Origin of the sequence: Ruminococcus sp. 1001713B170207_170306_F1 (assembly GCF_015668065.1) — a bacterium.
In the GTDB taxonomy this organism is placed as follows: Bacteria; Bacillota; Clostridia; order Lachnospirales; family Lachnospiraceae; genus Blautia_A; species Blautia_A faecis.
The window spans coordinates 230,687-286,075 of the sequence record NZ_JADPEX010000002.1 but is presented as its reverse complement, the minus strand read 5'-3'; the positions used below and the strand labels follow the sequence as shown (position 1 = coordinate 286,075).

The following is a 55,389-nucleotide window of genomic DNA, read 5'->3' as shown; positions in this document are numbered from 1 at the left end:
ATAAATGTAACATTTCGAATGGGCTACGGCAACTGAATTCAGGAAAAATATACCGCAAAGTGGGGCGTGCAGATTGTGGAAATGATTTTTGGGCACGTTCAAAGCGGTGAAACGGTAAGGAAAATTTTGGAAATAGGAAATGAAGGGTAATTTTATATAAATTGAGAGGTGTATGAATGTTAAAGAATAAAATGAAAAAACTGATCTGCGGAATCACAATGTGTATAACGGTCTGTTCTCAGTTGATTTTTCCACAGATCGCGTTTGCAGCGACTAAGGTTGCTGTGGAAAAGGCGGGAGAGGCATTTGTAGCTGGGATGACAGAGACTGCAGAGGCAGAGGAGGTACTTTCTGAGGAAGAGATTCGTCAGCAAATCGTGGATTTTGCGCTGCAGTTTGAGGGAAATCCTTATGTTTACGGTGGGACAAGCCTGACAAACGGGGCAGATTGTTCTGGGTTTGTAATGTCTGTGTTTGCACAGTTTGGCTATTCACTGCCCAGAGTAGCAGCAGATCAGTATAATCAGTCGGTGAAAAAAAGCGTGGAAGACCTGGAGCCAGGAGATCTGGTTTTCTATGGAAGCGGAATCAGCCATGTGGCACTGTACATTGGAAATGGACAGATTATTCACGCAAGTACATCTGCGTCTGGGATCAAGATTTCCAACTATGATTATGAGGCACCTGTGGGAGTTGGAACTTATATTGAAGCGGACGGCTTCTTTAGTGAATAAGAGTGAGGGAGCGGGGCATTTGATAAAACGGATATGAAATCCGGATATCCTGTTCTGACATTTATAGCCGGGGAAGGTTTCCCCGGCCTTTTTGTATATGGGGAGGTTTTATGAAGATTCCCGCATATTATATGAATCAAAAAGGCAATTGGGGTCGATTGATACAATATAGCAAGAAGTCCCCGCTTTAACATACGGGAATTAAGTGGTGGGAGTCTGCCGTTACTGTTCACTCAGTGACCAGTAACGCGCTTCGCGATGCACAGAAAACGAACCTTCTTGTGACAAGCACAAGAAGTAGCGTTTGCTGCGCAAACTTAATTCTCGGGTTTTCTGTGAACTTTGTTCACAAAAAACACCTCGCGGAATGTTACCAGTGAACGGTAACAGTCTGCCACGATACAAAGGGGAATGGTGAGAGGATAAAATTGATTTGTGTGTATTTTGTAAGGTATTGTAAATACGATATTTTGCAAGGGAAAATGTCGAAAAGTGTTGAAATTAGCAGATTGCACAAAGACTTAAAAAAAATGTGGATAGGTGAATTAATAGGTAGAAAGTTTTCCACTTTCAAAAATATGAAAAAATGTTGAAAAATCAAGTTATGCACAAAGTTATCCACATTATCCACATGGAAAAGCATGTGGATGAGTTGATTTACATAATGGGAATCGAAACAAATGTTTTGGTTATTGTTATGAAAATGTAAAATTCGACAGAAATCGGCAAAAAGGTATTGACTTTTACAAAATCAAAATATTATAGAATATTCGCGGAAAATATTACAATTAGAGGTAAAAAACATAAAATGTCTGACAAAATAAATTGTTCATTACAGGGCATATTTTGCCTGAAGCTCCGAAAAACTATAGAGAAGTTACAATGAGATTCTGGTAAAATATGGAATTATATTAAGAAGCCCTTTGCGGAGAAAATTTCCTCTGCAAAGGGCTTTCTTTATAATGTTTTTGATATTATTTTGACGTTACTGGAAGATATGATTTTTCTTTGCCTGTTTTAAGGTTTTTTTATACCAGTAGTAATCGCCCTGACCTTTACTGTAGTTCTGGATTTCTACGTCTACATCGTAGTAATATTTTTTACCATCTACGATGGCATAGTTCCAACTGTGGCCGGCTCTGGTGCCATCCAGATTCTTATAGTAGCCGTTGCAGACACCGGCATCTACGCCTACGTGGTTGCAGAGGATGACAAAGATTGCGGCCTGGTCGCTGCAGACTCCGCCGCGTTTCTGCATATAAGGAGCCATAAAGGATGACCAGGAGGAGCCACCGAAAATAAGTTTGCCGTTTTGGTAGTTCTGGAGAGTCTTTTTCTTGTAGTTTTTAATCCGCTTCTGGGCTTTGGTGCTGGTGAGATCGTAGTAATTTTTGGCTTTTACAAATTCATCGGCGTGTTTATGCTTGAAGTTTACAGTCATCCAGTGGTAGATACGTCGAACTTTTTCATCCTGGCTCATAGTGAGCTTTATTTTGGCTGACTGGATCATTTTTTCTGCCATGTAGTCTACAGTATCGACTCCGGTGTATTCTGGAATTGTGGTGGAAGCTGCGAGACCTTTGCTTCCGGATGGGGCTTTGGAAGATACTTTAAAACTTTTGGTTTTGGTGACAGATTTTATGCAGATCTGGTCTTTTTCTACATAATAGAAAAGCTCAACTTTGTAAGTGCCATTTGATGCGTAGGCTGTGGGCTTTTTCCCAGCTTCATTTCCTTTTGAGGGTTTTCCGTTCCAGTCAAGGCGAATGGTTTTATGTTCAAAAGAAGTGACCGGATCGCCCCAGAAATTTGTTCCGCCAATGTTTTTGTATGTTTTTTCATAAACATATTTACCAGATTTGTTTAGAATCCTAAGACGTACATTGATGGCTGTGCCCTCAAGGTCCTGTTCGGTGTTAAATGATACTCCAGCACGAATGGAAAGATAGTTTCTTTTGCTTGGATGAAATCCTTTGGAGCTGATGCCTGTGAGCAGGCTGTCTACTGACATCTGGATTTCATCTGGATTGATCGTATCCGTTTATTCCTCTGCTTTTACATTCTGTACACTGAACAGGAATATTATTGACAGCAACAGGAACGTGCTTAAGCAGATGTTTAAAAATTTTTTTCCTTTTTCAAGCATTTCTTCTCCTCCTTTGTTTTCTGATCTTCCTTAATTTTTTGTATAACCTGAAGTTTGTTCATTTTTGCAGAAGCAGCTTCGACCTCTTGGACGATACAGAAAAATTCTAATATGAGTATATTGGTTTTATTTAAGAGATTCAAGCTTAAAGTAATATTTTGCATTAGAGCGTGTTTGAAAAAGGCTTTCGGCAAAATCTCCCACAAAGTGGGGCGTGCAGATTGCTGGGATGATTTTTCAAACACGCTCTAGGTTTCTGAAAAATTGGGATAGAAAAATAAAATGTTTTCATGTAAAATAGGGCATAAGGAGGAAGAGATTTTTTACTTTACAAAAGATAAATATCGGAGTTTTCCGAGTTAAATAATACATTTCGATAACATTTTCAAAGCACATGAGACAACTATACATAACGAAAGTAAAGGAGCTGCCTCGTGGCAAATAGTACAATATTTGATGATGTTTTTCGAACAATGCTGGAGAAAATGCCGCAGTTGATTATTCCGTTGATCAATGAGGTGTTTGGAACAGATTACCCAGGTGATATTCCTATTGTGCAGAGAAGAAATGAACATTATACAAGAAAAGGGGCGATCATTACAGATTCCCATTTGTTCATAGCAGATAAGATATATCACATTGAATGCCAGAGCACCAGTGATTCTACCATGGTTATCCGGATGATAGAGTATGATTTTGCTGCTGCTTTGGAGTTTGCGGAGAAAGAAAATGGAAAGTATCGCATATATTTTCCACAATCCTGCGTATTATATTTACGTGGGAAAAATGGTCCCGATTTTCTCGAAATGGAATTGGTAATGCCGGAAGGACAGAGCATGGATTACAGAGTGCCTGTTGTCAGGGTGGAACGGTATACCAGTGATGTGATCTTTCAGAAGAAGTTACTGTTTCTTTTGCCTTTTTATATTATTCGATATGAGAAAAGTGTGAAAGAAATTGATGAAGATGATGGTATACTCCAAGAGTTAATGGAGGAATATAGAATTATCGGGGAAAGATTGGAGGAAGAACTTCTGAATGAAGGAAAAGAAAAGGAATATCGAGATCTGATTGGATTAATTGGCCGGATCGCGGATTATATTTTTAAGGAATCCCCCCGGGCAAAGAAAGGAATTGGTGAGGCTATGGGCGGACAGGTGTTGGAACTGGAGTCGGAACGATTGGAGAGATTGATTAGAGAAGGACGTGAAGCGGCAAGAGAAGAGGGAAGAGAAGAAGGAAGAGAAGAAGGAAGAGAAGAAGGAAGAGTTGATTTTGTGACGCAATTGTTACGAGATGGTAAGTACAATGCTACAGAAATCTCTCAGATATTTGGAGTTCCAATGGAACAAATTATGAGAATAAGGAAAGAGAAAAATTTATAAAAATCAAGTGAAGAAAGCCCTTTGCCAGAACCAGATATGATTTATGGCAGAGGGCTTTTGGTTAAGAGAAATTGAAAGGTAAAGCTGCATACTTTATTTGTATTCAAATGTAACCATTTGTAACCTCCCCAAATGTATCAGTTTTGGAAAAAAACGTGAGATTACAATTTATAGTCGAAAGGGTTAAAATCCCCGGAAGCCTTGATTTTACTGGCTTTAAGGGCACAAAAAAACACCGTCCCCGCGGCAATCGCTTTGTCCGCAAAAACAGTGCTTTCAGTGCGCCTTCAGGGGTTCGAACCCTGGACACCCTGATTAAGAGTCAGGTGCTCTACCAACTGAGCTAAAGGCGCTTTTCTTATTTCGTTGATTGGTTATTTCCTCAACGCAAGATGTATTATATATCAGGTACAGACCAAAAGTCAATAGGAATTTTATAATTTTTTTAAATTTTTTTGAAAACTTTTACGATTGCTATTTAGTGTACTAAAAGTTCTTCAGGAGAGACGCATTTGGACAATGTGTATTACTCACTCGCCGGCGCAACGCTCCAGCAAACTAATCGCTAACTGCGACTAATGCGTTCGGGAGAGCCCTCACGCATAAGTCTCCGTAAGCGCTGGATTTTGCTTACGCTAAGAGCGCGCCTGAAATGGCTCGCTGGAGTAATACACATTGCCCAAATGCTGTGTACTGGCTGGCAAGAACTTTTAACGAAGGGGGAGGGGAAGTGATTGGTTTCCCGATACTTTCTTGGCAATGATAGATTAGAAAAAAACAATAAAGTTGCGGGATACCAACTACGTCACTCCCCCCCTGTTGTTGTCGTTACTGTTTTGTTCTTCCCTTTCCAGTAACCAGCGATTTTGCAATGTATATTCGCAAGCCGCGCATTTCAGGAGCGGTTTTAGTGGAGGCGAGATCCATGACTTACGGAGACTTAGGCGCGAAGGCTTTCCTGAGCGTCTTAGTCGTAGTTAGTCATTAGCTTGCCGGAACGTTGCGACGCGCGGCGGTGAATATACATTGTGAAATCGCGTACGGGATAACGACCAACCAATCCCCTTTTTTCCTACAACAATTCCAAAATATCCTCCCTGCTCATACCACTCAGCTGTCCCATATCACCGCTGATGATCTGCTCTGCCAGATCCTGCTTTGCTTCCTGGAGCTTCTGGATCTTTTCTTCGATGGTATTGCGGGCGATAAGCTTGTACACCGTGACCTTCTTTGTCTGACCGATGCGGTGGGCACGGTCAGTGGCCTGGTTCTGGACAGCCTGATTCCACCAGGGGTCATAGTGGATAACCACATCTGCACCTGTCAGATTCAGTCCAACGCCGCCTGCTTTCAGGGAAATGAGAAATACAGGAGTGGTATCAGAATTGAACTGTTTCACAAGCTCCTGTCGTTTCTGCTTGGAGGTTTCCCCAGTGATGATGTAATAAGGAATCCCCTCTTTTTCCAGTGCTGCCTGAAGAAGAGCCAGCATGGAAGTAAACTGGGAAAATAAAAGCATACGGTGCCCACCATCAATAGCACTCTGGATCAGCTGCATACAGCTCTCAGCCTTGGCAGATTCGCCGCGGTAATTTTCAAAGCAAAGAGAAGGAGAGCAGCAGATCTGTCGCAGCTTCGTCAATTCAGCCAGAATCCACAATTTGCTCTTATTAAATTCGCCCTCGTCCTGCTGGGCAATTTTTTCCTTCATATGTACAACCTGGGCATCATACAGCTTCTGCTGGGCATCCTCAAATTTCACGTAACGGACTTCTTCCAGTTTTTCAGGAAGATCCTTCAGCACATCCTCTTTCAGACGGCGAAGGATAAATGGGGACACCATTTTCTGCAGACGGGTCATGGCAGACTCATCGTCGTTCTTTACGATCGGAGTTTCAAATTCCTTTTTAAAGGTATCGTAACCGTAGAGAAATCCTGGCATTAAATAATCGAAAATACTCCAAAGCTCACTGAGGCGGTTCTCAATTGGTGTACCTGTAAGTGCGTAGCGGGTCTGGCTGTGGATCACCTTTACAGATTTGGCTGCTGCTGTTGTGTGATTCTTGATATACTGTGCCTCATCAATAATCTGGTATAAAAATTCTTTTTTCTCATACTGGTCAATATCTCTTTTTAAAAGGTCGTAAGAAGTGACCAGAACATCGAAATCTGAGTATGTCTGAAGCTTCGCCTGACGCTCGGACTGACTTCCTGCGATCAGGGAAACCTTCAGCTGTGGGGCAAATCGGGCAAGCTCTTCACCCCAGTTAAAAACAAGGGCAGCAGGAGCCACTACCAGAGATGTGCCGGTTTTGCCTTCAAGCTTCGCTGCGAGAAGAACTGCGATTACCTGTAAGGTTTTTCCAAGTCCCATATCATCGGCGAGAATTCCGCCAAATTTCCATGCTTCCAGGGTACGCAGCCATTTGTAACCGTTCTTCTGATATTTTCGCATGATCCTGGAAAGGCTTTCCGGTTCTTCAAAATCGGCATCGTTAATGGTTTTGAAGCCTTTTACGATTTCACGGAAATGACGGTCACGGTTGGCATATATGTTTTCGTTGCTTTCCAGCATCTGATCCAGATATAAGGTGCGGTATGCCGGAATGTGCATTTTTCCTTTGACAAATTCTTTCGGAGTGAGATGAAGGGTTTTCATCAGTTCTGCCAGCATTTCCAGGTTCTGCTCCTGGAGATTGACAAATTCGCCGCTTTTCAGCTTGTAATATTTTTTCTTCAGCTGATAGCTTTTCAGGATATCCAGAAGCTCCTGGCTGGAAATATCATCTGTGGAAATATTCAGATCCAGGAGTCCGCCGGACACGGACACCCCAACGGAAACCTTTACAGTCTTTAAGGTATGTCGGCTGCGGAACCGGTTGGTGCAGCGTACTTCGCCAAGCTCCATGAGGGCGGCAGTTCCGGATTCCATGATCTGATAGCTCAGTTCTTCGTCGTGATTGCAGTGAAGAACGTCAAAGTCGGGATCATAGTAAGGCAGCCATTCCATTGTTTGATCCAGAATGCTGTTTTCCAGAGGAAAATCTCGGAACTGCTGGTCAGGGGAGATGTTCTCATGAAGTAAAAGCTTTCCTACAGAGAATTCCTTTTTTCCATAAAAGGCGCTTACCTTGCAGATAACGTTATCATTTTCTATGTCCAGATAAAATACGAAGTGCGCTTCAGGGGTGAGGTACTGCCTGAATTTCTCCGGATTTTCCTCTGTAATATCCGCCACCTCCTGAAGTTGAGGCAGCACATTGTGATAAAAATTGGACAATGTATTGCGCCCCATCTGGAAGTGGAATTCTCCATTTCTGGAAAGCGCTGTCAATGGACGGACCTTTTCCATAAAGGCCGGTTCTGTTTTGCAGAAGCTGTCATCCTGGATAAAGTATGAAGAGTCCATACCTTGAAAAAGCTCTGGGATGTATCCCTTTACTGTGACACCGTCAAACTGCTTTTTATCCTTAGAGGCATCCAGAATCCGTATGGAAATCCGTGGATTCCCTGTTTTGCAGTGAAGCTGGGCTTTTTTACGGGCTGCATCCGGAGTTTTATCTTCAAAATCTATTTTCTCACTGCCGACATTGTCGTAAAAACTGTCCAGACGCCAGCCAAAAAGATCCAGAGAATTGCCAACATTAAACTTCTTTGGCAAATAGATGCCGGAATTCTGGATTTTGTCTACGAACTGCTCTTCCTCGCGTACGATCCGGTCAATATAGCGGATCCATTTGCGGCTCTCCTCTGTGAAATCCTGCGTTTTGTGGCTGATCTGGGTGCTGGTTCCATACTGAACGATCTCACCGTTGCGAACCTGGCGGCAGAAGTCATCCAGTTTTTTTACCACGAACATTTTGGAAGTGCCCACTTTAAAAGAAACGGAAAGTTTATTGTCATTCTGAGTCAGCCTTGGAATCAGGGAAACGCTTGGAGAAACCTGGGCCGGTGTTTCTTTCTGGCCATTTTTGAGCTGCCCTCTGCGATAGGAGTTCAGCAGATAGTCTCCGTTCATGTCTGTGGCATCTGAAAAATTATTGTGGCTTACATAATCCCGAACATAAAAAGCCAGAGCAGCGGTATACTGGCATCTGGAATTATCAGAGTACCAGCCCCAGTATTTCCTGCTGCATTCCGGGCATCCGCATCTTGCGTAAGTTACTTCTTCGTGAGAAAAAAGGAGTGTGACATCAAAATTATTTCTGCCGGTCTGGAAAGTTGCCTCTACCTGGCCAAGGCGCTGACCGTTCATCCTGTCGTAACCGCAGGAAATGTCAGTGACATTCATTTTCCCCTGGCGATAGATGGCTTCCCCGCTTTTTCGGTCTTTGGCAGTGAGCTTTAAGGATTCGAGAATTTTGTTGCCGTTAAAATAGCTGTAATTTTCCAGCTGTTGGATATTTCCTTCTAATGAGGAATCGTCGTCGGTGTCACTGTCATTCTGGGAACCGCCAAGGAGCTGGTACGTTTCGTTACGCTTTTGTTTTTCCAGCTCTTCCTGACGTTTGCGCTCTTCCATTTCTTTCTTTTTCACTTCTGTCGGAGAATTTTTCATTTGTTTGGCTTCCTTTTTATGATTTTTCTTTGTCGTTTTTGTCCTTGGGAAACATGCTGTCCAGCAGTTTGGACAGTTCGTTGGCATGCTTCTTTATGCTGGAGAAGGGATTGCTTCTGTTTTTATGTTCATAGCCAAATTGAGCAGCAAATTTTTGCAAAGATCTGGTTCGCTTCATATAAAAACTCCTGCCAGATATTTCTTCCTTATAATATGAAAAGAAATACAGCAACGTGAAACATTTAACGACGAATGATCATCTTGCAGATAGGATTTCCTATAGAAGAAAATTTTTCTTCATATTCGGTCATTACATTGCCAACCATCATTTCTTCGTTGTGATGAAGATCAAAGGTATGTGCTTCAAGCTTCCATCCGGCTTCCGGGACTTCTTCCAGGGAAAAGTCGAACAGGCCGCGGTTGTCAGTTTTGAACTCGATGGTTCCGTCTTCTTTCAGAATCTTGTCGTAGCGGGCAAGAAATTCCCGGGAGGTAAGACGGCGTGAAGCGTGGCGGGCCTTTGGCCAAGGATCAGAGAAGTTCAGATAGATTCTGGAAACCTCGCCTTTTTCAAAAACTTCGGGAAGAAGTCTTGCATCCATGCGCATGAATTTTAAATTAGAAAGCTCCTGTCCTTCTTCTGCAAGGGCTTCTTTCTTCTGAATGGCACGAAGGAGTACGCTGTCATACATTTCGATTCCGATATAGTTGATTTCCGGATGGAGCTTCGCCATATCCATAAGAAAGCGGCCTTTTCCCATGCCAACCTCCAGATGGACAGGCTGATTCTGTGGGAAAACCTTGTCCCAGTTTCCCTTATTCTCCTGGGGATTCTGGATCACGTAGATACTTTCTGCAATTGCGTCTTTGGCGCCTGGTATATTTCTAAGTCGCATAGGTTCCTCCTGTAATTATATTTATAGCTGTATGAAACTGATTCCGGCTCTTTGCAAAAGGTTACCGGGTGGTAAAAAATGCTTGTCAGAATCAGCTGAAATTGTATTCATTCTTAACAAAACTACTATACATGATTTCCTGCTTTTCCGCAATAATATTGATATCGTGATTTTTCAAACACATTCTATGTCAGGGGGAAAACGCAAAGTTCTTTTAATTGAAAAAACTGACTAATTTTGACTGAATATGAAATGCGTCAATAAGAAAAGTAAACGGAAAAATGTGGGAGAACTCTGTATAAATATGCATTTTCTTCCTATTTATAATTAATACGTGTACCTATTATAAAATTTCGATATGACAGGAATTGATAAGATCGTTAATTTTTAGTCAAAACATCTGGAATTGTATTGAATTTTTGTGAAAATTTTAGGCAAAGTTTGACTGGTATTTTCATCAAAATAGGTGTAAGATACTTAAAACTTGAAAAAGGAGGGGAAAAATGGAACAGATAATCGGTAAGTTATCCGAGATAGAGACAACTGCAGAGACCATTATGAGGGATGCACTGCAGAAGAAGAAAGCTCTTTCAGCTGAGATGGAAAGGCAGTCCAAGGAATTCGACACCCAGCTGGAGAAACAGACAGAAGAGCAGATTAAGGAAATTCGCCGGAATCTTGAGGGTGAGAAGGATAAGCGTCTGTCATCCCTGCGGGAAGACACTCAGGCTGCCTTAAGTCAGCTGGACGCTTACTATGCGAAGAATCACGAACGCCTTTCCAGAGAAATTTTTGAAAAGATCATTCAGGAGGAAGTGATGTAATGGGAAGCGTTCTTTCCTACAGCGGAATTTCCACGAAAATACGCGCTATGAGCAGTCATCTGGTGACAGATGAACAGCTTCAGGAAATCGTCCGCTTTTCGGACGTTCCACAGGTAGCCGCTTATTTGAAGAAAACGCCGGAATATGCGAAAGCATGGTCAGACCTTGATGAGAATAATCTTCACCGAGGTGAGATCGAGAAGCTTCTGAAGAAATCCATTTTCGGAAATTTCTCCCGCATTTACAATTTTGCAAACAAGGAGCAGCGCAAGTTCCTGGCACTTTATTCCAAGCGCTACGAAATCCGTGTTCTGAAAGAGATCATGACGAATCTCTTTGATCACAGAAGCACCGATCCTGTGGATATGAGTCCTTACCGCGACTTTTTCCTTCACCATTCCAAGCTGGACATTGACAGAGTGGCAGGTGCCGGAAATATGGATGAGTTCATGGCAGCCCTGAAGGGCAATGAATTCTATGCTCCCCTTCAGAGCGTATATGAGAACGGCAATGGACTTTTATTTGACTACGGAATGGCTCTTGATCTTTATTATTTTAATCAGATCTGGAGTGTCCGCAAAAAGTTATTCAAGGGAAACGATCTGGACGAGATCACCAAGGCTTATGGTGAGAAGTTTGATATGCTGAATCTGCAGTTTATCCTGCGTTCCAAGCGTTATTACAAAATGGAGCCGGCAGCCATCTACGCACAGCTGATTCCCGTGAATTATAAACTAAAGAAAGAAGAAATCACAGCTCTGGTGGAAGCTACCAGCAAAGAAGAGGGTGAGCAGATCTTTTCACGTACCTGGTACGGCAGGAAATATCAGCAGCTGAACCTGATCTCCATGGAGGAGCTTTATAATAGTCTGCTCCGCACCGTGCTTGAGAAAGAGGCTCGCAAGGATCCTTATTCAGTAGCTGTTTTGTATTCTTATCTTTACCACAAAGAGCATGAGGTAAACCGTCTGACCATCGCACTGGAGTGTGTTCGTTACCAGGTTGATCCGGACGAGGCAATGCATTATGTTCACAACAATTAGTAACCCGGAGGTAGCAATGTGATTGAGAAAATGAAATTTGTCAGCATTACCGGGCCAAGAGAGGATATCGACCGAGTTGTAAATAATTACCTCAGCCGGTATGAGATTCATCTGGAGAATGCTCTTACTGAGCTCACAGATGTGAAGAATCTTTCTCCTTATCTTGAAATCAATCCTTATAAAGAAGCTTTAAGCACAGTCGGAAGTTTCTATGAAGAGGTTGAGAACCCGGAGCAGGCTTCTGCGAAGAAGCTGCCAATCGAAAAAGCTCTCTCTTTTGTACAGCAGATCAAAGATGAAGCGGATGTCCTTAACAAGACCCGTCAGGAACTGGAGGAGAAACGTGATTCTCTGGCAGAATCACTTCGTATCATCTATCCTTTCCGAAATGTAGATTTTGATGTGCAGTCAATCCTGAAAATGCGTTATATCCATTATCGCTTTGGACGGATCGAGAAAGATTATTTCGATAAATTTAAAACATACATTTATGATAATCTGGATACGATTTTCATTAAATGTGATGAAGATGACCGTTATATCTGGGGAATTTATTTTGTTCCCGTTCATGAAGCACAGCGGATCCATGCCGTATATTCTGCTATGCACTTTGAAAAAATCTTTGTACCGGATCAGTATGATGGAACTGCCAAAGCTGCATACACAGCACTTGAGGCGCAGTACAAGAAAACAATTGCAGATCTTGATGCAAACAAAGCAGCAAGAAAAGCTTTCTTCAGAAAAAATGCATCCGACATTGTTTCCTGCAAACATACACTTTCCCAGTTTTCACGGAACTTTGATATCCGTAAACTGGCAGCATGCACACATGGGGACAATAAGGGAGAGGCAGCAGCCGATTATAAGCCGAAGGAACCATTTTATATCCTTTGTGGCTGGATGACAGAGAAGGATGCTAAGGCTTTCCAGAATGATATTTCCGGAGATTCCCGTATTTTCTGTCTGATTGATGAGAATGAGCAGGAGGATGCCCATAAGACACCGCCTACCAAGCTGAAGAATCCCAAGCTTTTCAAGCCATTCGAAATGTACACCAAAATGTATGGCCTTCCGGCTTATGGAGAGATGGATCCAACCTGGTTTATCGCCATTACTTATTCCTTTATTTTCGGCGCAATGTTCGGAGATGCAGGACAGGGTCTGGTTTTATTGATCGGCGGATATCTTCTTTACAGATTCAAGCATATTGATCTTGCCGGAATCATCAGCTGTGCAGGTATCTTTTCCACATTCTTTGGCTTCATGTTCGGCAGCGTCTTCGGATTTGAGGATATTATAGAGCCTGTATGGTTAAGGCCTATGGATGCCATGATGAATGTGCCTTTTATCGGAAAACTGAATACCGTATTTATTATCGCTATTGGCTTTGGTATGGGAATCATTCTTCTGTGTATGATTTTTAATATTATGAATTCCCTGAAAGCAAAGGATACAGAGAAAGTATGGTTTGATACCAACTCTGTTGCAGGCCTTGTATTCTATGGATCCGCAGTGATTGTAATTGCATTGTTCATGACAGGCCATAAGCTTCCTGGCGGTATTGTTCTTTGCATTATGTTTATTCTTCCGCTGCTTGTAATGTTCTTAAAAGAGCCTCTTACAAACCTTGTGGAAAAGAAGCCGGCAACCTTTGAAGGTGGTGTGGGAATGTTTATTGTTCAGGGATTTTTCGAGATGTTCGAAGTCCTTTTGAGCTATTTCTCCAACACACTTTCTTTCGTGCGTATCGGAGCTTATGCAGTCAGCCATGCAGCTATGATGCAGGTTGTACTGATGCTGGCCGGTGCCGAGAACGGAAGCCCGAACTGGGTAGTGATTGTTCTCGGAAATATTTTCGTATGCGGTCTTGAGGGTCTGATCGTTGGTATCCAGGTACTGAGACTTGAGTATTACGAGATGTTCAGCCGTTTCTACAAAGGAAGCGGAAGAAAATTCGAGCCGTTCCGTTCTGACGCGGAGGCAAAGTAAACTGCCGCTGGTAGTGAAATATTTATCAAATGTCTCTGTGAAATGCAGTGACATTACAAATGTTAAAACACGAGGAGGTCAATTATCATGACAGTTATGACACAGATTATCTTAGCAGTAGCGCTTGTATTAAGCATTATCGTTCCATTTGGTTATTATTTCATCGGCGAGAAGAGCCGTGGACGCTATAAAACAACAATCGCAACAAACGCATTTTTCTTCTTTGGTACCATGTTAGTAGCAGCAATGGTTATGTTTGCAGGAAGCTCTTCTGTACAGGCTGCAACAGGCGCTGATGCAGGTATTGCAACAGGTCTTGGATATATTGCAGCAGCTCTTGTTACAGGTCTTTCCTGTATCGGTGGTGGTATTGCCGTAGCCAGTGCGGCAAGTGCAGCTCTTGGTGCAATCAGCGAGGATCAGAGCATTCTTGGTAAATCTCTTATCTTCGTAGGTCTTGCCGAAGGTGTTGCTCTTTACGGTCTGATCATTTCCTTCATGATCATCGGTAAATTATAATTATGAAAATGTTTTTGATCAGTGACAACATCGATACCTGCACAGGGATGAGACTGGCAGGTGTGGAAGGCGTGGTAGTCCATGAGCGTGATGAACTGAAGGACGCTCTGGAAAAAGCAATCGCCAACAAAGAAATCGGGATCCTTCTCCTGACCGAAAAATTCGGCCGGGAGTTTCCCCAGATCGTGGACGATGTAAAGCTGAACCATAAAACGCCTTTAATCATCGAAATCCCTGACAGGCATGGTACAGGCCGCAAACCTGATTTTATTACCGGATATGTTAACGAAGCCATTGGCTTAAAGTTATAGGCAGGAGAAGACCAAGCATGACAATTGAAGAAAAACTGCAGCATTTCTATGACACTTCCGTTGCGGAAGCCCAGACAGAGGCTGAGAATACACTGGAAGCACATAAGAAGAGTCTGGAAGAAATGCTTGAAAAGCATAAAGAATCAAGAAAAATGGATGCCGAGGCACAGATCAAGGCAGAGACAGAAAATGCTACCCGAGAGGTAAACAAGGCACTTTCTGCTGAGCAGCTGACTTTAAGACGTGACTGGACAGCCAAACAGAATGAGCTTAGAAATGAGCTTTTTGTAGAGGTTAAGAATCATCTGGAGGACTTTATGGAGAGCCCTGAATATCAGGATTATCTTTGTACAAGAATCCAGAAGGCAAGAGAATTTGCGGGAAATGATGAAATCTTCATCTATCTTTCCCCGGAAGATACAGCATTACAGCGTTCTATCGTTGCAAAGACAGGATTTACAGTTGAGATTTCCAAGGAGCCGTTTATGGGCGGTATCAAAGCTACCATCCCGGCGAAAAATATCCTGATCGACAATTCTTTCATGAGCGCTTATGAGAAGCTGAAAAAAGAATTCAAATTTGACGGAGGGCTGAGCCATGAATAAAACAGGTATTATCTACGGCGTTAACGGTCCTGTTATTTATCTGAAAGGCGACCCGGGATTTAAGATTTCCGAGATGGTTTATGTTGGACCTGAGAAGCTGGTCGGTGAGGTCATTGGTCTGAAAAAGGGCATGACTACCGTACAGGTTTTCGAGGAGACAACAGGACTGAAGCCAGGCGATACAGTAATGGGAACAGGCGATGCTATTTCCGTTCTTCTGGGACCTGGAATCATTCATAACATTTTCGATGGTATCCAGCGTCCTCTGGAGGAGATTGCAAAATCCTCCGGAAAATATATTTCCCGTGGTGTCAGTGTTGATTCCCTTGATACTGCTAAGAAATGGGATGTTCATGTAACTGTTAAAGTTGGAGATATGGTAAGTGCAGGTACTATCATTGCCGAGACTCAGGAAACAGCTTCCATTCTTCATAAATCCATGGTTCCGCCAACAATCGGAGAGGCTGAGGTTATCAAGGCAGTTCCGGACGGAGCATATACTATCCTTGATCCGATTGTAACGGTTCGTCTTTCTGACGGCAGCGAGCGTGACATCGCTCTTGCACAGAAATGGCCCATCCGTGTGCCAAGACCTACCTACAAACGTTTCCCTGCAAGTGTGCCGCTTGTAACCGGACAGCGTATTCTGGATACCCTTTTTCCAATTGCAAAGGGTGGTACAGCAGCGATTCCTGGCGGTTTCGGTACTGGAAAAACCATGACACAGCACCAGATCGCAAAGTGGTCTGACGCAGATATCATTATCTATATTGGATGTGGTGAGCGTGGAAACGAGATGACACAGGTTCTGGAGGATTTCAGTAAACTGATCGACCCGAAATCCGGAAACCTGATGATGGACCGTACCACTCTGATTGCCAATACATCAAACATGCCTGTTGCAGCCCGTGAGGCTTCTATTTATACAGGTGTTACACTGGCTGAGTATTATCGTGACATGGGTTATGACGTTGCCATCATGGCAGACTCCACTTCCCGTTGGGCTGAGGCTCTTCGAGAGTTATCCGGACGTCTGGAGGAAATGCCTGCCGAGGAAGGTTTCCCGGCTTATCTGGCTTCCAAGCTTTCCGCTTTCTATGAGCGAGCTGGTATGATGCAGAACTTAAATGGAACCGAAGGTTCCGTATCTATTATCGGTGCGGTTTCCCCACAGGGTGGTGACTTCTCTGAGCCTGTTACACAGAATACAAAGCGTTTCGTCCGCTGCTTCTGGGGACTGGATAAATCTCTGGCTTATGCCCGTCATTTCCCGGCTATCCACTGGCTCACAAGCTATAGTGAGTACCTGGAGGATTTAAGCCCATGGTACAGAGATAATGTTTCCGCTAAATTTGTAAGCGACCGTAATCAGCTGATGGCGATTCTGAACCAGGAGAGCTCTCTGATGGAAATCGTTAAGCTGATCGGTAGTGATGTTCTTCCGGATGATCAGAAGCTGACTCTGGAGATCGCAAGGGTTATCCGTCTTGGATTCCTTCAGCAGAATGCGTTCCATGCAGAGGATACCTGTGTACCGATGAGCAAGCAGTTCAATATGATGGAGATCATCCTTTATCTGTACGAGAAGTGCCGCTCCCTTGTAAATCAGGGAATGCCGGTTTCCGTACTGAAGGAGGATAATATTTTTGAGCGTGTCATTGCTATCAAATATGATGTTCCGAATAACAAACCTGAGATGTTTGACCAGTATAAGGCTGACATCGACAGATTCTACGATAACGTATTAGAGAGAAACGGCTGATAGGGAGGTAAGTTTTTTATGGCAATCGAATATTTAGGCCTTAGTGAAATAAACGGCCCTCTTGTAGTTCTGGAAGGCGTTAAAAACGCTTCCTATGAGGAAATCGTCTCCTTCCGTATGGATGACGGTACCGAAAAGCTTGGCCGTATCATTGAAATATACGAAGATAAAGCAGTAATTCAGGTTTTCGAGGGTACAGATAATATGTCCCTTGGAAACACTCATACACGTCTTAGTGGTCATCCTATGGAAATCGGGCTTTCCCCGGAAATCCTGGGACGTACCTTTAACGGTATTGGACAGCCTATCGATGGTCTTGGTGAGATCACACCGGAGGTCAGCCTGAACATCAATGGACTGCCACTGAACCCGGTTACCCGTGAGTATCCGCGTAACTACATCAATACCGGTATTTCCGCAATTGATGGTCTGACCACCCTGATCCGTGGACAGAAGCTTCCGATTTTCTCTGGAAACGGTCTTCCTCATGATAAGCTGGCTGCACAGATCGTGCGTCAGGCTTCTCTGGGCGCTGATTCTGATGAGAATTTCGCCATTGTGTTTGCTGCAATGGGTGTTAAGTATGATGTTGCAGAGTTTTTCCGCAGAACCTTTGAGGAGAGCGGTGCTTCCGATCACGTTGTTATGTTCCTGAACCTGGCAAATGACCCTACTGTTGAGCGTCTTCTGACTCCGAAGATCGCCCTGACTGCAGCAGAGTATCTTGCTTTTGAAAAAGGTATGCATATTCTGGTTATTCTTACAGATATCACTTCTTTCTGTGAGGCAATGCGTGAGGTTTCTTCTTCCAAAGGTGAGATTCCTTCCCGTAAAGGTTATCCTGGATATCTTTACAGTGAGCTTGCTACTTTATATGAGCGTGCAGGTATTGTTTCCGGTGGTACAGGTTCTGTTACACAGATCCCGATTCTGACCATGCCTAATGATGATATTACCCATCCGATTCCTGACCTTACCGGTTACATTACTGAGGGTCAGATTGTTCTGGACAGACAGCTTCATGGACAGGGTATTTACCCGCCAATCAATGTTCTGCCGTCTCTTTCCCGTCTGATGAAGGATGGTATTGGTGAGGGCTTCACAAGAGCGGACCATCAGGACGTTGCCAACCAGCTGTTTTCCTGTTATGCAAAGGTTGGAGATGCGAGAGCCCTTGCTTCTGTTATTGGTGAGGATGAGCTTTCTCCTCTGGATAAGAAGTATCTGCAGTTTGGTAAGGCATTTGAGGCTGAGTTTGTCGGTCAGACAGATACAGAGAACAGAAGTATTATCGATACTCTGAATAAGGGCTGGGAGCTTCTTGGTATGCTTCCGAAGGATGAGCTTGACCGTATTGATACCAAGATTCTGGATCAGTATTATCACGAGACTACCAAATAAAGAGTGAGGTGACTTGAATGGATCCGAATACCTTTCCTACCAAGGGTAATTTAATTCTGGCTAAAAATTCACTTGCTCTTTCCCGTCAGGGTTATGAACTGATGGATAAGAAGCGTAATATTCTGATTCGTGAGATGATGAATCTGGTTGATCAGGCGAAGGATATCCAGGGACAGATTGATGAGACGTTCCGAACTGCGTATGAGGCTTTGCAGAAAGCGAATATGGAGATGGGTATCGCGTTTGTGGATCAGATTTCCCATACGGTGCCGGTGGAGGATTCCATCCGTATTAAGACACGTAGTGTTATGGGTACGGAGATTCCGTTGGTGGAATATGATAAGTCGGGAAATGTGCCGACATATGCTTATTATAGTACGAAGATGTCTCTGGATGAGGCGAAGGCGGCTTTTGAGAGGGTGAAGGTGCTTTCCATTAAGCTGTCTATGATCGAGAATTCAGCGATTCGACTGGCTAGCAATATTAAGAAGACGCAGAAGAGAGCGAATGCGCTGAAGAATATTACGATTCCGAAGTTTGAGGCTCTGACTAAAGATATTTCCAATGCTTTGGAGGAGAAAGAGCGTGAGGAATTTACGCGATTAAAAGTTATTAAGAGGATGAAGCAGGGTGCGTGATGGCGCCCTGTTTTTTTTCGGGTGGGGGACGTGAGAGGAAGGGGATGCCGGCTGGGAGCGATGCCAAAATGGGCGTTTGACTGCGTCGCCTATTGTCAGGGAGAATTGCAAACTCGCCCTTGCAGGGCTCAGACAGTGCAATTCTCCCTCACGCTATACTCGTCAAACGCCCATTTTGGCAAAGCCCCCAGCCGGCATCCCCTTCCTCTCACTGTGTACTGGCAAGGGAAAAAACAGGACGGCGGCTGCGGGTGGGAGTAGTTGAGGAGGGAAGGAGTGACGCAGCGCCTGGGAAGAGAGGCGGATGGTAATTACGTTTGCTTAGCGTTGTGTACTGGTAGGAAACGTTGGCTGATTCCTTTTGGGGAGACTTTCGTGTTTACTATATTCTATTCTTTTGTATATTTTTAGTTAGCTTTCTTCTTGAGTTCTGTCAAAAATCATTTCTGTTATGTGTATTCTTTGAGTGGAGTATATTTCGCCTAAATTTGGTTGTTGCGGCATATTCTTTTGGGGGAGTTCACAGTTTCTTACCAGGTTGACCATGGAATGAACACAGTTTTCCCATTAATTGCACACATTTGGTCTGTATATTATTAGCCATAAGGAACACAAAACAAAATGATCCAGATGGAGAGAATGAGGACTTCGGAAGGGTTGAATGAATATAGAAAGGAAATGAATGGGTATGAAACGTAGATATTTAGCTGTTTTAATGGGAATTATGGTAGCAACAACTTCTGTTCCGGCTATGGTTTATGCGGAGGATAGTAAGACGGAGACGGCTGCGGATGCGGCGAATGATGAAAGTGGTGAGGCGGATGCTTCGGATGAGAATGGTGATGAGAGTCAGGAGAATGTGGTACTTGGTGAGGTTAAGTCGGTTTCTGATTCGGAGATTACCATTGCGGTTGGGACTATGAAAGAGATGGGTCAGCCTGGTGGAGATGGCCAGAATGGTGGAGCACCGGATGAAAATGGCCAGGGTGGTGAGGCGCCTTCTATGTTGGATCTGACTGGCGAGGAGCAGACGATTACAATTACTGCGGATACAGTGATCACAAAGCAGGCAGGCGGTATGCAGCCTGGCGGAGATGGACAGAATGGCGGTGCGCCAGAGAAGCCGGAAGGTGATGGGCAGAGTTCTGATTCTTCTGATGGAGCAAGTGACAGTCAGGACGCAGCTGACGATAACCAGGAAAGTGAGAATACAGATAGCCAGGACGGAGAAGAGCCGGAAAAACCAGACGGTAACGGACAGTCCGCAGAGGCTGAGGAGATTTCACTTTCTGACATTCAGGAGGGCGATATCGTTTCTATTACTTTAGATGAGGATGAAAATGCTGCTTCCATTACTGTAATGTCCATGGAAATGGATGGTCAGGGTCAGCCTGGCGGTGATGGACAAGGCGCTCCAGGACAGGGAGGCCCTGGTGGACAGTCTCAAGGTGTGGACAGTTATACTGCGGTAAATGAGTATATAGAAGATACAACTGTATCAAATGAGACAATTGAGTCAACAGGAACTGACGAGAATGCAGCATTGATTTCTTCAGGTGCAAGTGTTACTCTTGATAATGATACTATTACTAGAACTTCCGAGGACAGCAAGGGCGGAGACAATTCCAGCTTCTATGGTGTAGGAGCTGCTGTTCTGGCAACAGATGGTACTGCTTATGTGAAAGATGGCAGCGTGATTACAGATGCAGCAGGTGGTGCAGGGCTTTTTGCATATGGTGATGGAACTGTATATGCTTCTGGTACAACTGTGAAAACGACTCAGGATACTTCTGGTGGTGTTCATGTAGCTGGCGGTGGGGCTCTTTACGGATGGGACTTGGATGTAGAGACAAACGGTGAGTCTTCTGCTGCAATCCGAAGTGACAGAGGCGGCGGAACAATGGTGATCGATGGTGGAAATTATGTTTCCAACGGCGTTGGTTCTCCTGCTATTTACAGTACAGCAGACATTGCAGTAAGCAATGCCAGCCTTACAGCAAATGGTTCAGAGGCTGTTTGTATCGAAGGTCTGAATTCTATTCACCTTTATGATTGTGACTTGACAGGAAATATGAGTGATCTGGATCAGAATGATAATACTTGGACTGTAATCCTTTACCAGAGCATGTCTGGTGATTCTGAGGTCGGCAACAGTACTTTTCAAATGGATGGAGGCAGCCTGACTTCTGAGAACGGCGGTGTGTTTTATACAACCAATACAGAGAGTACGATTACTTTAAATAACGTGGATATTAACTATAACGATGACAATGAATTTTTCCTGCAGTGCACAGGTAACACCAACCAGAGAGGCTGGGGACAGGCCGGGGCAAACGGAGCTGACTGCCACTTTACCGGTATTAGTCAGGATATGCAAGGAAATGTGATCTGGGATTCTATCAGTGATCTGGATTTTTATCTCACAGATGGCAGCAGCTTGACAGGTGCAGTTGTAGATGATGAGAGTTATGCAGGCGAAGGTGGAGAGGGATACTGCAACGTTTATGTAAGCGCAGATTCCACCTGGACTGTAACTGGCGACAGTACTGTCTCATCTCTGGAAAATGAGGGAACAATTGTAGATAGTAATGGAAAAACTGTAACAATTCAGGGTACAGACGAAACTGTGTATGTACAGGGCGACAGCGAGTACACCATTATAACTGGTTCCTACAGCGACACAGCAGATATGTCTGGAGCAACGGCAATCCAGGATCAGAGTGTTTATACAGTTGAGAAACCGGATCAGCTTTAAAATTGGATAAAGAAACTCTCCAATTTGAAGATTATGGGCTTGATGAGTTATAAGAAAAAACACTGGGCTACACTTTATTGTGGCTCAGTGTTTTTTCGTTAAAAGAAGAGTGAACCTGAATTATAAAAATCCCGGTCAGAAAAGAAATATCAAGACAGTTCTTTTCTAAAGACCGGGATTTTTTATGTTAAATTTATAATCAAATTCGAATTCTCCGACGTAAGCAACTTCCGAAAATTCTCCTAAAAAGAAGGAGGGCCGGACCTTTTGGCCCGGCAAGTATGAAAAAGAAAAAGTATATTTATAATCTATGTAAAAAAGCTTTCGCTTTATTTGTTTATTAATATACGCGGAATTTGTGATGAATCTGTGAGAACAAATTGAAAAATATATGAGGAAAATCTAAAGAACTTATAAACTGGAACGCACCTGAAGTGACCGGCATAGGAATATACAGTATGAAAAAGCTGTGCATTCAAACTTAATTTCATGGTGATAAAATCTATCTACGATATATTGAAAATTTTATTCAGCTAAGAAAATTAGTCGTTGTAAAAGTTGTAATACTCATTTATAATGGAAAGAAGATTCAAGGTTATTGTTTACCGGAGATTTTCCAGTGTGAACAGTAACGATTCCAATGAGAATTTATAGGGAAAAACAGGAGGAAAACCTTGAAGAAAGAATTAGTTATTGTAATTGATTTTGGTGGTCAGTACAATCAGCTGGTTGCAAGACGTGTCAGAGAATGTAATGTATATTGTGAAATCTATTCTTACAAGACCGATCTTGAGAAGATCAAAGCCATGAATCCAAAGGGAATCATTCTTACCGGTGGACCGAACAGTTGTTACGAAGCTGATTCACCGACTTACCAGAAAGAATTATTCGAACTTGGTATTCCGGTGCTTGGGCTTTGCTACGGTGCACAGCTTATGATGCATGTTCTCGGCGGTAAAGTTGAGAAAGCAGATGTAAGTGAATACGGCAAAACAGAGTTGCTGGTTGACAAAAAAGATTCTAGAATTTTTGAAGGAGTATCAGAGAAAACAATTGTCTGGATGAGCCATACAGACTATATCTCCCAAGCAGCACCAGGATTTGAGATTTCTGCACATACAGCAGACTGTCCAGTGGCTACAGCCGAGAATGCGGAGAAGAAACTGTATGCGATCCAGTTTCATCCGGAAGTTCTCCATACAGTAGAAGGAAAGAAGATGTTATCCAATTTCGTACTTGGTGTATGCGAATGTGCCGGAGACTGGAAGATGGATGCATTTGTTGAGCATACAATTAAAGAAATCCGTGAGAAAGTGGGCGACGGCAAAGTCCTTCTGGCACTGTCTGGCGGTGTTGATTCTTCTGTAGCAGCAGGACTTCTTTCCAGAGCTATTGGCAAGCAGCTGACATGTGTGTTTGTAGATCATGGCCTTCTTCGTAAAGACGAGGGCGATGAGGTTGAGGGTGTATTTGGTCCTAATGGACAGTTTGACCTGAATTTTATCCGTGTGAATGCACAGCAGAGATATTATGATAAACTTGCAGGAGTTACTGAGCCGGAAGCGAAGCGTAAGATCATTGGTGAGGAATTTATCCGTATCTTTGAAGAAGAGGCTAAGAAGATCGGTGCTGTTGATTTTCTTGCACAGGGAACCATCTATCCAGATGTGGTAGAGAGTGGTCTTGGCGGAGAGTCTGCAGTGATCAAGTCTCATCACAATGTAGGCGGACTTCCTGATTTCGTAGACTTCAAGGAGATTATTGAGCCGCTTCGTGACCTCTTCAAAGATGAAGTCCGCAAAGCAGGACTGGAGCTTGGAATTCCAGAGAAGCTGGTATTCCGTCAGCCATTTCCGGGACCGGGACTTGGAATCCGTATTATCGGCGAAGTTACTGAAGAGAAAGTTCGCATTGTGCAGGATGCTGATTTCATTTACCGTGAAGAAATTGATAAGGCAGCAGAAGCTTATAAAGTTGAGAATGGCAAAGAACCATCCTGGATGCCGAACCAGTACTTTGCAGCTCTTACCAATATGCGAAGCGTAGGCGTTATGGGCGATTTCAGAACATACGATTATGCTGTGGCACTTCGAGCAGTGAAGACGATTGACTTTATGACAGCAGAGTCCGCAGAGATTCCGTATGAAGTACTGAACAGGGTTATGAATCGTGTTATTAATGAAGTTAAGGGAGTTAACCGCGTATTCTACGATCTGACCAGTAAGCCACCGGGAACGATTGAGTTTGAATAATGAGCAAAACCCCAGAAATCCTTTATTTACAAGGGTTTCCGGGATTTTATTTTTGTCCGTGATGCTACGGTGATGTTAATGGGGAGAAAGTGTCTTATTTTTGGGGATTTTTTGTTATTATATGATACTGTACGTTTCATACGTTTTTATCTTCTGCATTATCATTTGTGGCTCTTACTTCGTTGAGAGCGTCAGCAAGCTTCCTGTCTTTTCCTGGATACAAATGAGCATAAACTTTCCAGGTTGTTTCCGGTGATTCATGTCCAAGCCGGTCCGAAATCTCTTTGATAGAAAACTTCATGTCAATCAGCATACTTGCGTGGGAATGGCGAAGATCATGGATCCTGATCTCCGGAAGACCAGATCTGGCAGTTGCACGTTTAAATTCTGACCGCATACCGGATTTCTGAAAATAGAAGATACGCTCATCTGGTTCTATAGCCATGCTGGCAACATAATCCTGAAGCTCTTTATAAAGAGATTGCGGAATGTTCACGACACGTTTGCTCTTTTCGGTTTTGGGTGTCTGGAAGTATTGCTCGCCTTTTATAACCACAAAGTTCTTGTTAATTGATATGGAGCAGTCCGGCAGGATATCCGCCGGAGTAATAGCCAGAACTTCTGCAGATCGGAGTCCTCCATAGAACATGAGGCTGAACGCCATCCGGTACGCACTTTTCTTTTCAAAGGTAAGGAAGTAGTCAAATTGCTCTCTGGTCCAGATGTTCATTTCATCTGCACTGCTTTTCCCGATCGCACCAGCTGCAAGGCATGGATTGCTTCGGAGTTTGTAATATTTGACGGCATAATTCATGATAGCAGACATCTGGTTATTGATGGTCTTCAGATACGTCTGAGAATAAGGATTTCCTTTTTCATCCCTGTAATTAATCATGGCATCTTGCCACCGATGGATCACGATCGGAGTAATGTCACCGATCTTCATATCTTTAAAGAATGGCAGCAGTTTCATGTCTATCAGATACTGCTTGTTTTCCAAAGTGGTCAGCTTCAGCCGGGAGCCGCAGTCTGACATATAATTCTTGATCAGAGCAGAAAACAGGATATCTGGATCCTTGGCTCCCTGTGCCAGAAAGTCACGTTCCCATTCTATAGCCTCTTTTTTGGTAGAAAAACCCCTTTTGCATTTATGCTGACGCTTGCCAAGCCAATCATCATAGTAGAAGTTGGCATACCATTTTGTCTTTCCATCTTTGGTAAAATACTTATAAGCCGGCATCTGAATCCTCCATTATTAAACAAATGTGTCAAACAAATGTAATCAACAAATGTTTGACAAAAATGTTGAATATAGATATAATGTACTTAACAAGAGAACCGTTGGTCAGCGTACACCTGACCGCCGGATAAAACAATAGCTAAAAATAGCGCCTTATCTTACCAGGACGAGGGCGCTATTTTTTATGCATTAAATTGATAACAAGAGTTACAACTGCACAAAGCATAATTACAAAAGTAAATAAATCACCATATGTAACCATCAGCACCAGCCTCCTTTCACCAAAGTGTCCGGCGGCTGACATAACACCCCAACGGTTCCCCAGTTAAATATACTATTCTGTTTTTTCTTCTTCCATGTTCTCCATCATTCCCAAAAAGATACGCTTTCCCTTCTTGGATAACTGACGGTACCGCAGGATAATGTCCTGTTCGTCTTCTGAAGCAATGGCACAGCTGTATTCAGAATTACCCACAAGGTAATCCATAGAGGTGTCGAGGGCTTTTGACAGGCTTGCAGTGGCATCTATTCCCGGAATAGTCTTTCCGGCCAGAATGTCGCAGCAGGCTTCCTCTGTCAGCGTTGAATTTTTGATCAGATCCGGAAGGCTCATCTGCAACTGAGCCAAACGGGCTTTTATTCTTGCCTGCACTGCGGAAACTTCTTTCGGATCCGCAACAGCATATCTTGAAGTAGTCCGGCCAAGAATGTAATCTGCTGGCACACCGAAGCATGCAGCACTGCGATTAACAAATTCTGTTGACGGAAAAGAGTAACCTCTTTCGACATTCGATACTACTTGGCCAGAAAAACCTATTGCTTTTCCAAGTTCGGACTGACGCAGATCAGCCTCAGCCCGCAATTCTTTTATTCGTTCACCAATTGTCATAAAAACTATTCCTCTTATTAATATCTGTCACCGCGTTGGATTACAATATCAGAAATCTTATCGTTATCAATTATGAAACCTATATCTTCCGATACCTTATATGAAACCCACTTGTCTGAATTCAGTTCTGGCTTTGGAATTATTTTTCCACAAAATTCAGCACCTTCAAATAGTACGACTACGGATACTGCGCTACTGTCAATAGAAGAAATAGTACTTTCGATATCCTCTGGATCAGCAGCTTCAATCTGGACATTGTACATCTCAACCAGTTTCTTTTGAGCGTCGGTAGCGGTGGTGTCATCATAGCCTACCTGTACTGAAAAATATTTGGAATCATACGCTGAAAATAAATTCGAAATTGTATCACCAATTTTTATGCCACGAAATGTTTTGCTATCAGGATAAGCAGAGGCCATTATATGATCTTCTGAATCAGGTATCTCAATAGGAGCGTCATTTTTATCGTATAATTTAAAATCTTCCGGTGAAAACCATTTTTCCTGATTCTCATATTGTGAAAGCAGTTCTTTGGCAGCTCCTTCTGGCTTATATTCCCCTGTTTTGTAGTCTTTAATTTCAAACGCGGTTGCATCAGCGGAAACCGGATTGACCCAATAATAAATCAGATCATCACTACTACTGTGGATATTCGTTATAGAAGAGCAACTCCAAGTATTGTCTTTTGTATAGTAGCAGACCGCCTCCATGGCTACGCCATCTGCTGATAAAATGACTTGTGCAACTGTTTGAGAATCTTCTTTTTTCTCTAAATCATAAGAGGAAACTTTTTTAACACCCATATCATTCAATGACTCGGAAATTGCATCGGATAATTGGGAAGCATCTCCAGAAACGTATTTTTGATCGATATTAATGCCATAATCGGATGCTGCGAATACAGGGATAGTATTGGCAAAAATCAATGAGCAGGTAAGTGCAATCATTTTCTTTTTCATAGTCATTCCCCTCTTTTGCTTCGGTACCACTCGAAGCTTATTATTTTGCTTTCTTAAGAGGCTCGGCAGCATCTTCTTCCTGTCGTTTTAAACATTTTATGTACCCCTTCAATTCACCTCGAAATTCCAACTGCGCATCATGCGGAAGTGATCTAAATAAAGAAAGAACTTCCGATTCAAATTCAGAGCAGCGGTATTCTTGTTCTATTCCTGTAAGTAAAAATTCACAGGATGTATTTAGCAAATGTGCTATTTTTAGAAGCTTATCCGCGGAGGGAGGGCTACTATCCCATCTACGGATAGTTCCATTACCAAAACCTGCCTGTTCTTCCAAAAGCTTTAAATTCAAGTCTTTTTCTTTTGAAAGATTCTTGATTCGAGAAACCAAAGACATAATGATAAAAAACCTCCAATTTAGCAAATATGCGAAAAAAGTATTGACAACTAGCAAATATGCTATTATTATTAAAAATGTAATAAACAAATGTTTAATGCAAAACAAAAAAAGAGAGAGTTACATCGATGATAAATCGGAGAGCAATGCTTTGTTGTTTTCTTCAATCATGGCCGCCACAGCAATGATAAGAGCCTCAGCAGATGCTTCCGACATAACAGTGTTTCCGGCAGGAATACCGTTTCTTAATAATTCAGAAAGAATCCGGCGGTTTTCGTCACCATAACGTTTAAGCCCAATTCTTCTGAGATTATCAATCCAATTATCCATGATAACTCCTTTCTGATTATTTTAATGCAATCGCAAACAAATGTAAACAACAAATGTAATAAACATTTGTTGAAAACGGAGGTGATATTTTGAAGCGAAAACTGTCGCCATGGTGCAAAGAAGTAAAGAAAACCTTAATCGACAGAGATATGTCTGTCACGGAATTGTGCGGTGAAGTTGGGATGTGCAGGAACTACGTGACAACCACCATAAATGGAAGAATGTATGCACCTGCGCTTGCTGAAAAAATCAGCAAGGCTCTGGATATCGATACAGAGTACACAATTTAATTACCATAACTTGATTATACAGCTTATAGAAGGAGAGAAAAATGTCGAAATTTGCTACGAAAGCAGCGGCTAATATGTTTTGCCAGGCACGATATGAGGCGGCAAAGTCAAATGAGCGTCTGAGCAGCAGAGAAGGTGCTGCGGAAGAAATAGGAATTGATCGTACAAGGCTAGCCAGAATCGAACTTGGGAGCACGATACCATATCAGGAGGAGGTTCTTCTGATGGCTGACTGCTATAAGGCACCGGAATTGAAAGGAAATTATTGCCGGGAGATGTGCCCGCTTGGAAAGAACATGCCGAAGATAGAGAATGCAGGACTGGATAGAATCAGCCTGAGAATGCTTTCTTCTTTAAAGAAGATAAACGAGGCAAAGGAATCACTTCTTGATATTACGGCAGACGGAATTATCTCAGAAGAGGAAAAACCGGAACTGAAAAAAATCATTCAGACATTGGACGAAGTAAATGAGATCACGCAGAATCTGAAAAATTGGGTTGAGAGAAATCTGGAATGAGGTGCTTGGTATGAAAAATGCAAACGGTGTAATCAAAAAACTTACATCTGCGGAACGTTCTTACTATACAGCCGCTGAGGTCAGAGAAATGATGGGTGTGAGCAGGGATACGGCATATCGCATGATACGTTCCCTTAGATCGGACCTGATAGCCGATGGACAGCTTGCCAAGGGGTATCCGTCAGGGAAAATCCCCAAAAAGGCATTTAACAAATTATATATGATTGAATGAAAGGAGTGGATACGATGGCTTTTTATAGAATCTGCCCGGATTGCGGAGCGTATCTGGATCCGGGAGAACAGTGCAGTTGCCACGAAGAACACCTGATCGAAATGGAAAGAAAAGAAAAAGCAACTGCATTTGTTGAAAAGATGGTGAAAGAAGAAAGGAATGGCCAGCTTCGCCTGGCGGTATAGGAGGGAAAGATGTTAACACCAAAAGATCTTGAAAAATATCATCAGGCCGCAGAGCGGATCCTGAATGCAATGGATAACAGCTCGGTGCCGATCAGCTGGCACGAAATGGACAGAATGGCATTGCAGAGCGTTATCGCAAAGGAATTGATTCTCATTGACAAGGAGGCAAGGAAATGAATGTATGCAAGGTGCCAGATATGTGCAAAGACATGGAATATAAGTATATCACAGAAGATTCCAAAACAAGGGTATATCTGTCCGTGGTGCGAGAATTCAATGAGGCAGAATATGAGAAATACTACATCCGCAAAAAGAAAGAGAAAGTGAGAAAGAGAATCCTTTTTATTGCAAGAGTTTTGAAGTATGCACTTCCAGTCCTGGCAAGCACGATTCTTTACAATATGCTTTCAAATAAGCTTTATCTTGAAAGAGGAAGCTATGAAATTGGCTCAGAAATAGTTTTTGTTGGAATATTCGGCATCGCACTGTTTGGGTTTCTGAATTGGTTTATAGGAGGTGATGAACATTAAAAAGGTCTTGGATAATAAGGGGAAAGCGGAGTGTAGACGGCACCCACGATCCTATCCAAGACCAGTCAGAACTTTTAAAAACAGGTTATCGACCCTTTGTTTTTAAAGTCATCGTCATTTTATCACAAAAATAGGAGGTTATCAAGTAGATGAAAGATGTTTTAGGAAGCTTGCCGGAAGTTATCACGGCATACAAAAATTACAATCTGCTGGTTCCTACAGCAACGGACGTGCAGCTCAATCCATTCTACAAATTCCATGTAGAAGAGGTTCCAGTCGATCTGGGTGAGAACAGCGGAGATATTTTCAAGGTTGGTTCAGTTAATACAGGTAAGCAGGATGAGAGAGGAAAAGACATCTGGGAAGATGTGTACTCCCTGTCAAAGCCATTATTGAATAAGATGGCAATGGCGGCCGGAATCCAGTTCAATCCAAAGGAAACATATGGCGAGCGTATCGACCGGGTCACATACCGGGCGCAGGCACAGGGTGCCATGCGGAAAGCCGATGGAACAGCCAGAACCGAAACAGATCAGAAAGTAATCTGCCTCGAGGACGAGGAAGATAAATACCGCATTGAGTTTTCCGACAAAGCTGCCAAAGGTATTGTTGACGAAAAACAGGCAAAGGCAGCTGCTGAGATTTATGCAGGCCAGTGGGTGGAATCAAAGAATAAATGGGGAAAGAAATGCCAGGCATTTGTGATTGCCAAAGAGGATCGGGAACGATATATTGAACGTTCCATTATGGTAAACATGGCACTTCTGAAAAAGACCTGGGCTGAAAAAGCAATGACTGGAGCAAAGCTTCGTGTCATTAGAGCATTGCTTGGCGTAAAGGGGACATATACAAGAGCAGAACTCCAGAGAAATTTTGCTATTCCTACGGTTATCTTTTCACCGGATTTCTCGGATCCGCAGGTCAGACAGGCAATGCTGACACAGGGAATGAATTCTGTAAACAATATGTTCGGAACGCCGCAGATCGGCATCAAAAGAGTTGATTTCGATACGGAGAACAATACATTTGATCCTGCCGATCTGGATAATCCGGCATATGCTTCGGATACAGAAATCGAAAATGACTATCCACCAATGCAGGAGCCGGATGTTGTTCCTGAACCGGAGCCAGATAGATCGGCAGATTTCCAGTGTTCCAGATGCGGTGAGATCATAAATGAAAGAGTTTATGAATATTCAATCAATAAATTTGGAGAGCCACTTTGCATTAAATGCCAGAGAGGAGGCGGACGCAGATGAAAATAATAAAGGTATCAACAGAATTGGAAATGTCTGTACATGAATTTCCATCCGGTACCATCCGGGAACATAACAAAGCTCTGTGTGAACTTATCGGAAATGGCTGTGACCTTGTGGAACATGTAATGCCAAAGAGATTATACACAGAACTGAAAATGCCATCCAGCCCTGTTAAAGAACCAGGGAAGTGCGTGAGTATGCTGATTGATGAAGAGGGAAGACTGAAGCCGAACAAAGCAAATCTGATCGGAAGTTATCTTTACGAGTTTGATAAACATGGATGCCCCATTGTTGGAAATATTCTCTTTATCGGAGAAAAGATGGGATATGATGGCGTTGAATTCTGCGGAATTAGCGAGGAGAATTTTTCCCTTTTAGAAACGGAATTGAAGAACATGATCACAGCGATGAAAGCAACAGTAAAGGAGATGAGCAAATGAAAATACTTCATACTGCTGACTGGCATATTGGCCAGTTCAAAGGTCCTGTAGTGGACGGGGTAAATCTTCGTTCACAGGACACAATAAAATGTCTTGAATATATGGTTGAGGTAGCTCAGAAAGAGAAACCGGACATCGTTTGCATTTCCGGTGATATCTTCCATCAGGAGCAGATTGGCCCAGTACGATACTCTGATGAAATGATTCATGCGACCAATATCATCACAGCACTGGCACACTTCGCAAGTTATGTGATTGTAATGCGAGGAACGCCGAATCATGATGGAAGCGGACAGTTCAGAGTTCTCAAAAGAATGCTGCTGAATGTCAACAATGTGTGCGTTGTGACAGAACCTTTTGTGATCAAAACGAGATATGCAGATATTGCCTGTATACCAGGGTTTGATAAACAGGAGTTCAGAGCAAAATTTCCTGGTTTATCTGCAGATGAAGAAAATCTTGCATGGACGAAATATATTTCAGACATAGTCTTGTCCGAACAGATTATAGAGCTGGAGAAAGACGTTCTTAATCATGACAATGCAAAAAGAAATCTTGCTGGGTATAATGCTGACATCCAGAATTGCCAGAATATCATAAACGATGCAAAGCGTCGAAATAACGACATTGCGAATCTTATTGAACAGCTTAAAGCAGAACTTCCGGATAATTTGGAAGAAAAACTGACGGAGCTGGCTCAGGCGAGGACGCAATGCGAGGAATTACAGGAAAAAAGACATCTGGCTTCTGTTGCGGAGCAGGAACTGCAACAGATAAGAGCAACGTATTCTCAGCGTATATCAGAAGCAGAGAACAGGCGGAAATATCGTTTGGACAGAATTTCCGAGATAAGACAGCAGGAGGAATTTATGAAGAATTCCGGTTGCCCTGATATAGATAGAGCAAGCTGCAGGTTTCTCGCAAAAGCAATCGATGATGTAAAGAGTTTACCAGAAGAAGCAGACCATCTGGAAAAATGTGAGGAAGAAATAGCAGCATTGAGGATCAAACGAGACGAAGAAATATCCAAAAAACAGGATGAAATTTGTATTATCGGATATGATGCTGAAAGATTAGAACTTTTGATAAGAAAAGCACGTGCACTTGTAAAATATGAAAACTTGAAAAAGGATGCCGAGAAAAAGAAACTTGAAATCGCCCGTTTAGAGACAGAAAAGAACACCAACAGTAAAACGATAGGGCAGTATGAAGAAATCCTCTTAGAGCTCAATATAAAGGCCCAGAAAGCAACTGATATTGTTGCTGCGTTATCTGATTCCGTTATTAAGCATGATGATGCTGTATGTAAAAGAAATTCGGTAGCACATTTTGCAGACCAGGAAAAGGAACTTCCGGTGTATGAAGAAAGAAAACAGCATATTGATAAGAGACTTACTGAATTATATCAGGAACGGAGCAAGGAAGATGCCAACGAACTTGTTTTACATAACAATCTTCGTGAAGTGGAAATAAAACTGGAAGAATTAAGAAAAGATATTGAAGGCAGTGAAGCTCTTGAAGAAGTTGAGAGAAGATTAAAATCTACGAAAGAAACTCTTGAAAAAGCGCAGATTCAAAAAGGCGTACTGACACAGAGAGTTGAAGATGTTGAGGCAATGCGTTCTGAAATAGCTCTTTTGAATAAAGGTATTGCTGTTGCAGCTGAGAAAGCTGATTGCTACGAGGCTTTGAAACAGGCATTTTCACAGGACGGAGTTCCGCACCAGATCATCAGGAACATCATTCCTCATATCACAGATACTACGAACAATATTCTCGGCCAGATGACTGGTGGAACGATGGGAGTGGAATTTGTGATGGAGCGCACCGTCAAAGGAAAGGACGGAGACAAGGCAACGCTGGATGTTCTGATCAACGAATATGGCAAGACAACTCTTCCATATGCTTCCAAGAGCGGAGGCGAGAAGGTAAAAGCTTCTCTTGCCGTTATCCTTGCACTGTCCGAGATCAAGGCAACAGCGGCAGGAATACAGCTTGGAATGCTCTTTATTGATGAACCACCATTCCTTGATGATGAGGGCGCACAGGCTTATGTAGATGCCCTTGAGACGATTCGTGATCGGTATTCCGATGTGAAGATTATGGCAATCACTCATGACGATGCCATGAAAGCGAGATTCGGCCAGGCTGTGACAGTAATTAAAACAGATGATGGCTCAAAAGTAATCTACTAAGCGGAGGAACTTATGGCGAAAAGATATTATTGGTTAAAGCTTCCTGACGGATTTTTCCGTCAGAAGGCCATCAAAAAACTTCGGAAGATTGCCGGAGGAGACACCTACACAATTATTTACCTGAAAATGCTTCTTGTTGCAATGAAGCAGGATGGAAGACTTTACTTCGAGGGAGTAGAAGCAACATTCTATGACGAGCTTGCTCTGGATCTGGATGAAGAAGTTGAAAATGTCAGAGTGACGGTTATGTTTTTGATCCAGCAGGACCTCATGCAGTTGATTGACGAAACCGAATATTCCCTGTCAGAATGCGCTAAAATGACAGGTTCTGAGAGCGCTAGTGCTGAGAGAATGCGACGATTAAGAGATAAAAAAGCGTCACAATGTGACATTGAAGTGACGGAACCGTTACGCATAGGTGACGTAGAGAAAGAGATAGAGAAAGAGATAGAGAAAGATAAAGAGAAAGATAATAAAAACATTAGCTTGGAGCTTAAAGACTCCAAGCAGAACACATTCATTTCTCTTCCGTTGATTACAGGATCTGGAAACTATGATGTGACATTTGATTATCTCAATTCACTGAGAGAACTGTTTCCGGCACTGGATGTTGAACAGGAGTTTAGATCAATGGCGGCATGGCTTGACAGTCACCCTCGTAATCGTAAGACACCGAGAGGAATCAAGAGATTTATCACTGGTTGGTTAGAACGTTCACAGAATTCAATGCCGGCATCCAGAACACCGCAAGCACCTGCAGCTACAAAGAACATGTCAACGGATCAATATATGGAGGCAACGTCCGGCTGGTGCGAAGGGATGGGTGATTGAAGTGACACCTCAAGAATTTGATTTTATCAGAGCTTCAATCAAAAGTGCCTATCCAACATTTAATGTCATGCCAGACCAATACAGCATCAGAATGTGGTACCGCATGCTTGGAGATCTGGACTATAAGCTTTGCGAAACAGCATTGATGGAACTGTTTGCCACTCATACATACCCGCCGCAGATATCTGAGATACGGGAGAAATGTGCAGAATACACAGTTCCACACCTCAAAGACCAGGGAGAAGCCTGGGGAGAAGTCCAGAAGGCCATCAGCCAGTATGGATATTACAGGCAGGAAGAGGCACTGGAAAGCCTGACACCAATAGTCAGAGAGGCGGTAAAGCGGCTTGGCTTCCGGGAGATATGCCTTGATGAGAACCAGGATGCTGTCCGAGCGCATTTCTTCAAGATATATTCAACCCTGATCGAGCGCAAGACGAATGATGCAAAGCTTCCTCCGAGTATTCTGGAAGCGAAAAATAAATATATTGCACAGCTTACCACACACGAAAATGCGGCAATAGAACAACAGCACCGGGACCAGATAGCAGAAGAACCAGAACGTGCGACACCAGAGTATATAGATATGCTAATGCGGGAACACGGATTCAAGAGGTGACAGCATGGAGCAGATAGAGAAAATACAGGGAACAGAGAAAGAATTCATAAAAGTCTTTCAAGAGCTGTGTTACAGCCGGAGTTCATGGCAGGTGTGGGCCGATCTAATGGCGGCAATGGCTTGCACACTGGCGAATTCGGTTGATAAGACGGAACCGAGATACACTGCAAGAGAGAAAGAATATGCAGAGTGCATCAAACGCCTTGGCGGGGTAGAGAAGCCGGCCAAATGCTTTGCGATTGTGGTTGAGGCACTGGAACGCAATCCAGATCAGGACTTTCTTGGAAAACTGTACATGAGCCTTGAGCTAGGGAACCACTGGAAAGGGCAGTTTTTTACACCATACAATGTCTGTGAATGTATGGCAAGCATAACAATCAATGACAATGTACAGACATTGGAAAAACAGGAATGGATATCTGTCAATGATCCGGCGTGTGGAGCAGGAGCAACTCTTGTAGCAGCGGCAAACATATTCCACAGAAAAAAGATAAATTATCAGACACGGGTTTTGTTCACCGCCAATGACATAGACAGGGTAGTTGCCCAGATGTGTTACATACAGCTTTCGCTTCTTGGGTGCGCAGGCTGGGTGGCTGTTGCAAATACGATATCCAATCCGGTGTGCGGAGATCCACTGATGCCGGTTGAAAAGCCGGGACAGGAATTCTGGTACACACCGTTTTATTTCAGGGGAGAATGGAACTGTAGACGGCAGATTCAGATATTTAAAGAAATGTGCGGTTCATGGATAACTCCGATTGAAGAACGCAACCCTGGGAAGATTACTTTTTATTTTGATTTCGAGAAAGGAGATTACAAATGTCAGAACAGTTAAAACAGGAACTTGAAGCTGATACTGACCGTTTAGAGGCGGAAACGGTTGCAGACAGTGAAACAATAGGGGAACAGGAAGAGAAACCGACAGAGGGCAAATTAGAGGCCCAGGAAGACGATGAATCAAAGGAAGAGGATACAGTTCCAATGGGAAAAGCCTCTCTTGTTGATATTGTTTCCGGGATTCCAGCTCCGACAAAAGAAGAAGTTGAAGCAGCAGAAGCTGAAAATGCAAAGCCGGTAAAGCAGAAAGCCAGAGAAAAGCTGGAAGCAGAAAAGAAGAAGGCAACACAGAAGAACTTTGCGGATCCGGTCATTACTTACCTGATGAAAAGATGCGAAGAGGATCAGGGGCTTGCTGAAGATGTGATGCAGGAGGGAAAGACCTGGAACAAGTGCTTTAGTTATATCGTTGAGCAGGCCAGGAAGCAGTCGAATGGCAGATCCGCTGCAGTTGAAGACCAGGTTGTATATGAATGGGCAGAGGATTATTACCACAAATATGAAAAACCGGAACCTGTTAAAAAGGAAAAAGGTAAAAAGCCTGTGATAACAAAAAAGCCGGTTACACCAACAAAAACTACCGAAAAAATCACAGATAATGAGAAAAAATCACAGGAAACAAAAGATAAACCTCAGATTTCTGAAAAGCCAGTGAAAAAAGATGCTGCTTCCAAGCAGCGGAAAACTGAAAAAACCAGTACCAAAAGCAGCGAACTGCCTGGCCAGATGTCATTGTTCGATCTTCTGTAGGAGGCTGTCGCATGGAAAAGAGAAAATTGGCGAAGATTCCGAGAGAGGAAGCTACGGACGAAATGGTCAGGTTTTCAGAACGAGCTGCCGGTACACATATTGTAACGACCAAAGATATCGAAAAAGATCTTTTGATGGTGACATTCTATCCAATCCGGAATTTGAAAAAAGGAGAAAAGAGCGCTCAGTTAAGAACATTTTTCTCAAAGAACGATTACATATCACAGGATCTGACCACTGAAAAGGTGAAATGGCTGACCGCGGCCTATGACAGAATGGTTACCTTGACAGCAAGAGCGGTCAGGGGCGGCAAGGCGACATCGTTTGGCCATATGTGTCATTCCTGCTTTGCGAAATGGCTGACTAGTCACAATATACCGGTGCCGGACCTGGAAAATAAAAAGGAGATTGAAGATGGCAAAGAGAAGCTGTAGAAGAACAACTGATGAAAACCTTATTCATAAAAAAGCTGTGGAAATGAGAAAGAAGACAGACGAACAGCTTGTGCATTATGTGGAAGATCGTGTGGAAAAAGCACGAAGTGAGGGCTTCAATTGTGGAAAAGCCAGTGTTCCAAAAACCGGAGAGGGAGCAAAGGAGTTTATCGCATTCCTTCAGCTGAATAAGATTCCGGGAATTGGAGCAGTAACAATAAACAAACTCATAAAGGTAGCGGAAGAAAATGGATACTTATAAGCGTTCGATAAGAGGTCTGCAGAGCAGATCTAACGGGGAACATTTTGAGGGAATGATAATTGCGGCATCCAGATTCTATGAAGAAAGAGGAATTGCAGCAGTTGATAAAACTCCGGAAGCATTTAAGGTACTGAAGGCAATGGACAGGAACAGAGGGCAGTTCATCTGCTGTTTCACTAAACAGGCTCAGCCTGATTTCAAAGGAATTCTCATGGATTCAACCATGATCTTGTTTGATGCAAAGCATACGGACAAAGATAAGATTAGCAGAGACGTAGTAACCACTGAACAGCAGGCGTGCTTTGAAAGGTATATGAAGCTTGGGGCAATGTGTTTTTTGGTTGTATCTCTGGAATTTAAAGAATTCTACCGGGTTCCGTGGGTGGTATTTCGGGATATGAAGAAGATTTACGGACACAAGTACATGAACCGGGAAGAACTGGAACCTTACAGGATCAAATATTCAAACGGAGTGGTGAAGTACCTCGATGGTATTGTTCTCCGGGAAAGGAATGAAGATGAAAGTACAGAAGTATGAGATCGCCAGAGTTATTGATAAATTAAAAAGTATTGTGCAGAAGAACGACCAGTTTCCGGCTCTGGGAGGGATTCTGGTAAAGGACGGGTATTTAATCGCCTCCAACTCCGAGATTACAATGAAGGTCAAATTAGAGGCCTCAGAAGGCAGTTATTTTATTATTCCAATGAAAGCCTTTGACTTGATCAAAAATCTTCCGGATGGAGAAATCGACATCAGCGCAACCGACAAGAATGTAGTTATGATCAAGATAGGAGCAATTAAAAACAAATACCAGAGTTATCCTCCGGAAGAATTCAATTTTGATATTACAGAGGATCCGGAAGCGGATGGAGTGGAATTGAATGGTAAAAAGATCATGGAGGCTATAAGCCATGTTATTTATGCAGCAGCTGACGGCGGTGCGAATACACAGATGACCGGAATTTATTTTGAGGGTACAGACAGCGGAGTTTCACTTCAGGAATTGTTCTTGTTCAGGACATATCATTCCGGAGGAACGTCCACAATGGCAAAATGTAAACAGCTTGGAGTGGATAGCAGTGAGAATGTCGAATTCAAATTTGAAGAAGGGGAAGAAGGTGAATGAATGATAGAAGTATTATTTTATATTGCTGGAGCTGCAACAATAGTAGTACTTTTTACTTTGTGGTGCATAGTATCGATTGAAAGAGTGAGAAAAGAAAGAGAAATATCTACATACGTTGCTCTTTGTGGGAGAATACAAGAACAGATTAACGAAATTAGGGATAGAATTTCCTCGGTAAAAATGCACTTGTATGTAACGGATCACACTCTGGATCAGGCTATACTTCAATGGAAATATGAGTATCTGATCAAACAGGAACAATGGCTTATCGAACTGATGTGTGGTAAAATGGAGGAGAAAGATGTACAGCAAATGCCAGAAATGCGGAAGGAAGCTGACAGACCCGGAGAGCATTAAAAGAGGGTATGGACCAGAATGCTGGGGAAGAATCCCTGGAATACATATTTCCGAAGCAGAGGAAGACGAACAGATTGACGGACAGATGAGCATTTTTGATGTTCTGGATGAATCACCGGAGAAGGAGTAGAAATGGAGGATAGATGCGTGATGTGTGGAGAATACGTGCCGGAAGGATCAATGGTATGTCCTGTATGCCAGCGTAAGTATTCAGGCCGGCCGGCTATGTCCAGAGTGGACAGGAAAGCTATATGTCCTGACTGCGGGACGATACAGGCTCTGGATGATGCGAGAGATGCACTTGGCCACGGCATGACAGATCATCAGTGGGAAGAGTATAAAAAGAATTTTATGCAGCAGTTAAGGGAGGGATAACATGGATAAAACGCTTTATAATGCCAGTGGATGTAAGGACAAGACTGCTCATGATGCAATTTGCGCCGCGAATAAAACGCAGGTGTTCCGATCGGATTGGACGCCAAGAGATGCGGACGCGGATATGTTTGTAAAGATGGTTAAAAGACTTGCCCGGGGATTTGGATTTAAACTTTGTGACAGGATTCGTTTCGAGGATCCTGCGACAGGAAAGAAGTATGTGTGAGGTATGGCATGGATACAGAGAAAAAAGTACAATTCGTAGCACTGACAAAAGAGGAAATTGATGCAATGATTCAGCAGGCTGCTCTTGCCGGAGCACAGGTTGCGTCTGATGCAATGATGGTAGGACAGAGAAAAAGCGAGAAGGAGAAGATTGATCGTCGTTTGCATAACACTGATTTGCTCCTTAGAAATTATAGAACTTTAAAGGCGAGCTACGAAAATGCCGTCTATAAGTCCAAGGAAGGGGAGGTTACAGAGGTACTGGAAGACATCATGACCATGAAAGATGATAAGGTTATAGTGGAGAGTATCAAAACTTCGGCCAAAAGAACCGCTATCATGGTACAGCATATTGACAAAATGCTTGATGTATACCGTATCTATTGTAGCAAATTATCGGAAAAAGATAAGAGACGCTATAAGATTATTAAAGCCCTTTACATATCAAAGACGCCAATGACAATTGCAGAAATTTCAAAAAAATTCTCGGTCAGCAAGGTCACTGTTTACGAAGATATCAAAATTGCGAAAGAACGCTTATCTTCGCTGTTTTTCGGAATTGACGGTCTGAAGTTTTTTTAATAAAATCAGAATAACGGAATCTGTTAACTTAACATTGACTTAATAACGAAAATGGTGTATGATATGCGAGTAAAATTTTAATCAAAAGCCATGAGCCACTGGGAAAAAACCAGTGGCTTTTTTAATGCAATCTTGGGAGGGAGGAAAGGATAGAAAGATGGGAATGCTCCTTTAAAATATTTTAGAGGAGATTACGCATGAATGGAGTAACAATATTATTTGTATATGCAGTTATCATGATCCTGGCAACAGTGATCCTGACAAAGAAAGAAAAAAATGTGGAACGCTTCTGTGTTGGAAGTCGTTCTGAAAACTGGCTGATGTCGGCTCTCAGCATTGCGGCAACGTGGATCTGGGCTCCGGCATTATTTGTATCAACTGAGAAAGCATATTCTACCGGCTGGGTTGGTCTGTTCTGGTTTCTGGTCCCGAATGCTCTTTGCCTTGTGATATTTATTCCTTTTGCAAAGAGGATCCGAAAGGAAATGCCGGAAGGAATGACACTGTCTGGTTACATGAAAGAAAAATACAAATCCGATGGAGTGAAAAGAGTTTACCTCTTTCAGCTGATCGGGCTGTCTGTTCTGTCAACAGGAGTTCAGCTTCTTGCGGGAAGCCAGATTCTTAGTGCAGTAACAGGAATTTCGTTCAAAGCCATGACTATTCTGCTTGCTTGCATAGCAATTTCATACTCCCTGTTTTCTGGAATCAAAGCATCTATGCTTACAGATGCTATTCAAATGGTATTCATGCTTGTTGCATGTAGCCTATTTGTAATATTCGGAGTAAGAAATACAGGAACACAGGGCATTATACAGGGCCTGAGCGGTATATCAGGAGACTGTGCAATGCTCTTTTCTGGAAAAGGAGTAGAGATTTTCTTAGCCTTTGGGCTTCCGACAACGATCGGACTTTTATCCGGGCCGTTTGGCGATCAGAGCTTCTGGCAGAGGGTATTTGCAGTAAAAAAAGAGAAGCTGGGAAGAGCGTTTCTTCTTGGAGCAGTTCTTTTTGCGGTGGTTCCACTGTCAATGGGAATTCTTGGATTTATGGGGGCCGGTGCAGGATATCAGGCACAGAACCTTGGAATCATCAATTTTGAATTGATCCGCCACTTTTTCCCGTCCTGGGCAGTATTGCCGTTCCTTTTCATGATTGTTTCCGGTTTGCTGTCTACAGTGGATAGCAACCTGTGCGCAGTATCTTCGCTTACGACGGATATTGCAGGAGGAAAAGACATCAGGAAGACCAGAGCTGCAATGGCAGTGCTTCTGATCGCCGGCATTCTGATTGCAAATATCCCGGGAATTACAGTGACACATCTGTTTTTGTTCTATGGCACACTGAGGGCGTCAACATTACTTCCAACAGTCATGACACTGAAAGGGGTAAGACTGAATGCAAAAGGGATTATCACAGGTGTGGTTGCTGCACTGGCTGTAGGGCTTCCTGTATTCGCCTACGGCAGCGTTTTGAATAGTGGACCATATAAAACACTGGGAAGCTTGCTGACAGTCCTGTTGAGCGGACTTATCGCCTTGGCTGTTTCCGGAAAGGAGAGACACTATGCTCGGTAGAAAACAATCCGTTCGAAATAATGAAGACTGGAAGAATGCGTTTGATCACATTGAAGAGACGGTGCCAAAGAAAGAACTGGATTCCCTTGTGAAAAAGACAGTGAAAGACATCAAAGAGAAATGCAAGGGGAAAAAGGCAGCCTATGCATGGAGTGCGGGAAAAGACTCCCTGGTACTTGGAGAGATATGCGAGAAAGCCGGTATTGATCAGAGCGTCCTTGTAAGGTGTAATCTGGAATATCCGGCATTTATTGCATGGATAGAGCAGAATAAACCTTCTGGCCTTGAGATTATCAATACCGGACAGGATATGGAATGGCTGAAAAAGCATCCGGATATGCTGTTTCCGGATAAAAGCAATAAGGCAGCACAGTGGTTTCATATCGTACAGCACAGGTGTTGCCGGCATTTTTTTTGCTCTGATTCGTCACTATATTGAGCGAAGGCTCATGGAAGTGGAGGCACGAGAGCAGGAACGCATTAAGTATAAAATTGAACAGAGAAAAGCGGATGAAGAAATTACACATGCTACGGGGCGCGTGCTCTTTTGGCTACATCATGCAATTGTAAAAGGAGAGCATAATGGCGAGCTCGAAGAAGCATTTGAAAATCTTCAGCGTGCAGAAGCACACAAAAAAGAAATGGACAGAGAAGTTCTGGCCAAATACAGCATTGATTAGGAGGAATTACTTATGGAATTACTTAACTTTTTAAAACAGATTCCGTTCCCGGTATTACTGGTTGCGGTGTTAATTTTGCTTGTAGTGACTTTGGTTATTGCGTTTCAGTATGCCAAGCATAAAGGATTGGAAGGTATCCGTGAACAGGTATACCAGCTGATCCTGAAAGCGGAACATATGTATAAAGAATCAGGAACGGGACAGCAGAAATTGAAATGGGTTGTTCAGCAGGCGAGAGGATTACTGCCAAAGTGGCTACAGGCTATTATGTCGGAAGATGCGCTGCTTAAGATAATTGATGTGTGGTTTTGCGGCGTGAAAGATCTTTTAGACGATGGAAAAATTAATGGTTCACAGAAGGAAGGGGCTTAAGCCCTTTCCTTTTTTAGGGGGATATTATGAAAACGAATATAATGGGAACTGCAGTTGCTACGGTCCAGCAGATGCAGTCATATATACAGAAAGTTAATCCGGCAGTACCTAAATCCGTAATCGATATGGTTGAATATTATATATCAGAAGGAAAAACGGAAGGAGTAAGGGGAGATATCGCCTTTGCGCAAAGTTGCCTCGAAACAGGTAATTTCACATTCAATGGTTCTGCCGTAACATTGGACCAGAACAATTTTGCCGGAATCGGCGTTACAAAAAATGGTATGAAAGGGAATTCGTTCTCTCATCCATGGATCGGCATCCGGGCACAGATCCAGCATCTTAAAGCATATGCATCTAACGAAAAACTGTACGGTGTATGCGTGGATCCTCGTTTCTGTTATGTGAAAAGAGGAATAGCCCCATATGTTGAATGGCTTGGGATACAGGAAAATCCACAGGGCGGAGGCTGGGCCGCAGGGAAGAATTATGGATCAAAGATATTGGAAATTCTGGCGAAGATAATTGCGATGCCAGAAGCGAATAAGGAGGATGTTACAATGAATCTTAACACAAGTTTAATCAGCAATAACAACAGCTATGCAAATCAGGTACCTAAATACATCGTTATCCATAATACAGATAACTTTGCCAAAGGAGCAAATGCAAAGGCACATGCAAAGGCCCAGCATGACGGAAATTTCTCCGGCTACTCTGCTCATGTATACGTTGATGATACCGAGGCTTATCAGGCAACTCCATTCGACAGAGGCGCTTGGCATGTCGGCGTTAACTACGGAGGTGGTCTTTTCGGAATTTGCAACAACCACAATTCCATTGGCATTGAGATGTGTGTGCAGGCAGGGTATAATTACCTCTTATTAAAGAGGGGATTTCCCCTCTTTATTTCACTTCTTTTAAATTATAATCCAATGAACTGTGAGGAACTCCACCGATTTCTCTGAATTTACGGATGATTGCCTGCAGTGTATCAAGATCTTCGTATTTAAGAACCGGTGTTACGAATTCAACTCTGTATTCGTCCATGTTCTCGGTTCCAACTTTACGAATTGGATGAATTGAGCTGTCTCGCATTACCTTCCATTTTCTTCCCTGTGAATCCTGAATGGTTCTTGTCTGGTAGCAAGTGCGATCTGGTCTGGAAGCTGCAGTTCCGATAATTTCTGCAACTGCATCCGCAGCCATTTTTCTTGAAATACCTGTAAATTCAACCTCAACACCGTAGTTCTGTTTCTTTAAAAGTTCTGACATATCATTTTCCTCCTATTATCTCTCAAACCTCGCACCGTCTATGCGAATGTTTGTTCTGTTGTTTATGCTTGTATATTACCATATGTACCGTACATGTCAATAGTTTATTGAAGAAAATCTCTAAAACAATGAAGAAAAATGTTGACAAAATGAAGATATAGTGATAAACTATAATTGTAGCAAGGAGATAGCAGGAAAGGAGTTAGAGAAATGGAAAAAGATATAATGACTACATTAGAATTTAAAACCGTTATGGAAATGGTCGTGTTGATCATTGAGAACAGTAAAAATAAAGAAGAGGCACTTGAAAAAATCAAGAACCTCTCCATTTTAAAAGAAAATAATTAAGAACTAAGCGAATAGACACCGAGCGGACTCCGAAACTTCCTGCTTCCGCTCGGTACCTAAGAAAATAATAGCAGGAAGAAAAAAATAAGTCAACAGAAAGTTGGTGTATTATGATATCGTACAATCCGCTTTGGCACACGCTTCTTGATAGAGGTATGAATAAGGGAGATCTAAAAGACGCAACCGGATTAAGTTATGGGACTATGGCTTCCATGGGAAAGAATGAGCCAGTCAATCTGAAACAGATAGATAGAATATGTAAAGCTCTTAATTGCGGCATCAGTGATGTGATAGAGTATATACCTGATTAACATCACTGCAATAAATAATACGATTTATTCCCGTGATGTTAGAGTGATGTTTGGAACTATTGCAAATAATAATACAACGTGGTATATTTAATAAAAGCCCGCCTCTTTTATTTTATTTAATACACGGTAACACGAAAAAGCGGCCTAGTGTTATTGAGTTTGAATAAATCGAGTTGCTTAAAAAAGCCAGTGTTTATGCGGGTTTCAGCGATTTCGATTAGTCTTTTGATAACAAATTGATAACAGTCATAGCAAGTGCCATTATTCTTGTTATCCAGTGGTTTATGGGTAACGGAACAATTAACAGGTGGCTTGCAGACTAAAGTTCGGAGCTTGGCTCTGAACAAATTCCATATTATAAACTAAGCCCTTAGCTGTGGTTAATAACCATAGTTAAGGGCTTTTTTGTCGTTGCCAAAGCATCTGTAGGGAGCTGCCAGTGGCAGGTCCTGTAGGTGCTTATTTATCTTTCAAGTGGTCTTTGAATGCTTCCACGAGAGCGTCACTTAATTCCTGTGATGGAACTTTTGCCCAACGCTGTGTGGTGTCGAACTCTGGATAATGGTAACGCCAGTTATCGTATTCTTCTCTGTTGATTTCTTCGGAAGATAGCTTGTCTGCCTGTTCTTTCCAAGCATACAGCATTTTGAGGAGTTCATATGCTTCTCTGCCTTTGTCCTTGTTGACCTTTAAGCATACCTCTCCGTCTGCTTCACTGACAGTAAGACCGTAAATATCTTCAAGGGTAAACAGAGTGTGCATAAGACCGATATAGCTGTCTATGTCAGGAACATCAAGAGCCTGTGGAGAAACATCAAGCACCTGTGCCAATGCATTTGTAAGGTCTGCTTTCGGTTTGCGTGTACCAGTTTCGTACTGTGCCAAACGCACATCAGCACTCTTTTCTGGAAAACCGATTGCTGTACCGAGATACTTTTGTGTCATACCACGCATTAGTCTGAAAAAATGTATTCTTTCGCTGATAGCCATAATGATACGCTCCTTTTATATTTAGTGAAATAAGTATAGCAGAAATGTTTAGTGGAAGTCAAGAAAAACCGAAACAAAAATGTTTAATATTTTCTTTGCAACCACTTGACAATAGCAAATATGTTTAGTAAAATAAATTACGAATTAAACAAATATGCTTAATGCGACAACTGAATGACCGTCCGAAAAGCCAAACCGCCAAGACCTCGTCGGAGCAAGTTCCGTATCGTTCGCTTGTGTGCAAGCACAAAAGCTCATTCGCTGCACTGCTCCTCCTCTTCCCCAAAAGTCTCCGACTTTTCGGGAACCCCTATACGAGCGAGCGCCTGATGTACTGCGGTGCATTGGGACAGCACAGCGCCTGCCGACAAGCAGGAGTGCCTGTTGGAACTTTAACACGGAGAAAGCGGCAAGCAAAAAATTATTTTAAGAAAGGAAGAAAAAGGATATGGAAAACAGATTTATCCGAGCCGAAGATGTGGCTCAGGAACTAAACGTATCAAAACCTTATGCATATAAACTCATCAGACAATTAAATGAGGAATTGAAAGCAAAGGGCTTTATTACGATTGCAGGGCGTGTAAATCGCCAGTATTTTTACGAAAGGCTCTACGGAGCAGGAAAGGGGGAAATGTAAATGCCGGTATTTAAGAATGAAGATAACGGTACTTGGTATGTGATGGCAAGGTATGTGAACTGGAAAGGGGAACGCAAGCAGAAATGCAAGCGTGGCTTTGCTACCAAACGAGAAGCACAGGAATGGGAAAGAATGTTCAAATTGCAGACTTCTTCAGACCTTGATATGAGTTTTGAAGCCTTTACGGAGCTTTATATCAATGATGTGAAGAACCGTTTGAAGGAAAACACGTGGCTTACCAAAGAGCATATCATACGCACAAAGATACTTCCGTATTTCGGGAAACTGAAAATCAGCGAGATTTCCACAAAGGAGATTATTACTTGGCAGAATGAAATGCTTGCCTATCGTGATGAGAAGAAAAAGCCTTATTCACAGACGTATCTGAAAACGCTGCACAATCAGTTGTCCGCCATTTTCAATCACGCTGTCCGCTACTATGAACTGCGTTCCAATCCTGCGGCAAAGGTGGGAAATATGGGACGTGAGGAACACAAGGAAATGCTGTTCTGGACAAAGGAAGAATACAAGAAATTCTCTTTTGAGATGATGGACAAGCCTGTTTCCTTTTATGCGTTTGAAATGCTTTACTGGTGCGGTATCCGAGAGGGCGAGCTGTTAGCTTTGACTCCGGCAGATTTCAACTTTGATAAGGAAACAGTCACAATCAATAAATCCTATCAGCGTTTGAAAGGGCAGGATGTGATTACTTCTCCGAAAACGAAAAAGAGCAACCGCACGATTAAAATGCCGAAGTTTCTGTGTGAGGAAATGAAAGAATATCTCGGTATGCTTTACGGATTGAAGAAGAAAGACCGTATCTTTACGGTGACGAAAAGCTATCTTCATCACGAGATGGACAGAGGGGCAAAGGCGGCAGGCGTGAAGCGTATCCGCATTCACGATCTCCGTCACAGCCACATTTCACTCTTGATTGATATGGGCTTTTCTGCGGTGGCGATTGCTGACCGAGTTGGTCACGAAAGTATTGATATTACTTATCAGTACGCACACCTCTTTCCGTCAAAGCAGATTGAGATGGCAGAAAAATTAGATGATTTAGGGAAAGGAGATTTTGAAAATGTCAGCTAAGAACAGAGATAACAAAAATCGTTGGAGGAATATCACAGTAGGGTTTCGAGTATCGCCCGAAGAAAACGAACTCATTAACAGAGCTGTAGCTCTATCAGGATTGCCAAAACAGGAGTATTGTTACCGCCGTTGCTTAAATCAGGATGTGGTGGTACAGGGCAATCCGAGAGTGTATAAGGCGTTGAAAACGGAATTTGCCACAGTCCTTGCGGAACTGAAAAGGATTGAAGCAGGAAAAGGTGTGGATGATGAACTGCTGAGTGTAATAGAACTGATTTCCATTATTCTCGGCGGTTTGAAAGGAGAGGATGCGAATGGAGAATAAAAAAGAAATGACTATTCCAAATGTATCTGCGGCAACAGATGCGGAACAGTCACTTTCCAAATGTACTGACAATAGTATAGTCAATCAGGATACGGATTTCAAGGGGTACGAGCAATCTTTTGAAGAAATGCAAAGGGAAATACTCAGACAGTTAGACCCTTCCTATCTGAAAACAGTATCAATGACAACGCTGTATGATACGGTGTTTGAGGTTCAGACACCACTTATCGACGGTCTGCTCCAAAGGGGAACTTACCTTTTCGTAGGTTCCCCGAAAGTGGGAAAGAGCTTTATGATGGCACAGCTTGCCTATCATATCAGCACAGGCACACCGCTTTGGGAGTATAAGGTGCGTAAGGCAACGGTGCTTTATTTTGCCCTTGAAGATGATTACCCACGTTTGCAGAAGCGATTGTTTCAGATGTTCGGTGCAAAGGAGACAGGCAATCTGTATTTCGCAACGGAATGTAAAACGGTCAATGGCGGACTGGAAGAACAGATAAGAGGGTTTATGAGGGAACACCCAGACACAGGCTTGATTATCATAGACACCTTAAAGCGTGTGCGTGAAGCAGGCGGAGCAGATTACAGCTACGCAAGTGATTATGATGTTGTGGCAAGGCTGAAAGCGTTGGCAGACAGTTACAAGGTTTCAATGCTTATTGTTCATCATACACGCAAACAAAAATCGGAAGATATATTCGATATGATTTCAGGCACGAATGGTCTGATGGGTGCGGCAGACGGTGCATTTGTTCTCAGTAAGGACAAGCGTACTTCCAACAATGCCACACTTGATGTTGCTGGCAGAGACCAGCAGGATATGAAAATCCATCTTGTAAGGGACAGCGAGCGATTGGTGTGGAACTTTGCAAAATCGGAAACGGAGATGTGGAAAGAACCGCCCGAACCTCTGCTTGAGAAGATAGCGGATACGCTCTTTTCGGAAAGTGACAGATGGGAAGGAACTGCTTCGGAACTTTGCGAAAGGCTTGCGGTGGATATAAAGCCGAATGTACTTTCTTTAAGGCTCAGTATCAACGCAAGCAGGCTGTTTCGTGATTACGGTATCCGTTATCAGAACAGCCGCACACACGACGGAAGAAAGGTTTCACTTTGGAAAGAAACCGAGCAGACGGCGTGACAAACGGTGTCAAAGGTGTCAATGTTTTTGAGAGCAGCACGCTGTGAAAAACATTGTCACCATCGTCACACTTTGACACCGGATAAAGTTTAGGGGAGTGTGCAGAGAGTGCCTTTTCAAAGGCGGCTCTTTGGTCTCGCCTGCTGGCTCGGTCGGTTCGCAGGCGTGTGTGCCACCGGCACACGCTCACCCCTCGGAGAGCCTTCGGAGAACGCAAAACCTGTTTACAGGTCGCATTTTTGATGGGTGTACCCGTCAAAAGTGCTTTTGCGTTACTTTTGACAAAAGTAACAAAACCTGAGAATGTTGAAATTTACAGATGGGAGATGAAAAAATGCAGAGAACGATAAGTGCAATGGTCGGTAAAGGCTCGGTCAATCACAATAGCCGAAAGTTCCGAGCAGAAAATGTAGACGGAACTCGTACTCATCTCAATATCGACTACTGCAATGAAAATATAAAGACAGTTTATCACGAATTGTTTGATGAAGCATTGGAAAGATACAATGCCAAGCAGATAAGGTCAGACCGAAAGATAAAAGATTATTATGAAAAAATCCGAAGTTCCAAGCAGGAAAAACCGTTCCACGAAATCATTTTACAGGTGGGCGGTAAGGGAAATATGAACGCCGATACGGAAAACGGAGAACTGGCAAAGCAGATTTTAGATGAATACTATCAGGGTTTTCAGGAGCGAAATCCACAGCTTCGGGTGTTCTCGGCTCATCTGCATATGGATGAAGCTACACCACATCTGCACATAGATTTTGTACCTTTTACCACAGGCAGCAAGCGTGGACTTGATACAAGAGTGTCACTAAAGCAGGCTCTTGCAACGCAAGGTTTTAAGGGCGGCAGTCGTGGCGATACGGAGTGGTCGCAATGGATACAGTCCGAAAAAGAACAGCTTGCGGCGGTGATGGAACGTTATGGGATTGAGTGGGAACATTTAGGCACACACGAAAAACATCTTTCTGTTTTGGATTATAAAAAGCAGGAAAGAGAAAAAGAAGTGGCGGCATTAGGTGCGAAAATCGAGCAGAAACAGATTGAATTTGATGTGTTGTCGGAACGAGTATTGAACTATGATAAGGCAAAAGACGAGCTGTCAAATCTTGAAATAGAGCTTGATACTGCACCGAAATATCAGTTGCCAGAACCAGAGAAATTTATGACTGCAAAGGCATATAAAACCAAAATGGCAGAGCCGGTTGTAAGGAAATTGAAGCAACTTGTCAAAACGGTGCTTGCCCGCTGCTTTGAGGGGTGGGACAACTATCATAGGCTGAATACAGCGAATGCACAGTTATACCGCACCAATCAGCGTTTGGAGAAAGTCAATGAAAGATTGACCGAAGAAAACAAAATCCTAAAAGCAGAAAATAAAGATTACAGCCTGCTCCGTAAGGTTTTTGGTCGCAAACAGATAGATGATTTGTTGGAGCAGGCAAGAACAGTTAAAGGTCGCAAGCGTGATAATACACGATCACGATAGACAAAAATCACAGGAGGAAAAGGAAAATGACAAAGACAATTTTTGAAGAAATGGGCGGAACTTATAGACAGGTGGGTGATTATTTATTGCCGAACATCACAGTACCAGCCGAAGAAGAAATAGAGCCGATTGGTTTATGGGGGAAACGACATGCAAGGCATTTAAAGGAACACTATAAAGTGTTATATATGAACCTGCTGACAAGCGGAAAGCTGCATAGTTATCTTGCAGAAGTCGATAAGCAAGCAGAGGATATGTTTCTTCGACTGGTAAAGGAATATGCCGACAGACAAGATGTGACGGAACAATTAAAGAAAGATAATCCCTACGAATGGATTGGAAGAATGAATAATATTCAGGCTTGTGTGAGGGAAGTTGTAGGAACGGAGTTGATTTACACATAAGCGTTTTACGGTATGGTGCTCCTGCGTTTGCTGGAGTGCTGTGGTTGTGGTTGTAAAGAGGTTGTGAAAGATTGAATTTCGTAATGGTTGGATGTATAATTAGGAAGTGAAAATTTTAATTTGCACTTCCATAAGGTGAAATGTATTGACACAAAAAATACAGTATGATAGTATTGCCATTAGAAGAAAGAAAGGCACATTTTGTGTAAGGTGAGGAAATGATTAATAGATAATTTGATTTAAGTAAGACACATATAGTTATTGAGCCTGTAGAGAATAGGTTTGTTTTGTGTACGCTTAAGTTGGATTATCGCAAGAGGCATTTCCTTTGTTTTCCTTTTGGAAAAGAAATAAGGGGCTATTTAGCGAGTCTATTTTTGCGTATGCAAAAAAGACTCGTTTTTGTGTGTTCAAAATAATAATTGGCTCAGACTTCGAAAAGGAGAAACTTTAATGTTGCAGATAAAAAAATTAAATTTAACACATAAAAAAGACCTGAGAATAATTCTTAATGATTTCAACCTTGTGCTAAATGATGGAGATAAGGCAGTTATTATTGGAGAAGAGGGAAATGGGAAATCGACATTAATGAAGTGGATATACAATCCGTCGCTTGTAGAAAACTATATAGAAGCAGATGGGGAAAGGATAATGGGACACGAACGTCTTGGTTATCTTCCGCAGGAGATGCTCGATGAAGATAAGGAAAAAACAATATACGAATATTTTTCTGAAGAGGAAATATTCTGGGAGAAAACGCCTAAAGAATTGTCTGTTATTGCGGGAAAATTTGGAATGAAAAATGATTTTTTCTACAGTAACCAGACAATGGGTAGTCTTTCAGGAGGCGAAAAAGTCAAGACACAACTTATGAGGCTTTTCATTCGCGATGTTTCTGTGCTGTTGTTGGACGAACCTTCCAATGACATCGACATTGCGACGCTTACATTACTGGAAAAAATCATAAATGACTGGAAGCACATTGTGCTTTTTATTTCACACGATGAAACGCTGATAGAGCGTACTGCCAACATGGTGATACATATCGAGCAGATTATACGAAAAACAAAGGCGAGATATACCGTGGCAAAGCTTCCCTATAGACGCTATGTGGAAGAACGGCTTCATAAATTTGAAATCCAAAAACAGCGGGCACTGAGTGACCGTAGGGAGAAAAAGATTCGCGATGAAAAATATCAAAGAGTTATGCAGAGTGTACAAGGTGCATTAAGAAGTTGTACCAGACAAGCACCGTCTGTTGCCAAAAACTTAAAGGACAAAATGCATACGGTTAAGGCAATGGAACGAAGATTTGAAAAAGAAGATGAAAATATGACTCAGATGCCGGAACAGGAAGAAGCAATCTTTGTCAAATTAGGGGATGAAAACTCACACATTCCCGCAGGAAAAACGGTCATAGAATATGAACTTTCAAAGCTTGTGACTCCGGATGGCAAAAGAATTTTAGCAGAAGGAATTCATTTAAAAATAAAAGGTTCAGAAAAAATCTGTATGATAGGAGCCAACGGGGCAGGAAAAACGACTCTTCTAAAAAAGATAGCGGAAGAACTCCTAAATCGGAATGACATTAAAGCAGAATATATGCCTCAAACTTATGAAGACCTGCTGGATTTGGATGTTACACCGGTTGATTACCTTGATAAAACAGGAGATAAAGAAGAGCGTACAAGAATTAGAACATACCTTGGTTCACTTAAATACACACCAGATGAAATGGAGCATCCGATTCGGGAGTTATCAGGCGGACAAAAGGCGAAAGTGCTTCTCTTGAGGATGAGCTTAAGTGGTGCAAATGTTCTTATTCTGGATGAACCGACAAGAAATTTTTCACCATTGTCCGGTCCGGTAATAAGAAAAATGCTCCGAGAATTTCCGGGGGCTGTCATTAGCATTTCTCACGATAGAAAGTATATTGAAGAGGTGTGCGATAAAATATATCAGCTAAATCCTAATGGATTACAGCTAATTGGTGATTGATAACAAAAAGGATGAAAGACTGACAAATTTCAGGCTTTTAGTGAGTTGGAAAGCATACAAAGATTTGAATTTGGAGGATAGATTATGGTACGTACAGAAGATGCATGTGAAATTATAAAATATGCTTTGCAAAACGAAATTAAAGTATATTTAGATGGCGGATGGGGTGTTGATGCACTTCTTAAAAGAGAATCAAGAATACACAATGATATTGATTTGTTTGTTGAACTGAAACATTATCATGATTATATTTATGTGATTAAGCAGCATGGATTTGAGGAAGTAAATACTGATTATACAACGGATGGTCATACTGTCTGGAAAGATGATAAACAAAGAATCATTGATTTACATTGTTTTGAATTTACAGATGACGGAATTGTTTATGAGGGAGATATATTTCCATCAAAAACTTTTTCCGGTATTGGAAAAGTTGGAGATATAACTGTTTCTTGTATTGAACCATTGAGTCAGGTAATGCTTCATTTGGGATATGAACACGATAAAAATGATGTGCATGATGTGATGCTGTTGTGTGAAACATTTCAAATAGCAATACCAGATGAATATAAGGAAAAGTAAAATTTCAGTTTTGTGTTGAATCTCTAAGCAAAATAGCTTATAATTTGACATGCTACATATAGTTATTATCCACAGTTATCGAGTAGGTGTTATCAATGCCGATAACAAAATGATAACATTAGCTCGTATAGGCAGGATAATATGGATATATCAAATAATCAAAAGAACGAGAAACATTACAGAGAATAATTCCTAAACAAAAAGCGTTAGTCTTTGTAGAATTCGAATAGTTGGAGCAGAGCTTCAAAGCCTTTATTTTCAAGGGTTTTGAGGCTCTTTTCTTTTAGAATTGCATTTTGATTGCATTTTTTTATTCAACTGCTCTGTGATAGATTGCTGTATGCTGATTGCTGGTGTAATCGGCAACACTGGTTGTTGCCGGAGTATAAGTGAGAACGCCAGTTAATTTTTTGGCAACTTCCACGTTGGTGTTGGGATATAAATGTCCATAGGTTCCTAACGTGGTCTGTATCTTTTCATGCCCCAGACGTTCTTTAATCAATAAAGGATTTTCTCCCATACTGATGAGCAGGGAAGCATGGGAATGTCTGAGTGCATGAATTTTGATACGGTGTACGCCTGCCAATCCAGCAAGTTTTTCTAATGCCCGTGGGAGGGTGTGCTTACTGGTGGGAATCCCATTATAGCTTAGTACAAGGTCACAGTCCTTTAAAACCTTTTGCTGTACTTCCTGCCATGCTTTTAATTCTTTAATGGTATCTGTGTCAATATAGATAGTGCGAATACTGGCTTGTGTCTTTGGTTCCACAAATTTGTATTCGTCTATTGTTTTATAGTACAGCGTTTTCGTTATACTTAAAAGTCCGGTTTCAAAGTTGATATCCGACCATTGCAGGGCTGCGGCTTCTCCGATTCTCATTCCAGTCATAAACAGGAGCCAGTATGAAATGAAAAGGTAATGTTCGTAATAATCGCCCTTGTAGAGTAGGGAAATTACCTTTTGAAATTCATCCAGTGTCCAAAAATCCACTTTTGTTTTCTTGCTCTTGATGTTTCCTATCATTCGTGACGGATTTTTCTTTGCAAGACCGAGAACAACTGCTCTGTCAAAGGCAATGGAGAGCATACCCTGTACAATACGGATATAGTTTGGACTAAATTCTTTTGCGAGTTCAAGCTGCCAGTTTTGGACGTTAATGGGTTCTATCTCATCCACCGTCATTTTGTAAAAGTATGAAAAATGTTTCTGAATGGTAGAACGGCGGTTCAGATAGGTACTTTCCTTTACCTGTGTTTTATACCAAGGTAGGTAAGTCTCTTCAATGAACTGCTGAAAGGATAGCTGCTGTTTCTTTTCTGTCAATTCCTCTGTGGATGTAAGCATAAGCTTTGAATATGCTTCTCTGGCTTCCTTTTTTGTCTTGAATCCGCTTTTGTATTTCTGAATCTGTTTTCCGGTAATCGGGTGGAAACCTAAGTTTGCTCTAAAATAATAAGTTCCGTTTTCTGCTTTCTTAATAGGGTCTTTTGCCATGATTTCACTCCTTACATAAATGTGCAAGAAGTACAATCAGTTTGATTTATCAGTAAAAGTAATCCCTAACAATTCTTCCACAGCTTCTCTGGGAACCCTGTCCAGTTTGCGTGACTGATAGTAGGTATGCCCTTTTGAAATCATAAGTTTTTTTGCTTCTCTTATGATGTCTGCTGCGAATGAAGTCCCATAACCCAGTTCTATTAAGTCTTTTTTTGTTACTGTAATCATGTTCCTCCTTTCCATAGACCAGATATGGAACCCTCAATATCTGTCTATATTATATCAGATTTTGTGGCAAAAGTAATATTAAGATTGTATTTCCTGCGAATAGTTATTTGATTTTGAATGAAAAATTCTAATTCAAAATAGTATATAAGCAAGCCGAGCAGCTTTCGCTAAAGCTCATGGGAATCTCACCCCTGCATGGTTCTCATCCAGCCGTACCCTTTGCCAGCGGTGCTACATCATCACACGGACTAAGGCTGTACGGAAGTATCATTATCACAATAGAAAGGTCATGGCGGCAGCTCTGCGGTAAGCTGCTTATGGAACGCTGGCAGGAATCGCTATCCGGTTTCATCCCTCCTTTGGTGGGTCACGGCGTGCCAGCCCAACGGCTCTCTTTCTATCGAAACGTATTCGGCTGCTTTATGCTGCGTTGATTAGACGCTTTCTTTTTCAAGGAACAATCCGGCTTTGTCAGCCTGTTAAAATGCACTGGTGATAATGCACTTTAATAGGCTGGCAAGCTCTGTCTGGGAAGCATGGGCTTGTCCATGCTTCCACAGGAGAGCGTTATTTTTACTTTGGTTCCCTGATTTCAAAAGATAAAATCTTTGCAATCAGACGTGTTTCCATCCGGCGGCGTAGGGTTTCATCTACAACCATGTGAGTATTGCCATATTCGTCTTTCATGGGACGCATGGAACGGCTGGCAATAAAACCGCTGTAATGGCGTACAATCTGGTTGACTGCTTCAATAT

General features: G+C 42.4%; 67 protein-coding genes and 1 tRNA gene (1 of these 68 running past the window's edge). 51 read left to right on the top strand and 17 right to left on the bottom strand.

The genetic code is table 11. The features are described from left to right. The first annotated feature begins 176 nt into the window (after positions 1-176). The gene (locus tag I4V84_RS03125; RefSeq protein WP_173735396.1) at positions 177-734 is read left to right on the top strand and encodes a C40 family peptidase; all 558 of its coding nucleotides are present in this window, start codon (positions 177-179) and stop codon (positions 732-734) included. Between the two features lie 586 nt (positions 735-1,320). Then, entirely contained in the window at positions 1,321-1,443 is a 123-nt protein-coding gene (locus I4V84_RS20105; RefSeq protein ID WP_272112924.1) for a hypothetical protein, read from the top strand. Positions 1,444-1,719: 276 nt separating this feature from the next. Here I4V84_RS20105 and I4V84_RS03120 read toward each other — a convergent pair whose 3' ends face one another. Both I4V84_RS03120 and I4V84_RS03115 read right to left on the bottom strand, forming a co-directional pair. After that, on the bottom strand, positions 1,720-2,745 hold the full coding sequence (locus tag I4V84_RS03120; protein WP_195991215.1) for a transglutaminase domain-containing protein: 1,026 nt from the start codon (positions 2,743-2,745) through the stop codon (positions 1,720-1,722). Positions 2,746-2,852: 107 nt separating this feature from the next. After that, positions 2,853-3,125 carry a hypothetical protein gene (locus tag I4V84_RS03115; protein ID WP_173735395.1) on the bottom strand — a complete coding sequence of 91 codons (273 nt, stop codon included), beginning with the start codon at positions 3,123-3,125 and terminating at the stop codon, positions 2,853-2,855. Between the two features lie 189 nt (positions 3,126-3,314). Between I4V84_RS03115 and I4V84_RS03110 the strand changes: the two genes are divergently transcribed. Continuing rightward, positions 3,315-4,265, top strand: coding sequence for a hypothetical protein (locus I4V84_RS03110; protein ID WP_173735394.1), 951 nt, complete (start codon positions 3,315-3,317; stop codon positions 4,263-4,265). A gap of 280 nt (positions 4,266-4,545) precedes the next feature. Here I4V84_RS03110 and I4V84_RS03105 read toward each other — a convergent pair. From I4V84_RS03105 to trmB, 4 genes are all read right to left on the bottom strand, one after another. Beyond that, positions 4,546-4,618: transfer RNA gene (locus I4V84_RS03105), tRNA-Lys, on the bottom strand. 719 nt (positions 4,619-5,337) lie between these two features. Then, entirely contained in the window at positions 5,338-8,823 is a 3,486-nt protein-coding gene (locus tag I4V84_RS03100) for a DEAD/DEAH box helicase (RefSeq protein WP_243284001.1), read from the bottom strand. A 16-nt stretch (positions 8,824-8,839) separates the two neighbouring features. Beyond that, positions 8,840-9,001, bottom strand: a complete 162-nt coding sequence (locus tag I4V84_RS03095) for a hypothetical protein (RefSeq protein ID WP_173716921.1) — start codon at positions 8,999-9,001, stop codon at positions 8,840-8,842. 64 nt (positions 9,002-9,065) lie between these two features. After that, complete coding sequence (trmB, locus tag I4V84_RS03090) at positions 9,066-9,719, bottom strand: tRNA (guanosine(46)-N7)-methyltransferase TrmB (RefSeq protein WP_173716936.1); 654 nt, start codon at positions 9,717-9,719, stop codon at positions 9,066-9,068. A gap of 503 nt (positions 9,720-10,222) precedes the next feature. Between trmB and I4V84_RS03085 the strand changes: the two genes are divergently transcribed. From I4V84_RS03085 to guaA, 11 genes are all read left to right on the top strand, one after another. Continuing rightward, entirely contained in the window at positions 10,223-10,543 is a 321-nt protein-coding gene (locus tag I4V84_RS03085) for a hypothetical protein (protein WP_173716937.1), read from the top strand. Beyond that, complete coding sequence (locus tag I4V84_RS03080) at positions 10,543-11,586, top strand: V-type ATPase subunit (protein ID WP_195991213.1); 1,044 nt, start codon at positions 10,543-10,545, stop codon at positions 11,584-11,586. Before I4V84_RS03085 ends, I4V84_RS03080 begins: the two co-directional genes overlap by 1 nt. 18 nt (positions 11,587-11,604) lie before the next feature. Next, positions 11,605-13,575, top strand: coding sequence for a V-type ATPase 116kDa subunit family protein (locus I4V84_RS03075; RefSeq protein ID WP_195991212.1), 1,971 nt, complete (start codon positions 11,605-11,607; stop codon positions 13,573-13,575). Between the two features lie 87 nt (positions 13,576-13,662). Next, on the top strand, positions 13,663-14,094 hold the full coding sequence (locus tag I4V84_RS03070; protein WP_118579356.1) for an ATP synthase subunit C: 432 nt from the start codon (positions 13,663-13,665) through the stop codon (positions 14,092-14,094). A gap of 2 nt (positions 14,095-14,096) precedes the next feature. Next, positions 14,097-14,405: a V-type ATP synthase subunit F gene (locus I4V84_RS03065; RefSeq protein WP_117851005.1), complete on the top strand. Its 309-nt coding sequence runs from the start codon at positions 14,097-14,099 to the stop codon at positions 14,403-14,405. A 17-nt stretch (positions 14,406-14,422) separates the two neighbouring features. Continuing rightward, positions 14,423-15,010: a V-type ATP synthase subunit E gene (locus tag I4V84_RS03060; RefSeq protein ID WP_195991211.1), complete on the top strand. Its 588-nt coding sequence runs from the start codon at positions 14,423-14,425 to the stop codon at positions 15,008-15,010. Next, a complete protein-coding gene (locus I4V84_RS03055; protein WP_148462112.1) occupies positions 15,003-16,772 on the top strand; it encodes a V-type ATP synthase subunit A in 1,770 nt (589 codons plus the stop codon). Before I4V84_RS03060 ends, I4V84_RS03055 begins: the two co-directional genes overlap by 8 nt. A gap of 18 nt (positions 16,773-16,790) precedes the next feature. Continuing rightward, positions 16,791-18,173 carry a V-type ATP synthase subunit B gene (locus tag I4V84_RS03050; RefSeq protein WP_118579365.1) on the top strand — a complete coding sequence of 461 codons (1,383 nt, stop codon included), beginning with the start codon at positions 16,791-16,793 and terminating at the stop codon, positions 18,171-18,173. A gap of 17 nt (positions 18,174-18,190) precedes the next feature. Further along, positions 18,191-18,811, top strand: coding sequence for a V-type ATP synthase subunit D (locus tag I4V84_RS03045; RefSeq protein ID WP_195991210.1), 621 nt, complete (start codon positions 18,191-18,193; stop codon positions 18,809-18,811). 688 nt (positions 18,812-19,499) lie between these two features. After that, entirely contained in the window at positions 19,500-21,566 is a 2,067-nt protein-coding gene (locus I4V84_RS03040) for a hypothetical protein (RefSeq protein WP_195991209.1), read from the top strand. Between the two features lie 674 nt (positions 21,567-22,240). Beyond that, positions 22,241-23,818 (top strand): glutamine-hydrolyzing GMP synthase, encoded by a 1,578-nt coding sequence (gene guaA / locus I4V84_RS03035; RefSeq protein WP_118579374.1) that lies wholly within the window; start codon positions 22,241-22,243, stop codon positions 23,816-23,818. Positions 23,819-23,954: 136 nt separating this feature from the next. Here the strand turns inward: guaA and I4V84_RS03030 are convergent, their stop codons facing one another. The 5 genes from I4V84_RS03030 to I4V84_RS03010 form a co-directional block, all read right to left on the bottom strand. Continuing rightward, a complete protein-coding gene (locus I4V84_RS03030) occupies positions 23,955-25,058 on the bottom strand; it encodes a site-specific integrase (protein ID WP_195991208.1) in 1,104 nt (367 codons plus the stop codon). A gap of 334 nt (positions 25,059-25,392) precedes the next feature. After that, on the bottom strand, positions 25,393-25,947 hold the full coding sequence (locus I4V84_RS03025) for a helix-turn-helix transcriptional regulator (protein ID WP_021652387.1): 555 nt from the start codon (positions 25,945-25,947) through the stop codon (positions 25,393-25,395). A gap of 17 nt (positions 25,948-25,964) precedes the next feature. Then, complete coding sequence (locus tag I4V84_RS03020; protein WP_195991207.1) at positions 25,965-26,906, bottom strand: hypothetical protein; 942 nt, start codon at positions 26,904-26,906, stop codon at positions 25,965-25,967. A 40-nt stretch (positions 26,907-26,946) separates the two neighbouring features. Next, positions 26,947-27,300 (bottom strand): helix-turn-helix domain-containing protein, encoded by a 354-nt coding sequence (locus I4V84_RS03015; protein ID WP_117628360.1) that lies wholly within the window; start codon positions 27,298-27,300, stop codon positions 26,947-26,949. 120 nt (positions 27,301-27,420) lie between these two features. Beyond that, positions 27,421-27,630: a hypothetical protein gene (locus I4V84_RS03010; RefSeq protein WP_055222080.1), complete on the bottom strand. Its 210-nt coding sequence runs from the start codon at positions 27,628-27,630 to the stop codon at positions 27,421-27,423. A gap of 89 nt (positions 27,631-27,719) precedes the next feature. Between I4V84_RS03010 and I4V84_RS03005 the strand changes: the two genes are divergently transcribed. The 27 genes from I4V84_RS03005 (at position 27,720) to I4V84_RS20270 (ending at position 43,275) form a co-directional block, all read left to right on the top strand. Next, positions 27,720-27,920, top strand: a complete 201-nt coding sequence (locus tag I4V84_RS03005) for a helix-turn-helix transcriptional regulator (protein WP_021652391.1) — start codon at positions 27,720-27,722, stop codon at positions 27,918-27,920. A 41-nt stretch (positions 27,921-27,961) separates the two neighbouring features. Next, the gene (locus I4V84_RS03000) at positions 27,962-28,438 is read left to right on the top strand and encodes a transcriptional regulator (protein WP_055222078.1); all 477 of its coding nucleotides are present in this window, start codon (positions 27,962-27,964) and stop codon (positions 28,436-28,438) included. Between the two features lie 10 nt (positions 28,439-28,448). After that, positions 28,449-28,670, top strand: coding sequence for a helix-turn-helix domain-containing protein (locus I4V84_RS02995; RefSeq protein ID WP_055055853.1), 222 nt, complete (start codon positions 28,449-28,451; stop codon positions 28,668-28,670). Between the two features lie 14 nt (positions 28,671-28,684). Then, positions 28,685-28,855, top strand: a complete 171-nt coding sequence (locus tag I4V84_RS02990; RefSeq protein ID WP_158565307.1) for a hypothetical protein — start codon at positions 28,685-28,687, stop codon at positions 28,853-28,855. A 9-nt stretch (positions 28,856-28,864) separates the two neighbouring features. Then, a complete protein-coding gene (locus I4V84_RS02985; protein ID WP_172704718.1) occupies positions 28,865-29,032 on the top strand; it encodes a hypothetical protein in 168 nt (55 codons plus the stop codon). Further along, positions 29,029-29,385, top strand: coding sequence for a hypothetical protein (locus I4V84_RS02980; RefSeq protein WP_195991206.1), 357 nt, complete (start codon positions 29,029-29,031; stop codon positions 29,383-29,385). Before I4V84_RS02985 ends, I4V84_RS02980 begins: the two co-directional genes overlap by 4 nt. A gap of 149 nt (positions 29,386-29,534) precedes the next feature. After that, positions 29,535-30,644: a hypothetical protein gene (locus tag I4V84_RS02975; protein WP_195991205.1), complete on the top strand. Its 1,110-nt coding sequence runs from the start codon at positions 29,535-29,537 to the stop codon at positions 30,642-30,644. Then, the gene (locus tag I4V84_RS02970; RefSeq protein ID WP_195991204.1) at positions 30,641-31,084 is read left to right on the top strand and encodes a hypothetical protein; all 444 of its coding nucleotides are present in this window, start codon (positions 30,641-30,643) and stop codon (positions 31,082-31,084) included. Before I4V84_RS02975 ends, I4V84_RS02970 begins: the two co-directional genes overlap by 4 nt. Then, complete coding sequence (locus tag I4V84_RS02965) at positions 31,081-33,279, top strand: metallophosphoesterase (RefSeq protein ID WP_195991203.1); 2,199 nt, start codon at positions 31,081-31,083, stop codon at positions 33,277-33,279. Before I4V84_RS02970 ends, I4V84_RS02965 begins: the two co-directional genes overlap by 4 nt. A gap of 12 nt (positions 33,280-33,291) precedes the next feature. Beyond that, positions 33,292-34,110 (top strand): phage replisome organizer N-terminal domain-containing protein, encoded by an 819-nt coding sequence (locus tag I4V84_RS02960; protein WP_195991202.1) that lies wholly within the window; start codon positions 33,292-33,294, stop codon positions 34,108-34,110. Next, positions 34,103-34,729 (top strand): replicative helicase loader/inhibitor, encoded by a 627-nt coding sequence (locus I4V84_RS02955; RefSeq protein ID WP_046438193.1) that lies wholly within the window; start codon positions 34,103-34,105, stop codon positions 34,727-34,729. The genes I4V84_RS02960 and I4V84_RS02955 overlap by 8 nt, the downstream gene beginning before the upstream one ends. A gap of 4 nt (positions 34,730-34,733) precedes the next feature. After that, positions 34,734-35,567 (top strand): N-6 DNA methylase, encoded by an 834-nt coding sequence (locus I4V84_RS02950; protein WP_021652401.1) that lies wholly within the window; start codon positions 34,734-34,736, stop codon positions 35,565-35,567. Beyond that, positions 35,552-36,319 (top strand): Cas9 inhibitor AcrIIA9 family protein, encoded by a 768-nt coding sequence (locus tag I4V84_RS02945; protein ID WP_195991201.1) that lies wholly within the window; start codon positions 35,552-35,554, stop codon positions 36,317-36,319. Before I4V84_RS02950 ends, I4V84_RS02945 begins: the two co-directional genes overlap by 16 nt. Positions 36,320-36,330: 11 nt before the next feature. Then, positions 36,331-36,753: a hypothetical protein gene (locus tag I4V84_RS02940; protein ID WP_195991200.1), complete on the top strand. Its 423-nt coding sequence runs from the start codon at positions 36,331-36,333 to the stop codon at positions 36,751-36,753. Continuing rightward, entirely contained in the window at positions 36,734-37,015 is a 282-nt protein-coding gene (locus tag I4V84_RS02935) for a hypothetical protein (RefSeq protein WP_021652407.1), read from the top strand. The genes I4V84_RS02940 and I4V84_RS02935 overlap by 20 nt, the downstream gene beginning before the upstream one ends. Next, the gene (locus I4V84_RS02930) at positions 37,002-37,553 is read left to right on the top strand and encodes a Holliday junction resolvase RecU (RefSeq protein ID WP_151189990.1); all 552 of its coding nucleotides are present in this window, start codon (positions 37,002-37,004) and stop codon (positions 37,551-37,553) included. The genes I4V84_RS02935 and I4V84_RS02930 overlap by 14 nt, the downstream gene beginning before the upstream one ends. Beyond that, entirely contained in the window at positions 37,534-38,142 is a 609-nt protein-coding gene (locus tag I4V84_RS02925; RefSeq protein WP_195991199.1) for a hypothetical protein, read from the top strand. The genes I4V84_RS02930 and I4V84_RS02925 overlap by 20 nt, the downstream gene beginning before the upstream one ends. Next, positions 38,143-38,499, top strand: a complete 357-nt coding sequence (locus I4V84_RS02920; protein ID WP_195991198.1) for a hypothetical protein — start codon at positions 38,143-38,145, stop codon at positions 38,497-38,499. Beyond that, on the top strand, positions 38,444-38,629 hold the full coding sequence (locus I4V84_RS02915; protein WP_195991197.1) for a DUF6011 domain-containing protein: 186 nt from the start codon (positions 38,444-38,446) through the stop codon (positions 38,627-38,629). Before I4V84_RS02920 ends, I4V84_RS02915 begins: the two co-directional genes overlap by 56 nt. Positions 38,630-38,631: 2 nt before the next feature. Further along, the gene (locus I4V84_RS02910) at positions 38,632-38,874 is read left to right on the top strand and encodes a hypothetical protein (protein ID WP_195991196.1); all 243 of its coding nucleotides are present in this window, start codon (positions 38,632-38,634) and stop codon (positions 38,872-38,874) included. A gap of 1 nt (position 38,875) precedes the next feature. Further along, complete coding sequence (locus tag I4V84_RS02905) at positions 38,876-39,100, top strand: hypothetical protein (RefSeq protein ID WP_118438002.1); 225 nt, start codon at positions 38,876-38,878, stop codon at positions 39,098-39,100. Between the two features lie 8 nt (positions 39,101-39,108). Next, positions 39,109-39,681, top strand: a complete 573-nt coding sequence (locus I4V84_RS02900) for a helix-turn-helix domain-containing protein (RefSeq protein WP_021652429.1) — start codon at positions 39,109-39,111, stop codon at positions 39,679-39,681. Between the two features lie 197 nt (positions 39,682-39,878). Continuing rightward, a complete protein-coding gene (locus I4V84_RS02895) occupies positions 39,879-41,258 on the top strand; it encodes a hypothetical protein (RefSeq protein ID WP_195991195.1) in 1,380 nt (459 codons plus the stop codon). Then, a complete protein-coding gene (locus I4V84_RS02890; RefSeq protein WP_195991194.1) occupies positions 41,248-41,697 on the top strand; it encodes a hypothetical protein in 450 nt (149 codons plus the stop codon). Before I4V84_RS02895 ends, I4V84_RS02890 begins: the two co-directional genes overlap by 11 nt. Positions 41,698-41,707: 10 nt before the next feature. Next, on the top strand, positions 41,708-41,938 hold the full coding sequence (locus tag I4V84_RS02885) for a hypothetical protein (protein WP_195991193.1): 231 nt from the start codon (positions 41,708-41,710) through the stop codon (positions 41,936-41,938). Between the two features lie 12 nt (positions 41,939-41,950). Then, on the top strand, positions 41,951-42,310 hold the full coding sequence (locus I4V84_RS02880; RefSeq protein ID WP_195991192.1) for a hypothetical protein: 360 nt from the start codon (positions 41,951-41,953) through the stop codon (positions 42,308-42,310). Positions 42,311-42,351: 41 nt separating this feature from the next. Beyond that, positions 42,352-43,275 (top strand): N-acetylmuramoyl-L-alanine amidase, encoded by a 924-nt coding sequence (locus I4V84_RS20270; protein ID WP_334285995.1) that lies wholly within the window; start codon positions 42,352-42,354, stop codon positions 43,273-43,275. Here the strand turns inward: I4V84_RS20270 and I4V84_RS02865 are convergent. After that, positions 43,214-43,582: an amidoligase family protein gene (locus I4V84_RS02865; protein WP_243284000.1), complete on the bottom strand. Its 369-nt coding sequence runs from the start codon at positions 43,580-43,582 to the stop codon at positions 43,214-43,216. The genes I4V84_RS20270 and I4V84_RS02865 overlap by 62 nt on opposite strands. Positions 43,583-43,792: 210 nt before the next feature. On the opposite strand from I4V84_RS02865, the gene I4V84_RS02860 reads away from it, so the two are divergent. Then, complete coding sequence (locus I4V84_RS02860; protein WP_158565311.1) at positions 43,793-43,930, top strand: hypothetical protein; 138 nt, start codon at positions 43,793-43,795, stop codon at positions 43,928-43,930. Between the two features lie 110 nt (positions 43,931-44,040). Then, positions 44,041-44,241 (top strand): helix-turn-helix domain-containing protein, encoded by a 201-nt coding sequence (locus I4V84_RS02855; protein ID WP_021650061.1) that lies wholly within the window; start codon positions 44,041-44,043, stop codon positions 44,239-44,241. Positions 44,242-44,700: 459 nt separating this feature from the next. Here the strand turns inward: I4V84_RS02855 and I4V84_RS02850 are convergent, their stop codons facing one another. Continuing rightward, the gene (locus I4V84_RS02850) at positions 44,701-45,231 is read right to left on the bottom strand and encodes a helix-turn-helix transcriptional regulator (protein WP_009247529.1); all 531 of its coding nucleotides are present in this window, start codon (positions 45,229-45,231) and stop codon (positions 44,701-44,703) included. A 448-nt stretch (positions 45,232-45,679) separates the two neighbouring features. On the opposite strand from I4V84_RS02850, the gene I4V84_RS02845 reads away from it, so the two are divergent. The 8 genes from I4V84_RS02845 to I4V84_RS02810 all read left to right on the top strand — a co-directional run bounded on the left by I4V84_RS02845 (position 45,680) and on the right by I4V84_RS02810 (position 52,908). Then, positions 45,680-45,868 (top strand): transcriptional regulator, encoded by a 189-nt coding sequence (locus I4V84_RS02845; protein WP_009247528.1) that lies wholly within the window; start codon positions 45,680-45,682, stop codon positions 45,866-45,868. Then, complete coding sequence (locus I4V84_RS02840) at positions 45,869-46,960, top strand: site-specific integrase (protein WP_009247527.1); 1,092 nt, start codon at positions 45,869-45,871, stop codon at positions 46,958-46,960. It abuts the gene before it with no gap. After that, positions 46,950-47,285: a hypothetical protein gene (locus I4V84_RS02835; RefSeq protein WP_009247526.1), complete on the top strand. Its 336-nt coding sequence runs from the start codon at positions 46,950-46,952 to the stop codon at positions 47,283-47,285. Before I4V84_RS02840 ends, I4V84_RS02835 begins: the two co-directional genes overlap by 11 nt. Then, a complete protein-coding gene (locus tag I4V84_RS02830) occupies positions 47,275-48,429 on the top strand; it encodes an AAA family ATPase (protein ID WP_009247525.1) in 1,155 nt (384 codons plus the stop codon). The genes I4V84_RS02835 and I4V84_RS02830 overlap by 11 nt, the downstream gene beginning before the upstream one ends. A gap of 355 nt (positions 48,430-48,784) precedes the next feature. Next, positions 48,785-49,924 carry a plasmid recombination protein gene (locus I4V84_RS02825; RefSeq protein ID WP_019190307.1) on the top strand — a complete coding sequence of 380 codons (1,140 nt, stop codon included), beginning with the start codon at positions 48,785-48,787 and terminating at the stop codon, positions 49,922-49,924. A 26-nt stretch (positions 49,925-49,950) separates the two neighbouring features. Beyond that, on the top strand, positions 49,951-50,328 hold the full coding sequence (locus tag I4V84_RS02820) for a TnpV protein (RefSeq protein ID WP_009247523.1): 378 nt from the start codon (positions 49,951-49,953) through the stop codon (positions 50,326-50,328). A gap of 453 nt (positions 50,329-50,781) precedes the next feature. Then, the gene (locus I4V84_RS02815) at positions 50,782-52,326 is read left to right on the top strand and encodes an ATP-binding cassette domain-containing protein (protein WP_009247522.1); all 1,545 of its coding nucleotides are present in this window, start codon (positions 50,782-50,784) and stop codon (positions 52,324-52,326) included. Between the two features lie 84 nt (positions 52,327-52,410). Beyond that, positions 52,411-52,908: an aminoglycoside nucleotidyltransferase gene (locus tag I4V84_RS02810; RefSeq protein WP_009247521.1), complete on the top strand. Its 498-nt coding sequence runs from the start codon at positions 52,411-52,413 to the stop codon at positions 52,906-52,908. Between the two features lie 310 nt (positions 52,909-53,218). Here I4V84_RS02810 and I4V84_RS02805 read toward each other — a convergent pair whose 3' ends face one another. The 4 genes from I4V84_RS02805 to I4V84_RS02790 all read right to left on the bottom strand — a co-directional run. After that, positions 53,219-54,403 carry a site-specific integrase gene (locus tag I4V84_RS02805; RefSeq protein ID WP_015552515.1) on the bottom strand — a complete coding sequence of 395 codons (1,185 nt, stop codon included), beginning with the start codon at positions 54,401-54,403 and terminating at the stop codon, positions 53,219-53,221. Between the two features lie 36 nt (positions 54,404-54,439). Then, positions 54,440-54,634 (bottom strand): DUF3173 domain-containing protein, encoded by a 195-nt coding sequence (locus tag I4V84_RS02800; RefSeq protein ID WP_011861908.1) that lies wholly within the window; start codon positions 54,632-54,634, stop codon positions 54,440-54,442. 202 nt (positions 54,635-54,836) lie between these two features. Then, complete coding sequence (locus tag I4V84_RS02795; protein WP_172749838.1) at positions 54,837-54,986, bottom strand: hypothetical protein; 150 nt, start codon at positions 54,984-54,986, stop codon at positions 54,837-54,839. A gap of 221 nt (positions 54,987-55,207) precedes the next feature. After that, positions 55,208-55,389, bottom strand: partial view of a helix-turn-helix domain-containing protein gene (locus I4V84_RS02790; protein ID WP_118567795.1) — the 3' portion only. Its footprint extends 58 nt past the window's final position; 182 of the gene's 240 nt are visible here — the last part of the coding sequence; its start codon lies beyond the right edge, outside the window; its stop codon occupies positions 55,208-55,210.

What these genes read in the sequence shown, in the direction of transcription:
- I4V84_RS02970 (WP_195991204.1), top strand. Translation starts at nt 30,641, where the DNA reads ATGAAAATAATAAAGGTATCAACAGAATTGGAAATGTCTGTACATGAA.
- I4V84_RS03080 (WP_195991213.1), top strand. Translation starts at nt 10,543, where the DNA reads ATGGGAAGCGTTCTTTCCTACAGCGGAATTTCCACGAAAATACGCGCT.
- I4V84_RS02825 (WP_019190307.1), top strand. Translation starts at nt 48,785, where the DNA reads ATGGTCGGTAAAGGCTCGGTCAATCACAATAGCCGAAAGTTCCGAGCA.
- I4V84_RS02835 (WP_009247526.1), top strand. Translation starts at nt 46,950, where the DNA reads ATGTCAGCTAAGAACAGAGATAACAAAAATCGTTGGAGGAATATCACA.
- I4V84_RS02920 (WP_195991198.1), top strand. Translation starts at nt 38,143, where the DNA reads ATGATAGAAGTATTATTTTATATTGCTGGAGCTGCAACAATAGTAGTA.
- I4V84_RS02975 (WP_195991205.1), top strand. Translation starts at nt 29,535, where the DNA reads ATGAAAGATGTTTTAGGAAGCTTGCCGGAAGTTATCACGGCATACAAA.
- I4V84_RS03125 (WP_173735396.1), top strand. Translation starts at nt 177, where the DNA reads ATGTTAAAGAATAAAATGAAAAAACTGATCTGCGGAATCACAATGTGT.
- I4V84_RS03045 (WP_195991210.1), top strand. Translation starts at nt 18,191, where the DNA reads ATGGATCCGAATACCTTTCCTACCAAGGGTAATTTAATTCTGGCTAAA.
- I4V84_RS02960 (WP_195991202.1), top strand. Translation starts at nt 33,292, where the DNA reads ATGGCGAAAAGATATTATTGGTTAAAGCTTCCTGACGGATTTTTCCGT.
- I4V84_RS02880 (WP_195991192.1), top strand. Translation starts at nt 41,951, where the DNA reads ATGGAATTACTTAACTTTTTAAAACAGATTCCGTTCCCGGTATTACTG.
- I4V84_RS03070 (WP_118579356.1), top strand. Translation starts at nt 13,663, where the DNA reads ATGACAGTTATGACACAGATTATCTTAGCAGTAGCGCTTGTATTAAGC.
- I4V84_RS02910 (WP_195991196.1), top strand. Translation starts at nt 38,632, where the DNA reads ATGGAGGATAGATGCGTGATGTGTGGAGAATACGTGCCGGAAGGATCA.
- I4V84_RS20270 (WP_334285995.1), top strand. Translation starts at nt 42,352, where the DNA reads ATGGGAACTGCAGTTGCTACGGTCCAGCAGATGCAGTCATATATACAG.
- I4V84_RS03095 (WP_173716921.1), bottom strand. Translation starts at nt 9,001, where the DNA reads ATGAAGCGAACCAGATCTTTGCAAAAATTTGCTGCTCAATTTGGCTAT.
- I4V84_RS02845 (WP_009247528.1), top strand. Translation starts at nt 45,680, where the DNA reads ATGGAAAACAGATTTATCCGAGCCGAAGATGTGGCTCAGGAACTAAAC.
- I4V84_RS03055 (WP_148462112.1), top strand. Translation starts at nt 15,003, where the DNA reads ATGAATAAAACAGGTATTATCTACGGCGTTAACGGTCCTGTTATTTAT.
- I4V84_RS03020 (WP_195991207.1), bottom strand. Translation starts at nt 26,906, where the DNA reads ATGAAAAAGAAAATGATTGCACTTACCTGCTCATTGATTTTTGCCAAT.
- I4V84_RS03065 (WP_117851005.1), top strand. Translation starts at nt 14,097, where the DNA reads ATGAAAATGTTTTTGATCAGTGACAACATCGATACCTGCACAGGGATG.
- I4V84_RS02990 (WP_158565307.1), top strand. Translation starts at nt 28,685, where the DNA reads ATGGCTTTTTATAGAATCTGCCCGGATTGCGGAGCGTATCTGGATCCG.
- I4V84_RS03025 (WP_021652387.1), bottom strand. Translation starts at nt 25,947, where the DNA reads ATGACAATTGGTGAACGAATAAAAGAATTGCGGGCTGAGGCTGATCTG.
- I4V84_RS02895 (WP_195991195.1), top strand. Translation starts at nt 39,879, where the DNA reads ATGAATGGAGTAACAATATTATTTGTATATGCAGTTATCATGATCCTG.
- I4V84_RS03100 (WP_243284001.1), bottom strand. Translation starts at nt 8,823, where the DNA reads ATGAAAAATTCTCCGACAGAAGTGAAAAAGAAAGAAATGGAAGAGCGC.
- I4V84_RS02965 (WP_195991203.1), top strand. Translation starts at nt 31,081, where the DNA reads ATGAAAATACTTCATACTGCTGACTGGCATATTGGCCAGTTCAAAGGT.
- I4V84_RS03120 (WP_195991215.1), bottom strand. Translation starts at nt 2,745, where the DNA reads ATGTCAGTAGACAGCCTGCTCACAGGCATCAGCTCCAAAGGATTTCAT.
- I4V84_RS02815 (WP_009247522.1), top strand. Translation starts at nt 50,782, where the DNA reads ATGTTGCAGATAAAAAAATTAAATTTAACACATAAAAAAGACCTGAGA.
- I4V84_RS02915 (WP_195991197.1), top strand. Translation starts at nt 38,444, where the DNA reads ATGTACAGCAAATGCCAGAAATGCGGAAGGAAGCTGACAGACCCGGAG.
- I4V84_RS03030 (WP_195991208.1), bottom strand. Translation starts at nt 25,058, where the DNA reads ATGCCGGCTTATAAGTATTTTACCAAAGATGGAAAGACAAAATGGTAT.
- I4V84_RS02950 (WP_021652401.1), top strand. Translation starts at nt 34,734, where the DNA reads ATGGAGCAGATAGAGAAAATACAGGGAACAGAGAAAGAATTCATAAAA.
- I4V84_RS02860 (WP_158565311.1), top strand. Translation starts at nt 43,793, where the DNA reads ATGGAAAAAGATATAATGACTACATTAGAATTTAAAACCGTTATGGAA.
- I4V84_RS02945 (WP_195991201.1), top strand. Translation starts at nt 35,552, where the DNA reads ATGTCAGAACAGTTAAAACAGGAACTTGAAGCTGATACTGACCGTTTA.
- I4V84_RS02795 (WP_172749838.1), bottom strand. Translation starts at nt 54,986, where the DNA reads ATGAAACCGGATAGCGATTCCTGCCAGCGTTCCATAAGCAGCTTACCG.
- I4V84_RS02805 (WP_015552515.1), bottom strand. Translation starts at nt 54,403, where the DNA reads ATGGCAAAAGACCCTATTAAGAAAGCAGAAAACGGAACTTATTATTTT.
- I4V84_RS02855 (WP_021650061.1), top strand. Translation starts at nt 44,041, where the DNA reads ATGATATCGTACAATCCGCTTTGGCACACGCTTCTTGATAGAGGTATG.
- I4V84_RS02925 (WP_195991199.1), top strand. Translation starts at nt 37,534, where the DNA reads ATGAAAGTACAGAAGTATGAGATCGCCAGAGTTATTGATAAATTAAAA.
- I4V84_RS02800 (WP_011861908.1), bottom strand. Translation starts at nt 54,634, where the DNA reads ATGATTACAGTAACAAAAAAAGACTTAATAGAACTGGGTTATGGGACT.
- I4V84_RS02865 (WP_243284000.1), bottom strand. Translation starts at nt 43,582, where the DNA reads ATGTCAGAACTTTTAAAGAAACAGAACTACGGTGTTGAGGTTGAATTT.
- I4V84_RS02940 (WP_195991200.1), top strand. Translation starts at nt 36,331, where the DNA reads ATGGAAAAGAGAAAATTGGCGAAGATTCCGAGAGAGGAAGCTACGGAC.
- I4V84_RS02850 (WP_009247529.1), bottom strand. Translation starts at nt 45,231, where the DNA reads ATGGCTATCAGCGAAAGAATACATTTTTTCAGACTAATGCGTGGTATG.
- I4V84_RS20105 (WP_272112924.1), top strand. Translation starts at nt 1,321, where the DNA reads ATGTTGAAAAATCAAGTTATGCACAAAGTTATCCACATTATCCACATG.
- I4V84_RS02985 (WP_172704718.1), top strand. Translation starts at nt 28,865, where the DNA reads ATGTTAACACCAAAAGATCTTGAAAAATATCATCAGGCCGCAGAGCGG.
- I4V84_RS03050 (WP_118579365.1), top strand. Translation starts at nt 16,791, where the DNA reads ATGGCAATCGAATATTTAGGCCTTAGTGAAATAAACGGCCCTCTTGTA.
- I4V84_RS02890 (WP_195991194.1), top strand. Translation starts at nt 41,248, where the DNA reads ATGCTCGGTAGAAAACAATCCGTTCGAAATAATGAAGACTGGAAGAAT.
- I4V84_RS02820 (WP_009247523.1), top strand. Translation starts at nt 49,951, where the DNA reads ATGACAAAGACAATTTTTGAAGAAATGGGCGGAACTTATAGACAGGTG.
- I4V84_RS02905 (WP_118438002.1), top strand. Translation starts at nt 38,876, where the DNA reads ATGGATAAAACGCTTTATAATGCCAGTGGATGTAAGGACAAGACTGCT.
- I4V84_RS03015 (WP_117628360.1), bottom strand. Translation starts at nt 27,300, where the DNA reads ATGTCTTTGGTTTCTCGAATCAAGAATCTTTCAAAAGAAAAAGACTTG.
- I4V84_RS03040 (WP_195991209.1), top strand. Translation starts at nt 19,500, where the DNA reads ATGAAACGTAGATATTTAGCTGTTTTAATGGGAATTATGGTAGCAACA.
- I4V84_RS02930 (WP_151189990.1), top strand. Translation starts at nt 37,002, where the DNA reads ATGGATACTTATAAGCGTTCGATAAGAGGTCTGCAGAGCAGATCTAAC.
- I4V84_RS03010 (WP_055222080.1), bottom strand. Translation starts at nt 27,630, where the DNA reads ATGGATAATTGGATTGATAATCTCAGAAGAATTGGGCTTAAACGTTAT.
- I4V84_RS02810 (WP_009247521.1), top strand. Translation starts at nt 52,411, where the DNA reads ATGGTACGTACAGAAGATGCATGTGAAATTATAAAATATGCTTTGCAA.
- I4V84_RS03060 (WP_195991211.1), top strand. Translation starts at nt 14,423, where the DNA reads ATGACAATTGAAGAAAAACTGCAGCATTTCTATGACACTTCCGTTGCG.
- trmB (WP_173716936.1), bottom strand. Translation starts at nt 9,719, where the DNA reads ATGCGACTTAGAAATATACCAGGCGCCAAAGACGCAATTGCAGAAAGT.
- I4V84_RS03000 (WP_055222078.1), top strand. Translation starts at nt 27,962, where the DNA reads ATGTCGAAATTTGCTACGAAAGCAGCGGCTAATATGTTTTGCCAGGCA.
- I4V84_RS02830 (WP_009247525.1), top strand. Translation starts at nt 47,275, where the DNA reads ATGGAGAATAAAAAAGAAATGACTATTCCAAATGTATCTGCGGCAACA.
- I4V84_RS02980 (WP_195991206.1), top strand. Translation starts at nt 29,029, where the DNA reads ATGAATGTATGCAAGGTGCCAGATATGTGCAAAGACATGGAATATAAG.
- I4V84_RS03085 (WP_173716937.1), top strand. Translation starts at nt 10,223, where the DNA reads ATGGAACAGATAATCGGTAAGTTATCCGAGATAGAGACAACTGCAGAG.
- I4V84_RS02885 (WP_195991193.1), top strand. Translation starts at nt 41,708, where the DNA reads ATGGAAGTGGAGGCACGAGAGCAGGAACGCATTAAGTATAAAATTGAA.
- I4V84_RS02935 (WP_021652407.1), top strand. Translation starts at nt 36,734, where the DNA reads ATGGCAAAGAGAAGCTGTAGAAGAACAACTGATGAAAACCTTATTCAT.
- I4V84_RS02995 (WP_055055853.1), top strand. Translation starts at nt 28,449, where the DNA reads ATGAAAAATGCAAACGGTGTAATCAAAAAACTTACATCTGCGGAACGT.
- I4V84_RS02840 (WP_009247527.1), top strand. Translation starts at nt 45,869, where the DNA reads ATGCCGGTATTTAAGAATGAAGATAACGGTACTTGGTATGTGATGGCA.
- I4V84_RS02900 (WP_021652429.1), top strand. Translation starts at nt 39,109, where the DNA reads ATGGATACAGAGAAAAAAGTACAATTCGTAGCACTGACAAAAGAGGAA.